This is a genomic window from Vibrio algicola (assembly GCF_009601765.2).
Taxonomy (GTDB): Bacteria; Pseudomonadota; Gammaproteobacteria; order Enterobacterales; family Vibrionaceae; genus Vibrio; species Vibrio algicola.
Genome location: NZ_CP045699.1, coordinates 1,787,817 through 1,845,487, shown reverse-complemented (window position 1 = coordinate 1,845,487; position 57,671 = coordinate 1,787,817). Strand labels below are relative to the sequence as shown.

48 protein-coding genes and 9 tRNA genes (1 of these 57 only partly in view) are annotated in these 57,671 nt (G+C 43.1%); 47 read left to right on the top strand and 10 right to left on the bottom strand.

Annotation, left to right across the window (positions count from 1 at the left end; translation table 11 throughout):
- Positions 1–277: 277 nt before the first annotated feature.
- Both GFB47_RS08460 and GFB47_RS08455 read right to left on the bottom strand, forming a co-directional pair.
- Positions 278–2,167, bottom strand: a complete 1,890-nt coding sequence (locus tag GFB47_RS08460; protein WP_153447586.1) for a TRAP transporter permease — start codon at positions 2,165–2,167, stop codon at positions 278–280.
- A gap of 107 nt (positions 2,168–2,274) precedes the next feature.
- Positions 2,275–3,237 (bottom strand): TAXI family TRAP transporter solute-binding subunit, encoded by a 963-nt coding sequence (locus GFB47_RS08455; protein ID WP_225874259.1) that lies wholly within the window; start codon positions 3,235–3,237, stop codon positions 2,275–2,277.
- Positions 3,238–3,463: 226 nt separating this feature from the next.
- Here GFB47_RS08455 and pncC point away from each other — a divergent pair, with 226 nt between their 5' ends.
- The 18 genes from pncC to luxS all read left to right on the top strand — a co-directional run bounded on the left by pncC (position 3,464) and on the right by luxS (position 17,730).
- On the top strand, positions 3,464–3,949 hold the full coding sequence (pncC, locus tag GFB47_RS08450; RefSeq protein WP_153448195.1) for a nicotinamide-nucleotide amidase: 486 nt from the start codon (positions 3,464–3,466) through the stop codon (positions 3,947–3,949).
- A 99-nt stretch (positions 3,950–4,048) separates the two neighbouring features.
- Positions 4,049–5,086: a recombinase RecA gene (gene recA, locus GFB47_RS08445; protein ID WP_153448194.1), complete on the top strand. Its 1,038-nt coding sequence runs from the start codon at positions 4,049–4,051 to the stop codon at positions 5,084–5,086.
- Between the two features lie 126 nt (positions 5,087–5,212).
- Positions 5,213–5,668, top strand: a complete 456-nt coding sequence (gene recX / locus GFB47_RS08440) for a recombination regulator RecX (RefSeq protein WP_153447585.1) — start codon at positions 5,213–5,215, stop codon at positions 5,666–5,668.
- Positions 5,669–5,790: 122 nt separating this feature from the next.
- Complete coding sequence (alaS, locus tag GFB47_RS08435; protein WP_153447584.1) at positions 5,791–8,391, top strand: alanine--tRNA ligase; 2,601 nt, start codon at positions 5,791–5,793, stop codon at positions 8,389–8,391.
- 532 nt (positions 8,392–8,923) lie between these two features.
- Positions 8,924–9,127: a carbon storage regulator CsrA gene (gene csrA / locus GFB47_RS08430; RefSeq protein ID WP_153447583.1), complete on the top strand. Its 204-nt coding sequence runs from the start codon at positions 8,924–8,926 to the stop codon at positions 9,125–9,127.
- 226 nt (positions 9,128–9,353) lie between these two features.
- A tRNA-Ser gene (locus tag GFB47_RS08425) sits at positions 9,354–9,446 on the top strand.
- 80 nt (positions 9,447–9,526) lie between these two features.
- Positions 9,527–9,603, top strand: a tRNA-Arg gene (locus tag GFB47_RS08420).
- A 22-nt stretch (positions 9,604–9,625) separates the two neighbouring features.
- Positions 9,626–9,718: transfer RNA gene (locus tag GFB47_RS08415), tRNA-Ser, on the top strand.
- Between the two features lie 42 nt (positions 9,719–9,760).
- Positions 9,761–9,837 (top strand) — tRNA-Arg (locus GFB47_RS08410).
- Positions 9,838–9,928: 91 nt separating this feature from the next.
- A tRNA-Arg gene (locus tag GFB47_RS08405) sits at positions 9,929–10,005 on the top strand.
- Positions 10,006–10,091: 86 nt separating this feature from the next.
- Positions 10,092–10,168: transfer RNA gene (locus GFB47_RS08400), tRNA-Arg, on the top strand.
- 73 nt (positions 10,169–10,241) lie between these two features.
- Positions 10,242–10,318 (top strand) — tRNA-Arg (locus GFB47_RS08395).
- An 86-nt stretch (positions 10,319–10,404) separates the two neighbouring features.
- On the top strand, positions 10,405–11,358 hold the full coding sequence (locus tag GFB47_RS08390; RefSeq protein WP_153447582.1) for an NADP-dependent oxidoreductase: 954 nt from the start codon (positions 10,405–10,407) through the stop codon (positions 11,356–11,358).
- A gap of 36 nt (positions 11,359–11,394) precedes the next feature.
- A complete protein-coding gene (locus GFB47_RS08385) occupies positions 11,395–11,844 on the top strand; it encodes a YqaA family protein (protein WP_153447581.1) in 450 nt (149 codons plus the stop codon).
- 18 nt (positions 11,845–11,862) lie between these two features.
- On the top strand, positions 11,863–14,733 hold the full coding sequence (locus GFB47_RS08380) for a M16 family metallopeptidase (RefSeq protein WP_153447580.1): 2,871 nt from the start codon (positions 11,863–11,865) through the stop codon (positions 14,731–14,733).
- 125 nt (positions 14,734–14,858) lie between these two features.
- The gene (gene gshA, locus GFB47_RS08375; RefSeq protein WP_178306468.1) at positions 14,859–16,469 is read left to right on the top strand and encodes a glutamate--cysteine ligase; all 1,611 of its coding nucleotides are present in this window, start codon (positions 14,859–14,861) and stop codon (positions 16,467–16,469) included.
- Positions 16,470–16,591: 122 nt separating this feature from the next.
- A complete protein-coding gene (locus tag GFB47_RS08370) occupies positions 16,592–17,179 on the top strand; it encodes a transglycosylase SLT domain-containing protein (protein WP_153447578.1) in 588 nt (195 codons plus the stop codon).
- A gap of 32 nt (positions 17,180–17,211) precedes the next feature.
- The gene (luxS, locus tag GFB47_RS08365; protein ID WP_153447577.1) at positions 17,212–17,730 is read left to right on the top strand and encodes an S-ribosylhomocysteine lyase; all 519 of its coding nucleotides are present in this window, start codon (positions 17,212–17,214) and stop codon (positions 17,728–17,730) included.
- A 198-nt stretch (positions 17,731–17,928) separates the two neighbouring features.
- Here the strand turns inward: luxS and GFB47_RS08360 are convergent, their stop codons facing one another.
- Both GFB47_RS08360 and GFB47_RS08355 read right to left on the bottom strand, forming a co-directional pair.
- Positions 17,929–19,209: an HlyC/CorC family transporter gene (locus GFB47_RS08360; protein WP_153447576.1), complete on the bottom strand. Its 1,281-nt coding sequence runs from the start codon at positions 19,207–19,209 to the stop codon at positions 17,929–17,931.
- Positions 19,210–19,337: 128 nt separating this feature from the next.
- The gene (locus GFB47_RS08355; RefSeq protein ID WP_178306467.1) at positions 19,338–20,132 is read right to left on the bottom strand and encodes a cytochrome C assembly family protein; all 795 of its coding nucleotides are present in this window, start codon (positions 20,130–20,132) and stop codon (positions 19,338–19,340) included.
- Positions 20,133–20,428: 296 nt separating this feature from the next.
- On the opposite strand from GFB47_RS08355, the gene ffh reads away from it, so the two are divergent.
- The 8 genes from ffh to carB all read left to right on the top strand — a co-directional run bounded on the left by ffh (position 20,429) and on the right by carB (position 29,984).
- Positions 20,429–21,808 carry a signal recognition particle protein gene (gene ffh / locus GFB47_RS08350; protein WP_153447574.1) on the top strand — a complete coding sequence of 460 codons (1,380 nt, stop codon included), beginning with the start codon at positions 20,429–20,431 and terminating at the stop codon, positions 21,806–21,808.
- A gap of 247 nt (positions 21,809–22,055) precedes the next feature.
- Positions 22,056–22,304, top strand: coding sequence for a 30S ribosomal protein S16 (gene rpsP, locus GFB47_RS08345; RefSeq protein ID WP_153447573.1), 249 nt, complete (start codon positions 22,056–22,058; stop codon positions 22,302–22,304).
- Positions 22,305–22,354: 50 nt separating this feature from the next.
- Positions 22,355–22,888 carry a ribosome maturation factor RimM gene (rimM, locus tag GFB47_RS08340; protein WP_153447572.1) on the top strand — a complete coding sequence of 178 codons (534 nt, stop codon included), beginning with the start codon at positions 22,355–22,357 and terminating at the stop codon, positions 22,886–22,888.
- Between the two features lie 29 nt (positions 22,889–22,917).
- Positions 22,918–23,667 carry a tRNA (guanosine(37)-N1)-methyltransferase TrmD gene (gene trmD / locus GFB47_RS08335; RefSeq protein ID WP_153447571.1) on the top strand — a complete coding sequence of 250 codons (750 nt, stop codon included), beginning with the start codon at positions 22,918–22,920 and terminating at the stop codon, positions 23,665–23,667.
- Between the two features lie 70 nt (positions 23,668–23,737).
- Positions 23,738–24,091 carry a 50S ribosomal protein L19 gene (gene rplS, locus GFB47_RS08330; protein ID WP_153447570.1) on the top strand — a complete coding sequence of 118 codons (354 nt, stop codon included), beginning with the start codon at positions 23,738–23,740 and terminating at the stop codon, positions 24,089–24,091.
- A gap of 129 nt (positions 24,092–24,220) precedes the next feature.
- Positions 24,221–25,030: a 4-hydroxy-tetrahydrodipicolinate reductase gene (gene dapB, locus GFB47_RS08325; RefSeq protein ID WP_153447569.1), complete on the top strand. Its 810-nt coding sequence runs from the start codon at positions 24,221–24,223 to the stop codon at positions 25,028–25,030.
- Positions 25,031–25,589: 559 nt separating this feature from the next.
- Positions 25,590–26,738 carry a glutamine-hydrolyzing carbamoyl-phosphate synthase small subunit gene (carA, locus tag GFB47_RS08320; protein ID WP_153447568.1) on the top strand — a complete coding sequence of 383 codons (1,149 nt, stop codon included), beginning with the start codon at positions 25,590–25,592 and terminating at the stop codon, positions 26,736–26,738.
- Between the two features lie 15 nt (positions 26,739–26,753).
- Complete coding sequence (gene carB / locus GFB47_RS08315; protein ID WP_153447567.1) at positions 26,754–29,984, top strand: carbamoyl-phosphate synthase large subunit; 3,231 nt, start codon at positions 26,754–26,756, stop codon at positions 29,982–29,984.
- A gap of 209 nt (positions 29,985–30,193) precedes the next feature.
- Here carB and dacB read toward each other — a convergent pair whose 3' ends face one another.
- The 3 genes from dacB to GFB47_RS08300 all read right to left on the bottom strand — a co-directional run bounded on the left by dacB (position 30,194) and on the right by GFB47_RS08300 (position 34,113).
- Entirely contained in the window at positions 30,194–31,594 is a 1,401-nt protein-coding gene (gene dacB, locus GFB47_RS08310) for a serine-type D-Ala-D-Ala carboxypeptidase (RefSeq protein ID WP_178306466.1), read from the bottom strand.
- 234 nt (positions 31,595–31,828) lie between these two features.
- Positions 31,829–32,890, bottom strand: a complete 1,062-nt coding sequence (locus GFB47_RS08305) for a porin (protein ID WP_153447566.1) — start codon at positions 32,888–32,890, stop codon at positions 31,829–31,831.
- 179 nt (positions 32,891–33,069) lie between these two features.
- Positions 33,070–34,113: a porin gene (locus GFB47_RS08300; protein WP_153447565.1), complete on the bottom strand. Its 1,044-nt coding sequence runs from the start codon at positions 34,111–34,113 to the stop codon at positions 33,070–33,072.
- 586 nt (positions 34,114–34,699) lie between these two features.
- Between GFB47_RS08300 and greA the strand changes: the two genes are divergently transcribed.
- Positions 34,700–35,173, top strand: a complete 474-nt coding sequence (gene greA / locus GFB47_RS08295) for a transcription elongation factor GreA (protein WP_153447564.1) — start codon at positions 34,700–34,702, stop codon at positions 35,171–35,173.
- A 92-nt stretch (positions 35,174–35,265) separates the two neighbouring features.
- Here greA and yhbY read toward each other — a convergent pair whose 3' ends face one another.
- On the bottom strand, positions 35,266–35,562 hold the full coding sequence (gene yhbY / locus GFB47_RS08290; protein ID WP_153447563.1) for a ribosome assembly RNA-binding protein YhbY: 297 nt from the start codon (positions 35,560–35,562) through the stop codon (positions 35,266–35,268).
- Between the two features lie 148 nt (positions 35,563–35,710).
- Here yhbY and rlmE point away from each other — a divergent pair, with 148 nt between their 5' ends.
- From rlmE to nlpI, 15 genes are all read left to right on the top strand, one after another.
- Positions 35,711–36,340 carry a 23S rRNA (uridine(2552)-2'-O)-methyltransferase RlmE gene (gene rlmE / locus GFB47_RS08285; RefSeq protein ID WP_153447562.1) on the top strand — a complete coding sequence of 210 codons (630 nt, stop codon included), beginning with the start codon at positions 35,711–35,713 and terminating at the stop codon, positions 36,338–36,340.
- Positions 36,341–36,391: 51 nt separating this feature from the next.
- Positions 36,392–38,404, top strand: a complete 2,013-nt coding sequence (gene ftsH, locus GFB47_RS08280) for an ATP-dependent zinc metalloprotease FtsH (protein WP_218619081.1) — start codon at positions 36,392–36,394, stop codon at positions 38,402–38,404.
- Positions 38,405–38,503: 99 nt separating this feature from the next.
- Positions 38,504–39,337 (top strand): dihydropteroate synthase, encoded by an 834-nt coding sequence (folP, locus tag GFB47_RS08275; RefSeq protein WP_153447560.1) that lies wholly within the window; start codon positions 38,504–38,506, stop codon positions 39,335–39,337.
- Between the two features lie 71 nt (positions 39,338–39,408).
- A complete protein-coding gene (gene glmM, locus GFB47_RS08270; protein WP_153447559.1) occupies positions 39,409–40,746 on the top strand; it encodes a phosphoglucosamine mutase in 1,338 nt (445 codons plus the stop codon).
- Positions 40,747–41,091: 345 nt separating this feature from the next.
- Entirely contained in the window at positions 41,092–41,481 is a 390-nt protein-coding gene (gene secG / locus GFB47_RS08265; protein WP_153447558.1) for a preprotein translocase subunit SecG, read from the top strand.
- 30 nt (positions 41,482–41,511) lie between these two features.
- Positions 41,512–41,596, top strand: a tRNA-Leu gene (locus GFB47_RS08260).
- A gap of 120 nt (positions 41,597–41,716) precedes the next feature.
- Positions 41,717–41,793 (top strand) — tRNA-Met (locus GFB47_RS08255).
- Positions 41,794–42,157: 364 nt separating this feature from the next.
- Positions 42,158–42,613: a ribosome maturation factor RimP gene (gene rimP / locus GFB47_RS08250; protein ID WP_153447557.1), complete on the top strand. Its 456-nt coding sequence runs from the start codon at positions 42,158–42,160 to the stop codon at positions 42,611–42,613.
- A 22-nt stretch (positions 42,614–42,635) separates the two neighbouring features.
- Positions 42,636–44,123, top strand: coding sequence for a transcription termination factor NusA (nusA, locus tag GFB47_RS08245; protein ID WP_153447556.1), 1,488 nt, complete (start codon positions 42,636–42,638; stop codon positions 44,121–44,123).
- 21 nt (positions 44,124–44,144) lie between these two features.
- Entirely contained in the window at positions 44,145–46,823 is a 2,679-nt protein-coding gene (gene infB, locus GFB47_RS08240; protein WP_153447555.1) for a translation initiation factor IF-2, read from the top strand.
- Between the two features lie 118 nt (positions 46,824–46,941).
- Positions 46,942–47,346 carry a 30S ribosome-binding factor RbfA gene (gene rbfA, locus GFB47_RS08235; RefSeq protein WP_153448192.1) on the top strand — a complete coding sequence of 135 codons (405 nt, stop codon included), beginning with the start codon at positions 46,942–46,944 and terminating at the stop codon, positions 47,344–47,346.
- Positions 47,346–48,299, top strand: a complete 954-nt coding sequence (truB, locus tag GFB47_RS08230; protein WP_153447554.1) for a tRNA pseudouridine(55) synthase TruB — start codon at positions 47,346–47,348, stop codon at positions 48,297–48,299. Before rbfA ends, truB begins: the two co-directional genes overlap by 1 nt.
- 138 nt (positions 48,300–48,437) lie before the next feature.
- Entirely contained in the window at positions 48,438–48,707 is a 270-nt protein-coding gene (gene rpsO, locus GFB47_RS08225) for a 30S ribosomal protein S15 (RefSeq protein ID WP_153447553.1), read from the top strand.
- 479 nt (positions 48,708–49,186) lie between these two features.
- A complete protein-coding gene (pnp, locus tag GFB47_RS08220; protein WP_407701676.1) occupies positions 49,187–51,301 on the top strand; it encodes a polyribonucleotide nucleotidyltransferase in 2,115 nt (704 codons plus the stop codon).
- Positions 51,302–51,471: 170 nt separating this feature from the next.
- The gene (gene nlpI, locus GFB47_RS08215; RefSeq protein WP_153447551.1) at positions 51,472–52,476 is read left to right on the top strand and encodes a lipoprotein NlpI; all 1,005 of its coding nucleotides are present in this window, start codon (positions 51,472–51,474) and stop codon (positions 52,474–52,476) included.
- A gap of 124 nt (positions 52,477–52,600) precedes the next feature.
- Here nlpI and GFB47_RS08210 read toward each other — a convergent pair whose 3' ends face one another.
- Positions 52,601–53,491 carry a U32 family peptidase gene (locus tag GFB47_RS08210; RefSeq protein ID WP_446751391.1) on the bottom strand — a complete coding sequence of 297 codons (891 nt, stop codon included), beginning with the start codon at positions 53,489–53,491 and terminating at the stop codon, positions 52,601–52,603.
- A 9-nt stretch (positions 53,492–53,500) separates the two neighbouring features.
- Positions 53,501–54,514 carry a ubiquinone anaerobic biosynthesis protein UbiU gene (ubiU, locus tag GFB47_RS08205; RefSeq protein ID WP_153447549.1) on the bottom strand — a complete coding sequence of 338 codons (1,014 nt, stop codon included), beginning with the start codon at positions 54,512–54,514 and terminating at the stop codon, positions 53,501–53,503.
- A 246-nt stretch (positions 54,515–54,760) separates the two neighbouring features.
- On the opposite strand from ubiU, the gene ubiT reads away from it, so the two are divergent.
- The 5 genes from ubiT to prfC all read left to right on the top strand — a co-directional run.
- Complete coding sequence (gene ubiT / locus GFB47_RS08200) at positions 54,761–55,279, top strand: ubiquinone anaerobic biosynthesis accessory factor UbiT (RefSeq protein WP_153447548.1); 519 nt, start codon at positions 54,761–54,763, stop codon at positions 55,277–55,279.
- Positions 55,280–55,466: 187 nt separating this feature from the next.
- A complete protein-coding gene (locus GFB47_RS08195) occupies positions 55,467–55,979 on the top strand; it encodes a GNAT family N-acetyltransferase (protein WP_153447547.1) in 513 nt (170 codons plus the stop codon).
- Between the two features lie 188 nt (positions 55,980–56,167).
- A complete protein-coding gene (locus tag GFB47_RS08190) occupies positions 56,168–56,629 on the top strand; it encodes a DNA polymerase III subunit psi (protein ID WP_225874258.1) in 462 nt (153 codons plus the stop codon).
- A gap of 4 nt (positions 56,630–56,633) precedes the next feature.
- Positions 56,634–57,131, top strand: coding sequence for a ribosomal protein S18-alanine N-acetyltransferase (rimI, locus tag GFB47_RS08185; RefSeq protein WP_153447546.1), 498 nt, complete (start codon positions 56,634–56,636; stop codon positions 57,129–57,131).
- Positions 57,132–57,425: 294 nt separating this feature from the next.
- A protein-coding gene (gene prfC / locus GFB47_RS08180; RefSeq protein ID WP_153447545.1) for a peptide chain release factor 3 crosses the window boundary here: on the top strand, positions 57,426–57,671 show its 5' end (the start). 1,335 nt of this gene lie beyond the right edge of the window; the window shows 246 of its 1,581 coding nt (coding positions 1–246); it begins with the start codon at positions 57,426–57,428; its stop codon lies beyond the right edge, outside the window.

Below are 57,671 nucleotides of genomic sequence, written 5' to 3'. Positions count from 1 at the left end.
AAAGCATTGAAGCTTTTAGAGTTTAACTTTGAATTAGTAACCCCTTAATTCTAGACAATAAAATAAAAAATGTACTAAATGTCCACTTAACGATTGCACCATTATAGCTGAATAATGAATAGCTGAATAATGACTTGAGTCACAGGTTTAGTGTACATTTGTAACAATTCCTATCTCGGCTTGTGCCCGAAGCAACTTTCATTGTACGGTACTGCAAAATTCTGAATAATCAAGTATGGCTTGAGTCATTTGGATGATGGAAACAGCGTTCCTAAAATTAGCTAATAACAGCTTCAGGCTTACGAGCGTTCAGTGCCACGATAATCACCACTAACACTAAGCAGCCTAAACGATAGACATCAGCGCTAAATAAAATCCCTAATGCCAACAGCAACAATAAGCCACGTTCAACATGAGTAAGTGGTTTTAGTAATCGACCTTCAATGCCTCCTGCAAACGCAAAGATCAAACCTAAAGTGGTGATAATACCGATAAAGAAATGGCTCAATTCACCATCGATCCAAATTAAGCCAGAAAATGCCATCATGGCAGGGATGATGAAGAAACCTTGTGCCAATTTAAATGCCTGAATGGCTGATTTCATTGGCGAAGCACCTGCAATTCCGGCCCCTGCAAATGCGGCTAATGCAATGGGTGGGGTGACATTGGAGGTTTGAGACAACCAAAATACAATCATGTGGGCAGTTAATAAGCCTAAGCCAAAATCATTTAATGCTGGTACCGCCATTACCGACAGCACAATATAAGCGGCAGTCACCGGAAGCCCCATACCTAAGATCACCGCGGCAATCGCGATTAATCCCAATGCTGACCATAAATGACCACCAGAAAGCGCGATCAAAAACTGAGTAAACTGCAGCCCAATTCCGGTTTGACCGACAACGCCGACCACGATCCCTGCGGTGGCACAGGCGACAGAAATAGGAACGGCTGAAATAGCCCCTTCTTTCATACCTTGCAATAATATTGGAAAGGTAATTCGGCTGTGCTTACGCATCATGGCGGCAACTAATATAGCTGCACAGCCAGCAATACCAACTAAAACCGGAGAGTAACTCATTAACAATAAGCTAGTGATGAAAACCAGAGGGACTAAAAAGTGCCAACCTTGTTGCATAACGATGCCAATTTTTTCGGTGACGCTCATGCCTTGTAGTCCAAGTTTACACGCCATTAAATGCACATAAAGTAAGGTGCTGGCAAAATAGAGGATCGCCGGAGCAATCGAGACTAATAAAATATCGCTATACGGAATACCGGTAAATTGCGCCATCACAAATGCACCAGCGCCCATCACTGGTGGCATTATTTGCCCACCGGTCGAGGCAGCCGCTTCAATACCGGCGGCTTGTTCGGGTTTATAGCCTAGTTTTTTCATCATTGGAATGGTGAGCGCGCCGGTGGTAACGGTATTGGCAATCGCCGAGCCCGAAATAGAGCCTAAAGCTGCCGATGCTAATACACTGGCTTTGGCAGGGCCACCACGGTATTTACCCGCCACGGCAAACGCCGCATCAATAAAAAATTGCCCAGCGCCAGTGACTTGTAAGAAAGCGCCAAATAAAACGAAAATGAACACCACACCTGCGGCAATGGCAAGTGGGGCGCCAAATACGCCGTTAGTTGAAAAAATATGAAAACGGATCACTTCTTCAAGCGAAAATCCCTTGCTCGCCACACCAGAGGGAAGTGCATCACCAAAAAAGGCATAGAGTAAAAATAATCCGGCGATAAGTACCATTGTAAAACCGACGGTTCGCCTCGTCGCCTCAAGCAATGCTACGATTAAAATGATGCCAGCGGTTTGATCGATAGATTGCAAACCGTCGAGTAAAAAGCTGATGTCGTCATAATCAAAAATAGTAATTTGATAGGTCGCCCAACAAGTCGCCATAATCAAAGTTATGTCTACTAGACGACCAAGAAAATAAAGGACAGCAGAGCGAGGATCAAACTTAAACAAGGGATTTAATAAAAATGCTAAAGCTAAAATCCAAGCCAAATGAATAGGGCGAAATACAGGGGCGGATAAGGTTGGGTGCAATCCTTGCCAGACTTGAAATGCAGAAAGCGCGATAGCAAAAAAGGTCGCAATTAGGACTAATAAATCTGTGAGGCGCTGATTAAGTGAGCGTGGTTCTGCCATTTCAAACTCCATATGAAAAAACCAAAACAGAAATGAAAATAAGCTCAGTTTAGCGAGGTCATTACTCTGCCAGCTAAACTGAACTTACATAGTGCATATAAAAGGGCTTACTTCTTCATTTGTTCATCAAGGTACTTTTGTGCTCCAGGGTGAAGCGCAATACCAGATAGCTTATTCATATTCTCGAGTGTAGTGAATTTGGTTACCCCTACTACTTGGCGAATTTTAGCCATATTATCGAACGCCACTTTAGTCATTTGGTAGGCCATGTCATCACTCATGTTTTTATTAACCACTAAAACATTCCATACTGCTGGAGTGGTAAATGCCGGCACATTTTTATAGGTCTCAGCGGGGGCTTCTAATGGCTGATAGGAAGGGTTCGCGGCCATTATTTTTGTCATTTCATCGGTGCTAAAAGATAAAATTCGAATTTTACGGGTTAAGGCCAATTCAGTGATCGCACCCACTCCTAAACTACCCACAATAACACCTGCATCAATTTGACCATTAGCGAGTGCATTAGTCGTTGCAGTATAATTTAACGATTGTGGTTTAATGTCTTTTTCCGTTACGCCAAGAGTATTTAAAATATTGACCGAGCTAACACGGGTACCTGAACCAGGAGCGCCAAGTGAAATACGCTTACCTTTTAAATCGGCAATTGAGTGAATGTCTGAATCGGCAGGCACCATAAACTGAACCGCATTTGGATAAAGGGCAAATAATACTGAGACATCCATTTTGCGTGGGAAAGGTTTGGTTCCTTGATTGGCTTGTAAAACCACATTACCTTGAGCAATGCCGACCAACTGTTTGCCAGTGGCGACCTTAATGGTATTTTCGACGGATGCGGCTGTGACTTCGGCGCGCATATCGAAATCAGCAATATTTTCACTCCAAATTTTGGCTAAAATACCACCGAGAGGATAATAGGTGCCGCTTTGACTTCCTGTTCCTATGGTATAACTTGCCGCGAATACCGGCAGTGATATGGCGAGTGATAATGTAATTAAGGCTTTTTTAGCGATGGATTTGATAAAGATTGGTTTCATCATTGTTCGTTTCATTAGTCTACATCCTTATTTTCTAGCAGCGAATAACAATCGAGATGAAAGAGTATAGAACGATGCTTTGTTATTGAGATGTTAATGTCTCAGTTGTGTGATTGTTAACCTGAAAGAAACAACAAAAGTTAAGACAGTTCACAAAATAGATACGGATCAATTTAAAACGTGCATGATCGATTTAAATTATCCAATCAGAACCTAAAGTAAGAAGGGAAAGGCAATGACATTGGCAGAGTTACAAGTATTAAGTAAGCGTGTCGGGATCAAATTAAAGCAACAATCCCAAGTGTTGGTGACGGCAGAATCTTGTACCGGTGGTGGAATTGCTTATGTGATCACCGAAGTGGCAGGCAGTTCGGCTTGGTTTGATCGCAGTTTTGTCACTTACAGTAATGACGCAAAAATGGAAATGCTCGGCGTGAAGCCAGAAACATTAGAGCACTATGGCGCGGTCAGTGAACAAACAGTGCAAGAAATGGCTACTGGCGCACTGCAACATTCCAATGGAACTTGTTCTATTTCAGTCAGTGGCATTGCCGGCCCTAGTGGTGGCAGTGAGGATAAACCGGTAGGGACCGTTTGCTTTGCTTGGCAATTAAATTCAAAACCAATTAATTTTGAAACCGTTGTCTTTAATGGTGACCGTGAAGACATTCGGATCCAAGCCTGTTCACACGCATTAAAGAAATTAGAAGCAATGCTCGATTTATAAAGACTGAAAAAAATTGCACACAGCTATAGACACTGTATGAATCAACAGTATAATAAAAACATATAACGAATCAAAGGAAAGTAAAAAATGGCGAAGCAACTGGACGACAATAAACAAAAAGCACTCGCGGCGGCACTAGGCCAAATCGAAAAGCAATTTGGTAAAGGCTCAATTATGAAATTGGGTGATAACCGTACCATGGATGTGGAAACCATTTCTACTGGCTCTCTAGCGTTAGATATCGCATTGGGTGCTGGTGGCTTACCAATGGGACGTATCGTTGAAGTATACGGCCCAGAGAGTTCAGGTAAAACAACGCTGACTCTTGAATTAATTGCCGCAGCGCAACGTGTTGGTAAAACTTGTGCCTTCATCGATGCCGAGCATGCTCTTGACCCAATCTACGCTCAAAAACTAGGGGTTAACATTAATGACCTGCTTGTTTCTCAGCCTGATACGGGTGAGCAAGCGCTTGAAATTTGTGATGCTTTAGCTCGCTCTGGTGCGATTGATGTTTTGGTTATTGACTCAGTAGCCGCATTAACACCAAAAGCTGAAATTGAAGGCGAAATGGGTGACAGCCACATGGGTTTACAAGCGCGTATGCTTTCTCAAGCCATGCGTAAGCTAACCGGTAACCTTAAGCAATCAAACTGTATGGCGATCTTCATTAACCAAATTCGTATGAAGATTGGTGTGATGTTCGGCAGCCCAGAAACCACGACGGGTGGTAATGCGCTTAAATTCTACGCTTCTGTTCGTTTAGATATTCGTCGTACTGGCGCGATCAAAGATGGCGACGAAGTCGTGGGTAATGAAACCCGCATCAAAGTGGTTAAAAACAAAATTGCAGCGCCGTTTAAGCAAGCGGAAACTCAAATCCTATACGGCAAAGGTTTTAACCGCGAAGGTGAGTTGGTTGATCTTGGCGTGAAGAATAAGCTAGTTGAAAAAGCCGGTGCTTGGTACAGCTATAAAGGCGATAAGATTGGTCAAGGTAAAGCAAACTCTTGCAACTATCTGCGTGAGCATCCTGAAATCGCATTAGAAATTGATACTAAGTTGCGTGAACTATTGTTAACTCCTGCGGTACTCGAGGAGACGGCAGAAGTCGAAGAGCTGGATACGGAAGAGTAACTTAGCTTTCGATGATGTTGAGTCAATGTTCTGACTAGAATTTGAAGCCCTGTTAATTCAGGGCTTTTTAGTATCGGTAGCTATTAGCAGAATCGTAAAAACAGTCGCGATAATAAAAGGTTTTATATGTTCCGTTCAAAATCAAAACTTTCTGCCAAAGATGTGGTGGTGCAATTATTAAGCCGTCGTGATCATGGCGAATTTGAGTTAAAGCAAAAACTGCAAATGAAAGAGTTTGAAACCGCCGAGATTGATGCTGCGATTGCTTATTGCCAACAAAATGGTTGGATGGATGATCTACGTTACGCCAAAAGCCAAGTACGCCAACATGTCTACAAAGGTCATGGCGAAAGACGAATTCGCCAAGCGTTGAATATGAAGCAAGTCGCGGATGATGTGATTGAACAAGCGTTAGATCAAGAGCCACAAGATTGGTTTGAATTGGCAAAAGAATGCGCGGAAAAAAAATTTAAAGGTGTCAAAGCGGTCGATCAAAAAGCCTATGCCAAACAGATCCGGTTTTTGCAGTATCGCGGCTATACCTTTGAGCAAATTAGTTACGCGTTGTCTGAATTTAAATAAGCTTTTACGGCCACAGCTTGAGGTATGGCGCTAGATTATTACACCTTCCTATTTTACTAAACTCCCGTCATCCTTTACAATATCGACAAATTTTTATCTCGAATATTTCCCGGAAGAATTACATGACTACTCGCACCAAATTCATGAGCACCGACGAGGTACGCCGCGCGTTCCTATCGTTCTTTGAAAGCAAAGGGCACCAAATTGTTGATAGTTCTTCATTAGTTCCTGCTAATGATCCGACATTATTATTTACCAATGCCGGTATGAATCAGTTTAAAGATTGTTTTCTTGGCGCTGAAAAACGCAGCTACACCCGAGCGACCACATCGCAACGTTGTGTACGCGCCGGTGGTAAGCACAACGATTTAGAAAACGTCGGCTTTACGGCTCGTCACCATACTTTCTTTGAAATGTTAGGTAACTTCAGTTTTGGTGACTACTTCAAAAATGATGCGATTGCGTTTGCTTGGGAATTCTTAACCGAAGTTCTACAACTGCCACAAGAGAAACTATTGGTGACGGTTTACCAAACCGATGATGAAGCGTTTGATATTTGGAATAAAGACATTGGTATTCCGGCTGATCGCATTGTGCGCATTGGCGACAAAAAAGGCGGCAAAGCTTACGAGTCAGATAACTTCTGGCAGATGGGCGACACCGGTCCTTGTGGTCCTTGTACTGAAATCTTCTACGATCACGGTGAGCACATTTGGGGTGGCCGTCCGGGAACACCTGAAGAAGATGGTGACCGTTTTATCGAGATCTGGAATAACGTATTCATGCAGTTCAACCGTCAAGCAGATGGCACCATGGAACCGTTACCAAAACCGTCGGTAGATACCGGTATGGGGATCGAGCGTATATCTGCCATTATGCAGGGCGTGCACTCTAACTATGAGATTGACGTATTCCAAGCATTAATCAAAGCTGCCGCGAAAGTGATTGGCAGCGAAGATTTAGGCAACCAATCATTACGCGTAGTGGCGGATCATATTCGCTCATGTGCCTTCTTAATTGTGGATGGTGTGATGCCATCTAACGAAGGTCGCGGCTATGTGTTACGCCGCATTATTCGCCGCGCAGTGCGTCATGGTAATAAACTGGGCGCACAAGGTGCATTCTTCTACAAGTTGGTCACCGCATTAATTGACGTGATGGGCAGTGCTGGCGAAGAGCTTAAAAAACAACAACCAATGGTTGAGAAAATCCTGCGAATCGAAGAAGAAAACTTTGCTCGCACCCTAGATCGCGGTATGACGATTTTAAATGAAGCGATTGATGAATTAAAAGATGTGACCGTGCTTGATGGCGAAACGGTGTTTAAACTTTATGACACTTATGGTTTCCCTGCAGATTTAACCAATGATGTGGCGCGTGAGCGTAATGTCACCATTGATGAGGCCGGTTTTGAAAAAGCGATGGAAGCGCAACGTGCTCGAGCTCGTGAAGCTGGGCAGTTTGGTACCGATTACAATAAAGTGATCAAAACAGATCTTGATACTGAATTCCTAGGTTATAGCGATGTGCTTGGCGCGTCGGTTGTGAATGAAATCTTTGTTGAAGGTGAAACTGCAGAAAATATTAGCGCAGGCACCGATGCGATTGTGATCTTAGCGCAAACGCCATTTTACGCTGAATCTGGTGGTCAATGTGGTGATGCCGGTGTGATCACTACTGAGTCTGGCGTATTTGAAGTGATGGATACCCACAAACTGGGTAATGCGATTGCACACCACGGTAAATTAACCGCCGGTGTCATGGCGACAGGGGATGCAGTTCAAACACAAGTGGATGCACTGCGTCGTAACGCGATTACACTAAACCACTCAGCGACTCACTTACTGCACGCGGCATTGCGTCAAGTACTGGGCGAACATGTGACTCAAAAAGGTTCATTGGTTCGCGCTGAAAATCTACGTTTTGACTTTTCACACCTAGAAGCGGTAACCGCGGCAGAGTTGCGTGAAGTCGAGCGTATTGTCAATCAGCAAGTTCGTTATAACCACAATGTTGAAACCAATGTAATGGATATTGCTGCCGCCAAACAAAAAGGCGCGATGGCATTGTTCGGCGAAAAATACGATGACCAAGTTCGCGTATTATCTATGGGCGATTTTTCAACTGAATTATGTGGCGGTATTCACGCGGCTAACACCGGTGATATTGGTTTATTTAAAATAATATCAGAAAGTGGTATCGCGGCCGGTGTTCGCCGTATTGAAGCCGTGACCGGTGAGGCAGCGCTCGATGCCATTGAAAGCCAACAAGCTCAATATGAGCAAAAAGTGGCCGACGGCATTAGCAAAACCAAACAGCTAGAGAAAGAGATTCAGCAGCTTAAAGATAAGTTAGCCTCACAAGCGGGTGCGAGCTTAATTAGCCAAGTGAAAGAAATTTCTGGTATCAAAGTGTTGATCAGCCAACTTGATGGCGCGGATAATAAAGCATTGCGCGGCATGGTTGATGAATTGAAAAACCAAGTCGGCAGTGGCGTGATCTTATTAGGCAACGTAGCCGATGGTAAAGTCGGTTTAATTGCTGGTGTAACTAAAGATCTTATCGGCAAAGTTAAAGCGGGTGAGTTGGTCAACTTTGTCGCTCAGCAAGTCGGTGGTAAAGGTGGTGGTCGTCCTGATATGGCGCAAGCCGGCGGTACCGATGCATCTGCGCTACCACAAGCACTGGTTGAAGCTGAAGCCTGGATCAATGAGAAGCTATAAAAAGAGCTAGCGCTAAAATAAGCTCTTACCGAGAGTGTGATAGGGTGTAGTTGCTCTATGTCGCCAGTTAAGGTAAATCAATAAAAAGCGACGCTGATCTTCAGGGTCGTTTTTTTTGATCAAAACAATGTGAGCAGGTAGACATAAATCAGCATACATCAGATGTAACGTGGCAAATGAAACAGTATCACTAGTGTTTAGATATAAAATTGGTCATAGTGTCTAAAGGCTATCGATCTTTAAGGATTAGAAATCCTAGCTTACCGCTATAACAATGCCTATACTAAGCAGTTGAAAATGATGAAAGTTAATCAGTGTGAGTGGTTATGTTAATCACGGTGGTGTTTGATTGCATTGATTAGCATGAAACAAATGGTAACTATCACTTGTAAATATAATACCGATATGGCAACGGTCGTTTGCTTACATCTTTTAATGATATTTTTACATCCAGATATTTACCCAAGGACAGCTTTTAATAGATAATAGCGCTATTAACGATAATAAATAGAGATTACTCAAGGAGCATACAATGCTAATTTTAACTCGCCGAGTCGGTGAAACATTAATGATCGGTGATGAAGTCACAGTTACCGTTTTGGGCGTAAAAGGGAATCAGGTTCGCATCGGCGTTAATGCACCGAAAGAAGTGTCTGTTCACCGTGAAGAAATTTACATGCGCATTCAAGCAGAAAAAGATACAGGTGTTGCAGCAGCCCCATCGGGTAATGTTTAGTACTGTATAGTTTGAAGATAGGTCAGCCTCTGTGCTGGCCTTTGTTTTTTATAGCGATATAACATTGTGATTATTTGCGAAAAATAGCTAAGGTTTAGCGCTGAAGCGCTCATAAATTAACAGAGTTGGTGAAATACTGTCCGGTTAGACGGTTTTTAACAAATTTTACCAATAAAATGTTTGACATATTTTTGGTGAATCGTAATATGTGCCTCCTCAAGACGTTGGAGAGGTGGCCGAGAGGCCGAAGGCGCTCCCCTGCTAAGGGAGTATATGGTTTGTAGCCGTATCGAGGGTTCGAATCCCTCCCTCTCCACCATTCTTGAATTCTTAAACGTTTTGATTTGCACCAAAACTATCGTTAAGGAAGTTCTAGTAATAGGACAATCAGAAATCGATGCGCGCGTAGCTCAGCTGGATAGAGTACCTGGCTACGAACCAGGCGGTCGGAGGTTCGAATCCTCCCGCGCGCACCACTTCTGAAGAGTAACAAAAAGTGGAGAAGTGGCCGAGAGGCCGAAGGCGCTCCCCTGCTAAGGGAGTATATGGTTTATAGCCGTATCGAGGGTTCGAATCCCTCCTTCTCCACCATTAATTTAGTTTCGACTATTTTAATTTGAAATAAAATACGATGCGCGCGTAGCTCAGCTGGATAGAGTACCTGGCTACGAACCAGGCGGTCGGAGGTTCGAATCCTCCCGCGCGCACCATTATTTCAAGCCTAATTGGGTAGCATCAATTAGTTAAGCTTTAGCATTAAGTTAAAGCGATAAGTAAAATGTTTTAAATGCAAAATACGATGCGCGCGTAGCTCAGCTGGATAGAGTACCTGGCTACGAACCAGGCGGTCGGAGGTTCGAATCCTCCCGCGCGCACCATTTGCAATTTGAAATATTGATACTTTAAAGGCATTACATTTTAAATGTATTACCTGCCAAAATAAAATATCTGAAAAGATAACAGTGCGCGCGTAGCTCAGCTGGATAGAGTACCTGGCTACGAACCAGGCGGTCGGAGGTTCGAATCCTCCCGCGCGCACCATATTAACAATGTTGGTTTATATCGTTGGATTTATTTCAAACGAAAAACGAGCAGAAAATTAGAAAGAATTAGTGCGCGCGTAGCTCAGCTGGATAGAGTACCTGGCTACGAACCAGGCGGTCGGAGGTTCGAATCCTCCCGCGCGCACCATATTTTGAAGCCCTGCACTTTTGTGTGGGGCTTTTTGCTGTATGCTCAATAAAAAATAGAAACATAAATGTTAAGGACGACAAGCGATGTCTTCAAATACTCAAATTATTATCAATCAATTCGGCGATGCTGAGTTGTTGGCTTTCCAACAGTCAGAGCAGCCTCAACCTCAAGCGGGTGAAGTATTGGTCAAAGTAGCTTTTGCTGCGGTGAATCCAATTGATGTCAAAACTCGTGCAGGTTTAGGTTGGGCGGCGCAACATAATAAAAATAACCTTCCTTGGGTACCTGGTTACGACGTTTCAGGCTCTATCGTTAAGCAAGGGGCTGGATGCTTAAAGTTTAATTTAAACGATAACGTGTCGGGCTTTATCGGCTTTCCATTACGCGCTGGCGGTTATAGCCAGTATGTCTGTGTGCCTGAGTCTGAATTGGCTTTAATGCCGGAAGATATTTCACTTGAATCTGCTGCTGCTATCCCACTGGCAGGGCAAACCGCGGCTCAAGCATTAGAAAAAGCAAAAATCCAACCGAAAGAAAAAATCTTGATTTTAGCTGGCGCTGGCGGAGTGGGGCATATTGCCACTCAAATTGCGGTGGCAGCCAAAACCCAAGTTTATGCGACATGCGGAACGGACAATATTGATTATGTTACCGCGCTCGGCGCAACCGCAATTGACTACACTCAACCCGATTGGCAGAAAAACCTGAATGATGTCGATGTGTTGATCGATTTAGTGGGCGGCGAACAAGCCATTGATGCACTGTGTTGTTTACGTCCTGGTAGTCGAGTGGTCACAGTACCAACGATTACCTCTTCATTGGTGTGTGAAAAAGCCAATGAATTAGGCTTAATTGGTATGGGGATGCTAGTTGAACCGGATATCACACAGTTAGAAGAGCTATTACACTTGATCAGTGCCGGAATGATCAAAATTAAAATTGAAAAAATCTTCCCATATCAAGACGTCGTTCAAGCGCACCATAAAGTTGAACAAGGTCATGCACGCGGTAAGATCTTACTTAATATGCAAGCCTAATCGGTGGTCGATAACGCACTAGGTCGGTGCTAACCAATGGCGGAATTCTACCATTGGTTACAGGCTGTTTTTGCCAGTCAGCCCTTGTGGTTTGTGTTCTTTTCTGGCTTTTTTAGTGCCACACTTTTGCCCGGCAGTTCAGAAGTCAGCGTGTATGCGGCGCTCAGTTTGCAGCGTTTTGGTTGGCCTCATATTGTGTTGATTGCCACACTGGGAAACACATTAGGTGGGATGACCAATTACGCCTTAGGCCGGTTACTGCCTAATCGAGCGTCTAAACAAGTGCAACAGCAACGAGTACTGGCTTGGATTGAGCGTTACGGTTATTGGGCACTCTTGATGAGCTGGATGCCTATCGTCGGCGATCCGCTGTGTGTGGTGGCCGGATGGCTGCGTATGAATGTGTGGTTCTCATGTTTGGCTATTGGTATCGGTAAAGGATTACGTTATGCTTTCATAGCTTTGGTTTTTCAAGGTTTACTTTAGTCTCAGGGATGAATACACATGAAAAAAATCGCCTTACTAGTGGGAGCTTTATTACTTTCTGCTTGTTCCACGCAAAAAAGCACCATCTCGACCACGCCTGATGTGGCACTTCCGCAAGGTGTTTCATTTGTTGAAACCCAGCATCCTGCTGCGGGTAAAGCTGAAATTCCCTATTCAAAATATCGTTTAGATAATGGATTAACCGTTATTTTATCTCCTGATCACTCCGATCCTCTAGTGCATGTTGATGTGACATATCATGTGGGTTCGGCGCGTGAAAAAATTGGCCGTTCAGGCTTCGCCCATTTCTTTGAGCACATGATGTTCCAAGGCTCTGAGCATGTCGGCGATCAGCAACACTTTAAAATCGTCACCGAAGCCGGTGGTTCATTAAATGGCACCACCAACCGTGACCGTACCAATTATTTTGAAACGGTCCCGTCAAATCAACTTGAGAAGATGTTGTGGCTCGAGTCCGATCGTATGGGCTTTTTAGTTAACGCGGTATCGCAGCGTAAATTTGAAATTCAACGTGATACAGTGAAAAACGAACGTGGTCAAAATTACGATAATCGTCCTTATGGTTTAGTGTACGAAAGAATTGGCGAAGCGTTATACCCTCAAACTCACCCTTATGCTTGGCAAACCATCGGTTATGTGAGCGATTTAGACCGAGTCGATGTTAATGATCTCAAAGCATTCTTTTTGCGTTGGTATGGTCCTAACAATGCAGTATTAACCATCGGTGGTGATATCGATAAAGAACAAACACTGCAGTGGGTGAATAAGTACTTTGGTTCAGTGCCAAAAGGACCGGCTGTGGTTGATGCCGCAAAGCAACCAGTCACATTGCCAAGCGATCGCTTTATTACGCTGCAAGATCGCATCCGTCAACCTATGTTGATGATGGCGTTTCCAACCAAATATCGTGGTGATAAGTCAGAAGCCTCCGTGGATGCTTTAGCCTCTATTTTGGGCGATGGTAAAAACAGTATCTTGTATCAAAAACTGGTTAAACCGCAAAAAGCGATAGACGCAGGCGCGTTCCAAGACTGTGGTGAATTATCGTGTACTTTATATATTTATGCGATGGGGGATGCCGGTGATAAAGGCAACTTAAAGCCGATTTATGATGACGTCATGAATATCTTGAGCGAGTTTAAAACCGATGGGGTTAAACAAGATCAATTAGATGCCATTATGGGGCAAGCAGAAGCGGGGACCGTTTACGCATTGCAAAGTGTCAGTGGCAAAGTGTCGCAATTAGCCGCCAATCAAACTTATTATGATCAACCCGATCGATTGCAACTTGAACTTGAGCAACTGCGCCAAGTGACGCCAGATTCAGTGATGAAGGTATTTAATCAATTTGTGGCCGATAAGCCCAAAGTGGCATTAAGTGTGGTGCCAAAAGGTAAAACGGACTTAGCGGCACGCCCAGTAAACTTTACGCCAGAGAAACGTGAGTTGCCGGTTTACCCAAAAATTACCGATGCCCAACTTGATGTGCGCGAACCCAAAGATAACTTTGATCGCTCAATCATGCCGGCCACTACTGCTGCCGTCAGCGCGACCATGCCAAGCCTGTATCAATTTGATCTTGCCAATGGCGTACCAGTATTAGGGACGGTTTCAAGTGAAACGCCAACCGTGGTGATTAAAGTTGATTTTCCTGCCGGCAATCGTTATGTCAACCTTGGTCAAGAAGGACTGGCAGGGTTAACGGCCGATATGCTGGGAGAAGGAACCACACTGCATACCAGCGAAGCGCTGCAGCAAGAGCTCGATAAACTTGGCAGCAGCATTAGTTTTAGCGCTGGCACTGAGCATGCAAGCTTGATCATTACCTCACTGAGTAAAAATGTGCAGGCAACCTTAGATCTTGCTAATGAAATGCTGTTTAAACCGGCCTTTAATGACAGCGATTTTGCTCGTTTAAAAAAACAGACGCTACAAAGTTTGATTTATTCACATCAAAAACCGTCTTGGGCTGCCTCTCAAGCGACTCGAGATGTTTTGTATAAAGGATCTTTGTATAGCCGGGATAACGAAGGCTCATTAGCATCAATTAACAGCATCACGCTCGATCAAGTTAAGCAGTTTTATCAAACCCATTATGCGGTGAAAAATGCCAATGTGATTGTGGTGGGTGATCGCACTCAAGATCAAATGAAACAAGATCTGGCCTTTTTATCTCGCGTAGCAGGCACACCTTCTCAAACCGCGCCAATGAAACCAGCAGCAGGGAAATACTCAGAGCCAAGTAAACAAAGTATTTATTTGGTTGATCAGCCCAATGCACCGCAAAGTATTATTCGCTTAGTTCGCACTGGGATGACTTTTGATGCCACCGGTGATCTATTTTTAACCCAACTGGCGAATTATAATTTAGCCGGTAACTTTAATAGTCGAATTAATCAGAACCTAAGAGAAGATAAAGGCTTTACTTATGGGGCAAGCGGCGGAGCTTATGGCGGAAAAGAAACCGGAGTGATCGTCTTTAGCGCCCAAGTGCGTGCCGATTCCACTGGCGCTTCTATTCATGAGTTCATCAAAGAAATGCAACACTATAGTAAAGATGGTATGACCGAACCAGAGCTAGACTTTATGCGCTTAGCGGTAGGCCAACAAGATGCGCTTAATTACGAAACCCCCGCCCAAAAAGCCGGTTTGCTCTCGACCATGGTGGATTATTCATTGCAACCAGACTTTATAGCCAAGCAGGCTCATTTAGTCAGCAGCGTGAGTTTGAATACTTTGAATAAACAAGCGGCTCAATGGTTTAACCCGAAAGATTATCAAATCATTGTGGTTGGCGATGTTAAAACCATAGAGCCACAACTGAAAAAGTTAGGCATTGCGATTAAAAAACTTGAAGTTAGTCGTTAACGCCCAAACATAACAAGAAGCTTAAACCTAAACCTAAACCTAAACCTAAACCGTTAATCAGCAGACTAACGGTTTATGGTTTTTATGTTTGCTTTCAAGCTTTGTCATGGCAATTGTTAGCAAGAATGACTATCCTACTTGGATCCCAAATAACACAAGTGAGCGCTATTTTGACTGATTTTTCTGCACGCCTTCAACAAGTTGCTAACAACCCAAAAACTTTCAAGCAGTTTGGACGCGGAATAGAGCGTGAAGCTTTACGCTATGACAGTAATGACCAATTGGCTTTAACTCCACATCCTGCTGGGCTAGGTTCAGCACTGACTAATAAATGGATCACTACCGATTTTTCAGAGTCATTACTCGAATTCATTACCCCTGTTTCTCATAACGTCGATACACTATTAAACCAGTTGACCGATATCCATCATTTTTCAATGACTAAAATGCGCACTGAAAAATTATGGCCAATGTCGATGCCATGTTTTGTCAGTAGCGATGATTCGATCCCGTTGGCGGAATACGGCAGTTCAAATTCAGGACGAATGAAGAACCTATACCGTAAAGGTTTAAATCAACGTTACGGCAGCTTAATGCAAATTATTTCTGGCGTTCACTTTAACTTCTCTTTCCCTGAGAGTTTCTGGGACAGCTTGTATGGCCAGCAAAATCAAGATCAGCGAGTAGATAGTAAGTCAGAAGGCTATTTTCACCTGATCCGCAACTATTACCGTTATGGCTGGATCATCCCGTATTTATTTGGTGCCTCTCCAGCCTTATGCTCGTCTTTTGTGAAAGGGCGTGACACTGGGATCGATTTTGACACCATAGGTAAAACCTTATACCTACCGCACGCCACTGCATTGCGTTTAAGTGATTTAGGCTATACCAACAGTGCGCAAGGCGATCTGAATATTACTTTTAATAGCTTAGAAGATTATTTACTGGGTTTGCATGATGCGATGCATAAGCCGTCGGATAAATTCTCAAAGCTTGGCGTGAAAGTCGATGGTGAGCACCGCCAACTAAACAGTAATGTGCTGCAAATTGAAAATGAGCTTTATGCGCCCATTCGCCCAAAACGTGTTGCAGAAGATGGTGAAAAACCGTCATGCGCATTAAAGCGTGCTGGAGTAGAATACATTGAAGTTCGCTCATTAGATGTGAATCCATTTTCTCCTATTGGTGTGAGCAAGCAGCAGGTTCTCTTTTTAGATTTATTTGTCTCTTGGTGTGCGTTAAAAGAATCGGCACCAATGAAAAAAGAAGATATTGCGTGCTGGCGTAGCAACTGGACAACTATTATTTTAGAAGGACGCAAGCCGGATCTTGCCTTTAAATTGTGCAGCGGACAAGAGTCAAAGCCGATGCAAGTTTGGGGGCATGAAATGTTCAGCCAGCTTAGAGATATTGCGATTGAAATGGACAAAGCGCATGGCAATACTCAATATCAAGATGTATGCGATGAGCTAAGTGAATGGATTGATGATCCGGAGAAAACCATTTCTGGGCAATTACTGGCTGAAATTAAATCGGCCGGAGGGATAGGTAAATTCGGTACTCGATTGGGCGAACAATACCGTTTAGATTTATTGAACCATGAATATAAAGTGTATAAACAAAGTATGATGGAAAATGAAGCGCAGCGTTCAAAGTTAGCCCAAGCTGAAATTGAAGCTGCCGACACGTTAAGCTTTGATGATTTCTTAGCGGAATATTTCTCTTACTTGCGTTAATGACCTTAATTTAAGCCACAGCCATAGGATGCCTAACATTGCAGTTATTTACTCTTAAAGCGGCAAACTGTGTCAAAAAAAGAAACAATGTCATAAGAAGAAGCTATGTTAAAAAAATAAGCATGGCTTTAGTTCTATTCAATGTTTTGTGGTTATCCGGCTGTGCCACCGCGCCGCCGAGTAACCAAAGTAATATTTGTGAAATTTTCCGTCAGTATCCAGACTGGTATGAAGATGCTCTTGATAGCCAAGATGAGTGGGGCGTGCCTATTCAGATATCGATGGCGTTTATGAAGCAAGAAAGCTCATTTAGAGGAGAAGCTAAGCCGCCTCGTTACTATGCACTAGGCTTTATTCCTTGGGGAAGAGTTAGTAGTGCTTATGGTTACGCGCAAGCGCAAGATCCTGTTTGGTCTGAATATCAAGATCAAGTCAGTTCTTGGACTTCACGCGATGACTTTGATGACGCGATAGACTTTATTGGTTGGTATATGACAGGAAGCCAAAAAGCACTAGGTATTTCTAAATGGGATGCTTACAGCCAATATCTTGCTTATCATGAAGGTCGTGGTGGTTTTAAACGTAAAACTTACAGTCGTAATCCCGCCTTGATGAAAATTGCACGTAAAGTAGAAAAAACATCAAAAATTTATGCAGGACAGCTCAAAAAATGCCGAGCGGAATTAGAAGATAACCGCAGCTGGTTCTGATTTACTTATGTACCTAATAGGAGAGAGCAGTAATGCCTTTACTTGATAGTTTTACCGTTGACCACACTCGTATGCAAGCGCCTGCGGTACGTGTAGCCAAGACAATGACCACGCCAAAGGGCGATACGATTACCGTCTTTGATTTACGTTTTTGTATTCCTAATAAAGATATTTTATCGGAAAAAGGCATCCATACGTTAGAGCATTTGTATGCTGGCTTTATGCGTAATCAACTAAATGGTTCTGAGGTGGAGATCATCGATATTTCCCCTATGGGTTGTCGTACTGGTTTCTACATGAGCTTAATTGGCACGCCGAGTGAGCAACAAGTGGCTGACGCTTGGTTAGCAGCAATGCAAGATGTACTCAATGTGGCCGATCAAAACAAGATCCCTGAATTGAATGAATACCAGTGTGGTACTTATTCAATGCATTCTTTAGAAGAAGCGCAACAGATCGCCAAAGATATTATTGCGGCGGGTATCCAAGTCAATAAAAATGATGAATTGGCGTTACCTGACTCTATGCTGCAAGAGCTGAAAGTCGATTAATTCCATTTAATATTTGATCAATTTGAACGGTCATTAAATTTATGGAATTGGTATAATTTAGTCTGTCTTTTTAATCAAATAAAAAAACGAGAAATAGCTTATGCGATTTCTCGTTTTTATTTGTCTGTCATTCTACTGCCAGCCAGCCAGCCAGCCAGCCAGCCAGCCAGCCAGCCAGCCAGCCAGTGTTCGGTGAGATTAATGTTTCTTTTTGGCTTTCTTTTTAGCTGGGTACACTTTAACCAGCTTGATTTTGTTTTCCGCCATTTCAATCAATTCCATCTTATGGCCGGCAATATCAAGGCTAAGATAGCTCTCTGGTATATCTTGCAGGTGCTCTAACAATAAACCGTTTAAGGTTCGAGCATCGGTGGGTAATTTCCAGTTTAAGCCTTTATTGATATCGCGAATATTAGCGCTGCCTTCCATCAAATAGCTACCATCACTTTGTGGGGTGATTTCCTCCGCTAAGCTTGGAGACATTGAGGTGGTAAACTCACCAACAATCTCTTCTAAAATATCTTCTAAAGTAATAAGACCAATAATGTCGCCATATTCATCGACGATCATGCCAATACGTTCTTTATTTCGCTGGAATTTTAAGAGTTGAACATTCAGTGGTGTGGCTTCAGGAATGAAATACACTTCATCGGCTGCGCGTAATAGGGTTTCTTTATTGAATTCATTTTTTTCAAGCATCAAACGGTAAGCTTGGCGCAGGCGTAGCATCCCCACTACTTCATCAATTTGATCTCGATATAGCACGACGCGACCATGGGCGGAGTGAGTCAGCTGGCGTACAATTGATTTCCAGTCATCATTGATATCGATACCGGTTATTTCGTTACGTGGCACCATGATATCGTTTACGGTGACATGTTCTAAATCCAAAATAGAAATTAGCATATCTTGGTGACGACGAGGGATCAGGCTGCCGGCTTCATTGACCACCGTACGCAATTCGTCGGAGCTTAGTTGCTCACCCGCCGATTCTTCAGGTTTAACCCCTAGCATACGCAGTAAACCATTGGTAATGAGATTGACAAAGATAACCAATGGGGCCATAAGCTTCATCAATATACGCAGAATAAGGCTACTCGCGTAGGACACTTTTTCTGGATACAAAGCGGCTAAGGTTTTCGGCGTCACTTCAGCAAATACTAGAATCACTAAGGTCAATACACCAGTGGCAATCGCCACGCCGTAGTCACCATACAAACGCATACCAATAATTGTGGCAATGGCAGAGGCCAAGATATTAACTAGGTTATTACCAATTAAGATAAGGCCAATCAGGCGATCAGGACGTGATAATAATGCTTCAACACGTTTTGCCCCTTTATGGCCTTGGTTGGCTAAATGGCGTAAGCGATAGCGGTTGAGTGACATCATGCCGGTTTCTGAACTCGAGAAATAGGCGGAAATTAGAATCAGTATTGCCAGTAGAGCAAACAGCAGCCCCGTTGATATATCACCCAAACTTAGGTTTTCCTTTGGTAGTTAAACGTTAACGGCATTTTATATTTATATGCCGTTAGTAGAGAATAGACAGTTATGACGAAATCTAAAATTGATGTCAACTGTATCGGATATTAGATTGCAATTAATTAGTTTAAAATTATTTCACGCACAAAGCGACTACCGAAATAGGCAAGAGTCAGTAATGTGGTTCCGCTAATTGACAGCCACAACACTTTTTTACCGCGCCAACCTTGACGATAATGCCCCCACAATAAAATGCAATACAGTGCCCAAGCAATAAAAGACAGCACCGCTTTGTGGGCATTTTCAGGGTCAAACATCTCTTTAATATAGATAGCGCCAGTTAATAGTGTTGCAGTGAGTAACAGCGTACCAATTAAGATGATTTTAAATAGGTGCCTTTCAACCATCATCAGTGGCGGTAGGTTAGGGTTAATGGTTAAGGCTTTCTTTGCTTTAAGTTTATGATCAAGCCAAGCCAATTGCAGGGCATATAAAGCGCCAATAGATAAGGTGGAATAAGCAAAAAGTGCAATCGTAATATGAAGGAGTAATTCTACTTTGCCATCGAAATGGGTCAAGAAGGTGCTAGGTAGAAAAGTAGCGGCTAAGAGATTTATCACCGCAAAGCTATATACTACTGGCAGCAAAAACCATAAACGAGTTTTTAGCATAGCCAAGCTCAGCGTGAGGCATACAATAAAGCTAATTAATGAGGCGACATTGAGAATACTGAAATTCTGCCCATAAGGATTTAAAATAAGATCACTGAGTAACCAGCCGTGAGTGGTTATCGCTAGCGCCGCTAAAACGAAGACCAGTTTGATTTTGATGCCAGTACTCTGTACCAATCCAGGTATAATCATGCTAATTGCCGAGCAATATAAGAGTGCTGCAATAATTGAAAGCAAGTGTTCCATAGTTCTCATTTTTTGATTGAATATGGATTGATTATAACCCTCTCTTGAAGCTAGAGCCATCAATGCTTTTAGTTGGTGAGTAAAATTTGGTCTGAACCTCATTGTGGTGGTAATAATCAGGGCAACCCGCGCCATTGATAAAAAATAAAGCCAATATTTAAAGAAAAGCCTCCCCGCAATAGAAAATTCAGTGAAAGATAAACGCTCACTCGCTATACTGTGGCAATATTGTGACATTGAGCCATTTGTGGCAACCATACCTTGTCAATCAAAGGTACAGGATTTTAGGTTTAACTATGTTTGATAATTTAACGGAACGACTATCCAGTACGCTGAAAAACATCAGCGGTAAAGGTCGACTAACAGAAGATAATATTAAAGAAACGCTGCGTGAAGTTCGCATGGCGTTACTTGAAGCTGACGTAGCATTACCGGTTGTACGTGACTTTATAAAGCAAATTAAAGAACGTGCGGTTGGAATTGAAGTTTCTAAATCACTGACTCCAGGGCAAGAGTTCATCAAGATCGTACAAGCCGAACTTGAATCTGTCATGGGTGAATCAAATGAAGCGCTAAATCTTGCCGCGCAGCCGCCAGCTGTGATTTTAATGGCCGGTTTACAAGGTGCGGGTAAAACCACCAGTGTTGGTAAGTTGGCAAAATTATTAACCGAGCGTGATAAGAAAAAAGTCTTAGTCGTTTCTGCCGATGTTTACCGCCCTGCGGCGATCAAACAGCTTGAAATGTTAGCCACTGAAGTTGGCACCGACTTCTTCCCATCGAGCGCCGATCAAAAGCCGATTGATATTGCCAATGCTGCGATCGATCACGCCAAGAAGAAATTCTATGATGTTGTGATCCTCGATACTGCCGGTCGCTTAGCCATCGATGAAGAAATGATGGGTGAGATCAAAGCGCTGCATAATGCGATTACGCCAGTCGAAACCTTGTTCGTGGTTGATGCCATGACAGGTCAAGATGCAGCCAATACCGCGAAAGCCTTTGGTGATACGCTGCCATTAACCGGTGTTATCTTGACCAAAGTCGATGGTGATGCGCGTGGTGGTGCGGCATTATCAGTTCGCCATGTCACGGGTAAGCCGATTAAATTCTTAGGTGTTGGCGAAAAAACCGATGCACTAGAAGCATTCCACCCTGAGCGTGTTGCTTCTCGTATTTTAGGCATGGGTGATGTTCTTTCTTTAATTGAAGATTTAGAAAAGAATGTTGATAAAGCCAAAGCAGAAAAAATGGCTAAGAAGTTCAAGCAGAAGAAAGGCTTCGACCTAGAAGATTTTCGTGAGCAGCTTGGACAAATGCAAAACATGGGCGGCATGGCTGGTATGATGAATAAACTGCCAGGCATGGGTAACTTACCGGCCAACGTAAAAGATAAAGTCGATGACAAAATGTTCAGTCAAATGGAAGCGATGATCAGCTCCATGACGATGAAAGAACGCCAGCACCCTGAGCTTATCAAAGGATCACGCAAAAAACGTATTGCAGCGGGTTCTGGTACTCAAGTGCAAGATGTAAACCGTATGCTGAAACAATTCACCCAAATGCAGAAAATGATGAAAAAAATGCAAAAAGGTGGCATGAAAGGCATGATGCGCGGAATGCAAGGCATGATGGGTGGCGGTGGAATGGGCGGCATGGGTGGTTTTGGTCGCTAGAATCGAGTACAAATAAGCGGTTCACAATAACGTGAAGCCCATCACAAACAATGATTTAATCACGAAATCATAGAAAGATATCTAAAGCCCTTGCATTGACACTCAATAAGAGTAAAATTCGGGGGCTTTATTTTGGCACGAGGCCCCAAGTCATTTTTTAGTTTACCAGTGCGTTTATCGCTCTAAGGGAACTAAAAGACATTGTTTGGGGCTAATTTATTTTTTGAGAAAGCAAAAAGAGGACGATATGGTTACCATTCGTTTGGCACGTCACGGCGCGAAAAAACGCCCATTTTACCAAGTTGTTGTAGCAGACAGCCGTTTTGTATCAACTGGCCGTTACATTGAAAACGTAGGTTTCTTCAACCCTACGGCTCAAGGTCAAGAAGAAGGTCTTCGTTTAGACCTAGATCGCGTAAACCATTGGGTTGGTCAAGGCGCATCTTTATCTGACCGTGTTGCTAAACTAGTTAAAGACGCTCAAAAAGCGGCTTAATACTAATTTAATGCACACAAAATTAAGTTGTTTGGTGAAAGGTAAAAACAATGAGTGAACAAAAAAACGAAAAAATTGTTGTAGGTAAGCTTGGTTCTTCTTACGGCATTCGTGGTTGGCTTAAAGTTTTTTCCTATACCGACAACGGCGAAAGTATTTTTGATTATGCACCTTGGTTTATTAACCAAAAGGGAAAAATAGTCGAGCTTAACGTTGAAAGCTGGAAGCGTCATAACAGTGGTTATGTTTGCAAACTAGCGGGTGTCGATGTGCGTGAAGATGCACAACCGTATGCCAACGTTGAAATCCTAATTGACCCTGTTGTATTACCAGCCCTGTCAGAAGAAGAATTCTACTGGCGTGAATTGTTTGGCATGCAAGTTTACACCACTAAAGGTTACCACCTTGGTGAGGTCACAGACCTAATGGAAACGGGCTCAAACGATGTATTGGTAGTCAAAGCTAATCTTAAAGATGCCTTTGGCCAAAAGGAACGATTAATCCCGTACCTTGAAGAGCAAGTGATCAAAAATGTTGATCGCGAAGCTCAACGGATCGAAGTTGACTGGGATCCTGGATTCTAAATACCTAAGCAGAAGAAGCGAGTAACGCTATGTGGATTGGCATAATTAGCCTGTTTCCCGACATGTTCCGAGCAGTTTCTGACTTTGGTGTTACAGGTCAAGCGGTAAAAAAAGGTCTTTTATCATTAAATGTTTGGAATCCTCGCGATTTCACTCATGATAAACATCACACTGTTGATGACAGACCTTACGGTGGTGGTCCTGGCATGTTAATGATGGTTCAGCCTTTGCGCGATGCTATCGAAACCGCCAAACAAGCCTCACCGAAAAAGGCGAAAGTGATTTATCTCTCTCCTCAAGGTCGAAAACTCGATCAACAAGGAGTCGAAGAGTTGGCAACAAACGAGAATCTGATTTTTATTTGTGGCCGCTACGAAGGGGTAGATGAACGCATTATTCAATCTTATGTTGACGAAGAATGGTCAATTGGGGATTTTGTAATGACGGGCGGGGAAATCCCAGCCATGACGTTAATTGATTCAGTTTCTCGGTTTGTTCCGGGAGTATTGGGGGATTTTGCGTCGGCAGAAGAAGATTCTTTTGCCAATGGTTTGTTGGATTGCCCACACTATACACGTCCTGATGTATTAGATGGACAAGAGGTGCCTTTGGTACTGAAGTCGGGAAATCATGAGGAAATTCGTCGCTGGCGATTAAAACAATCGCTGGGCCGTACTTGGCTGAGAAGACCAGAGCTTCTGGAAAACCTAGCTCTGACTGACGAACAGGAACAATTGCTGGGGCAGTTCATTAAAGAGCAATCACTTGTCAAAGAGTGAAAGCCCACAAATGAAAGGCAAAGCAATAACCTATTATATTTAGTATCAGTTTAATCTAGGATATAGAAAAATGAGTAATATCATTAAAGCTCTTGAAGATGAGCAACTAAAACAAGACATCCCTGCATTCGCACCTGGTGATACAGTTGTGGTTCAGGTTAAAGTTAAAGAAGGCGACCGTGAGCGTCTACAAGCATTTGAAGGCGTAGTTATCGCTAAGCGTAACCGTGGTCTTCACTCTGCATTCACAGTTCGTAAAATCTCGAACGGTGAAGGTGTTGAGCGTGCTTTCCAAACTCACTCTCCAATTGTTAGTAGCATTGAAGTTAAACGTCGTGGTGCAGTACGTCGTGCCAAGTTGTACTACCTACGTGAGCGTTCTGGTAAGTCAGCTCGTATCAAAGAGAAGTTGACTAAAAAGTAACGCGCTTTGCGTTCTAATAAATAAAACGGGTCCCATCTGGGGCCCGTTTTTTTTTGCTTTTCATCTATTATCAAACAGGCTACATTGCCAACATACTTTAGATAAAGCTAATCAAGGGAGAGACACATCATGGTTCGTATTGCTATCGCAGGTGCCGCTGGTCGAATGGGACGTAACTTAGTTAAAGCCACTCATATTAACCCAGCCGCTCAAGTTGGTGCCGGATCGGAAAGAGCTGAGTCATCACTGATCGGGGTTGATATTGGCGAACTATGCGGTGAAAGTAAATTTGATGTGGTATTAGTGGACGGTCTTGCTAATGCGATTGAGCAGTTTGATGTGATTGTCGATTTTACCGCTCCAGTGAGCACACTTGCCAATATTGAGTTATGTAAACAACATGGCAAAAAGATAGTGATTGGCACTACAGGTTTCTCTGAGCAAGAAAAACAAATCATTGCTCAAGCCGCCCAACAGGTTGCGATCGTGATGGCACCAAACTACAGCGTTGGCGTTAATGTTATGTTCAAATTACTTGAGCAAGCCGCCAAAGTAATGGGGGATTATTGTGATATCGAAATTGTGGAAGCGCATCATCGCCACAAAGTAGATGCACCATCCGGCACCGCTTTAGGAATGGGCGAAGCAATTGCCGGCGCGATGGGCAATAATTTAAGTGATGTCGCGGTTTATGCGCGCGAAGGGATCACCGGAGAGCGTACAAAAGATGAGATCGGTTTTGCCACACTGCGCGCCGGAGATATTGTGGGTGAGCACACCGCCATGTTTGCTGATATTGGTGAGCGATTGGAGATCACCCATAAAGCCAGTGACCGTATGACCTTTGCCAATGGCGCGATTAAAGCCGCGGTTTGGTTAAATAAAAAGACGTCCGGTTTTTATAACATGCAAGATGTACTGGGATTAAGCGAATCGTAAGTCACTTTATTCGCTTATTGGTAACCAAAAAGCAAACGATTTGGTAAACGATTGCATAAAAAGTGAATTTTGAGCAAATATTCACTTTTTACACGTACCTTGCAGCAAATAAATGATGCCAGAACCTGAAATAATTGGTTTTGGCATTTTTATTTGGTGGGTTTATTGGGCTAATCTAGCTTGGTTTGGTGTTTATTATGCTGGCTTTGGGTTATTTTTGTTGTGTAACCTTTGTTTTCATTGCTAAATGCGCATTTTTTTCACCTAAACTGTCGATCAGATTGTTAGCAAGGTAGTCGAACACTGAATAAACAATAAGGCTTAGTAAGTGACTATAAAATGGCTAATAATGACAGTTAAATATGGAGTTTTACCGTGTTAGAAAAATTTAATCGCTAAACCGTCTCAAATAAGTACTTTCTTTTTTGGTTGATGTTGACAGCTTAGCTTCACATCTCTAGAATAGCGCCAATTTATCTAAATTCCTTAATTGGGGCATTTAGTAAGAAGAAAGCGAAAGCTTATGTATTTATTTTGAATATTTATTCTGGAGGTTGTCTTGAATAATTCAGCACTGTTAGTCCTAGAAGATGGGACAGTGTTCCGCGGTCAATCCATTGGAGCAGATGGTTCAGCCGTTGGCGAAGTTGTTTTTAATACCTCGATGACGGGGTATCAAGAAATTCTCACTGATCCTTCTTATTCGCAGCAAATTGTTACCCTTACTTACCCCCATATTGGCAACACCGGAACTAACTCAGAAGATGAAGAATCTTCAGCAATTCATGCTCAAGGCTTAGTTATCCGTGATCTTCCGCTAATGGCTTCCAACTTCCGCAGTGAACAAACTCTCTCTGATTATCTTAAATCTCAAAATATTGTCGGTATCGCTGATATTGATACGCGTAAATTAACGCGTATTCTACGTGAGAAAGGTGCTCAAAATGGTTGCATCGTATGTGCTAAAAACGGCAATTTTGATGAAGCTCTGGCACTGGCGAAAGCGAAAGAATTCCCAGGCCTTAAAGGTATGGACTTAGCCAAAGTGGTGTCAACCAAAGAAGCGTATTCTTGGAAACAAGGTTCTTGGACTCTAACCGGTGGTTTGCCTGAAGCAAAAGCCGATTCAGAATTGCCTTTCCATGTTGTGGCTTACGATTTTGGCGCAAAACGCAATATTCTGCGCATGTTAGTTGACCGTGGTTGTCGCTTAACTGTGGTACCCGCTGAAACTTCAGCTGAAGAGGTCTTAGCGTTAAATCCTGATGGTATCTTTTTATCAAATGGCCCTGGTGACCCTGAACCTTGTACTTACGCGATTGAAGCGACCAAGGTTTTCTTAGATAAAGGTTTACCTATCTTTGGTATTTGCTTGGGGCATCAAATCCTAGCATTAGCTTCTGGTGCGAAAACCATCAAAATGAAATTTGGTCATCATGGTGCAAACCACCCAGTAAAAGACATTGATCGAGATGTGGTGATGATCACTTCTCAAAACCATGGCTTTGCCGCTGATGAAGCTACTTTACCAGCCACTTTGCGCGCCACGCATAAATCATTATTTGATGGTTCGTTGCAAGGTATTCACCGCACGGACAAACCAGCGTTTAGCTTCCAAGGTCACCCAGAAGCAAGCCCAGGTCCACACGATGCGGCGCCGCTATTTAATCACTTCATCGATCTTATAAAATCACACAAGCAAGCTTAATTCGGAGTAGTAGCAATGCCAAAACGTACTGACATTAAAAGTGTTCTGATTTTAGGTGCTGGCCCAATCGTTATCGGCCAAGCCTGTGAATTTGATTACTCTGGCGCACAAGCTTGTAAAGCACTGCGTGAAGAAGGCTACCGAGTCATTCTGGTGAACTCGAACCCTGCCACTATTATGACCGACCCTGAAATGGCCGATGCAACTTATATCGAGCCAATTCACTGGGAAGTGGTTCGTAACATTATTGAAAAAGAGCGTCCAGATGCCGTTCTGCCTACCATGGGCGGACAAACGGCATTGAACTGTGCGCTTGATCTTGAAAAGCACGGCGTACTTGAAGAGTTCGGTGTGGAAATGATTGGCGCAACGGCCGATGCGATTGATAAAGCGGAAGACCGCTCTCGTTTTGATAAAGCGATGAAATTCATTGGTCTTGAATGTCCACGTGCCGATACGGCAAAAACCATGGAAGAAGCTTACAAAGTTCAAGAAATGGTTGGCTATCCGTGCATCATCCGTCCTTCATTTACTATGGGCGGAACGGGTGGTGGTATCGCCTACAATAAAGAAGAATTTGAAGAGATTTGTCGCCGTGGTTTAGACTTATCGCCAACCAATGAATTGCTGATCGATGAGTCTTTAATTGGTTGGAAAGAATACGAAATGGAAGTGGTACGCGATAAAGCAGACAACTGCATCATCGTTTGTACCATTGAAAACTTCGATGCGATGGGCATTCATACCGGTGACTCAATTACTGTCGCTCCGGCGCAAACGCTAACCGATAAAGAATTCCAATTAATGCGTAACGCGTCTTTAGCGGTGTTACGTGAAATTGGGGTTGAAACTGGTGGTTCTAACGTTCAGTTTGGTATTAACCCTGAAGATGGCCGCATGGTTATCATCGAAATGAACCCACGCGTATCTCGTTCTTCGGCATTAGCATCAAAAGCGACCGGTTTCCCGATTGCTAAAATCGCCGCCAAATTGGCGATTGGTTACACCCTTGATGAACTGATGAATGACATCACCGGCGGCGCGACTCCAGCTTCATTTGAACCTACCATCGATTACGTTGTGACTAAGATCCCTCGTTTCAACTTTGAGAAATTTGCTGGCTCTAATGACCGTCTAACCACTCAAATGAAGTCAGTGGGTGAAGTGATGGCGATTGGTCGTAACCAACAAGAATCACTGCAAAAAGCATTACGTGGCCTAGAAGTGGGTCGCAATGGTTTTGATGAAATGGTTGATTTAGATGCCCCTGATGCATTAACTAAAATCCGCCAAGAACTGAAAGAAGCTGGTTGTGACCGTATTTGGTACATCGCCGATGCTTTCCGTGCTGGTATGTCGGTTGACGGCGTATTCAACTTAACCAACGTTGATCGCTGGTTCTTAGTTCAAATTGAAGATTTAGTGCTACTTGAAAACAAAGTAAAAGCTGGTGGTTTTGCGGGTTTAAATGAAGATGTGCTACGCAACTTAAAACGCAAAGGTTTTGCCGATGCGCGTCTAGCGACAATTTTAGGTGTGGCTGAAAGTGAAATTCGTCGCGCTCGTGACCAATATGATATTCACCCAGTGTACAAGCGTGTTGATACTTGCGCGGCTGAATTCTCATCAGATACGGCTTACATGTACTCATCGTACGATGAAGAATGTGAAGCCAACCCAACCGATCGTGACAAGATCATGATTTTGGGTGGTGGTCCAAACCGTATTGGCCAAGGTATTGAATTTGATTACTGCTGTGTTCATGCGTCACTAGCATTACGTGAAGACGGTTACGAAACCATCATGGTGAACTGTAACCCTGAAACCGTATCAACCGATTACGATACTTCAGACCGTTTATACTTCGAACCCGTTACATTGGAAGATGTACTCGAAATCGTTCGCATTGAAAAGCCAAAAGGTGTGATTGTTCAATACGGTGGTCAAACACCACTTAAATTGGCTCGCGCTTTAGAAGCGGCTGGCGTGCCTGTGATTGGTACCAGTCCTGATGCGATTGACCGCGCCGAAGACCGTGAACGTTTCCAGACGGCTGTTGACCGTTTAGAGTTATTGCAACCACAAAACGCAACGGTAACAACCATGGAACAAGCGATTGAGAAGTCGCGTGAAATTGGTTATCCGTTAGTGGTTCGTCCATCTTATGTTCTAGGTGGCCGTGCGATGGAAATCGTTTATGATGAGCAAGACTTACGTCGCTACTTTAATGAAGCGGTGAGCGTATCGAATGAGTCTCCGGTTCTACTGGATTTGTTCTTAGATGATGCAGTAGAAGTGGATGTAGATGCCATTTGTGATGGTGAGCAAGTGGTCATTGCTGGCATCATGGAGCACATCGAGCAAGCGGGGGTTCACTCTGGTGACTCAGCCTGTTCTCTACCAGCTTATACTTTAAGCAAAGAAATTCAAGATGTGATGCGTGAGCAAGTTGAGAAACTGGCGTTCGAGCTTGGTGTTCGCGGCTTAATGAATACTCAGTTTGCGGTTAAAGACAACAAGGTGTACTTGATTGAAGTGAACCCACGTGCAGCCCGTACGGTTCCATTTGTGTCAAAAGCAACCGGCGCTCCAGTGGCGAAAATTGCCGCACGAGTGATGGCTGGGCAGTCTCTAGCAGCACAAGGCTTTACGAAAGAGATTATTCCACCGTACTTCTCAGTTAAAGAAGTGGTGCTACCGTTCAATAAATTCCCAGGTGTGGATCCGCTGTTAGGCCCAGAAATGCGCTCAACTGGTGAAGTGATGGGTGTTGGTAAAACCTTCGCTCAAGCGTTTGCTAAAGCCGAGCTTGGCATTGGTAATATTTACCCTGAAGGTGGTCGTGCGCTGCTTTCTGTGCGCGAAGAAGACAAAAAACGTGTGGTTGAAGTGGCTAAGCAGTTAATCGAACTTGGTTACCAACTTGATGCCACTCACGGTACCGCGGTTGTTCTAGGTGAAGCGGGCATTAACCCTCGCTTGGTGAATAAAGTGCATGAAGGTCGCCCTCATATTCTTGACCGTATTAAGAATAATGAATACACCTACATCATTAACACTGCAGCAGGTCGTCAAGCAATTGAAGATTCTAAAGTTCTACGCCGTGGCGCACTGCAAGAAAAAGTGAATTACACCACCACTTTGAACGCCGCATTTGCCACTTGTATGGCGCACAGTGAAGATAACCGCAAAACAGTGACTTCATTACAAGAGTTGCATCAGCAAGTGAGTGAATCACTAGCGTAATGATCTAAACTCCCATAATAAAAGGCTACCGAGTGATAAATTCGGTAGCCTTTTTTGCGTCCGCAGATCATTAATTTTCTAATCAATATTATTCATTATGAAAAGACGTTTAAACCATCCATGGGCACTTGGAAAAGGTCGTCAATGGCCTTTTATACTTTTCGCTGCATCCAATTTTTATCGGTCATAAAGTTACTGGAGTGGGATAATTAATTACCTTGCACTTGCTCAATCATGCCTTGGTAGAACGAACGCTCAAATGTTGTGAGTGGCGGCGTCCCTTTTTGCTCTGGATCTGGGTAATAATCGGTTACCAGTTGCACAAAGGTGGTACTCGGTTTACCGTTTTTATCCAGAACAAATCCAGCCATATTATGGGTGGCAAATAACGACCCACTTTTGGCGATGATATTGCCTTTGACCGGATCTTTACGCATGCTCTGGCGGTATTGCAAGGTGCCATTAATACCCGAGGTCGGCATTAATGAAATAATATTTAACTCGTTATCATGAGCTTTAATGTAATTCAGTACCGCCAGAAGCTGAGTTGGCGTAACACGATTATTACGTGATAAGCCCGAACCATCTTCTAATATTGCGCCAGTTAAATCGATATTGGCTTGCTGTTTTAAGATCCGTTTGATCGCTTCGGTACCATTTCTAAATGAACCTGCTTGCTTGAAATAATGCGCGCCAATCGCTTTGGATAAATTATTGGCGTACAAGTTATCTGAGCGTTTAAGCATGTGAGCTAACAACACTGGTAGAGGTTTAGATTGATGCTCGGCAAGGATATCACCGCTTGCTTGAGGCTCGGTAGCCAGCTTAATTTTGCCATTAAAACCAATGTTATTTTTAACCAATAATTGCTTTAACACTGCCGCACTATATCGAAATGGATTTTGAACGGCGAAATTAAGCGGTAGCGGTTTGTCTTGCTTGGCTAAACAACCGGAAAGTTGGTATTGATTATTAATGTTGGCAGATAAATCGAGATCGCAATATTGCTCTTTTTGCTGTTCAGATGTGACCGCTTTTGCCACTGTGGTGACTGATACTGGTTGGTGTTTGGGTGTGAACACACGGGTTGAGCCATCGGCATTGGTATAAATTGACGCCATCACACAGTTACCATTTAAGGTGATCGCACTTGATACGGTGCTGTAACACACTCCCAATATATCCCATGGCCAGCCAACCCCTTTCTCGTAGCCAGTAAACGTGCTTTGGTCGAGAATAATATCGCCCTTAATACTGGTGATTTTACTGTCTTGTAATAGTGAGCTGAGATCTTGGCTAGTAAAACTAGGATCACCGTTAAAACGCACGATAATATCGTCATTGTGACGCGCCAGTGTGGTTTTAAAGGTAAAGTCATCACCCAGTTCGAACTTGGCCGCTAAGGTGGTGACAAGCTTTAAGGTGCTGGCGGGTGGGAATAACTGTTCAGCTTTGCTGCTGGTGGTTTTTCCTTGGCTCGGCTGAACTATAATGCCAATTTGAGTGCCTGCGGGTAGGGCTTTTTGACTGGGAAGTGTTTGGCTAAAACTGGCCACGGAAAGTAAAAGGCTACTGAAGGCGAGAGTGGATAACAGTGTGGTGTGGCGCATAACGACATCCTTTAAGTACACAGAGCAGCGGGTAAAACAACAACAGCCAGTATAAACAAAAACACCGACTGATATCAGTAGGTGTTTGAAATATTAATAAAATTCTAAATCAATATTGTTTATTTTGAAAAGACGTTTGAGCCATCCGTGGGCACTTGAAAAAGAACATCCTTATTCCTTTGACACTTTTCGTTATCAACAATATGGATAGAAAGCTTGTAGTTCGAATTGGAATTAAAAATCGTAACGCATGCCTAGTGCGATATCATCTTCCGCTTCCACGTAGCTAACCCCATGTCCCGAGCTTAATAAATTGAAATTATAAGAGGCATAAGCACGAAAATTAGGCACGAAATAATAACTGACATCAAAGGCCAGATCGCTGACATCGCCAGCATGGGAGCCAATACCGCTATCATCGGTGTCCATATCTAAATTATTGTATGTGGCAGTGAAGACGGTTTTTCCTAAGGTGTAGGAGGTAGCAAATTCATAACCTAAACTGTCGTATGCGTCGAGCGTCGCCGGATAGAGTAAGGTAGAGAGATATTTATCGCCTTTAACTACGTTAGTGGCAATGTACCAATCATTTAAGGTGTATGACGCAGTTAACATGGCTTCATTTTCATCGGCTTGATCGGCGTAACCTGCGCCCAACATAACGCCGGTATCACCAAGGGTATAGGTAACTGAGACCGAATAACCATCTTGGTCATTGTCGATCATTTTATTATCTTCAGGATTGAGCTTATTTTCTTGCACGCTGCTATCGGCAAAGCGGTAAGAGGCTTTTAAAATATAGTGATCATATTGACCTTGGTAAGTCAGCATGTTGTCGGTGCGGTCGGCGACCGAAATCTTATAAGCAGCATTATTGCCGTGATAGGCCATGATGTCGGTAAAATCGGTTAAGATCCCCAATGCGCCATCATTCTCTCCATAAGTCACTTCACCAAAGTTACCGCCTAATCCAGCGTAGGCGTAGCGGGTATTGAACGTTCCACCACCGTCATCGTTGCTGATATCAGTGCCACCATTTTGACTGGTTTGAAATTCACCTTCCCAATCTCCGATTGCATACATGCTGCTATTGATCATGGTTTTACCCATAAAGTTCATACGAATACGGGTTTGATCATCAACCTTACCATCGATGATTTGCATGCGAGCTTCGGCGCGACCGGTTAATGACACACTGGCAGCATCGGTTTTATATATATCGGCCGCAGAAGTCAGCAAGGGGATAGAGGTAAGTAAACCGCCGATTATTGTCAATAAGGTAGATGTTAATTTCATGAAATTCCGTTTCAAGTGTTGTTTTTACAAGTATGATTTTTATAAGTTAATCATAGCGGTTATGGAGTAAGAAGTAATGGTGCAGGTTAATATTGTTGGGCGCAAGGCATAAAAAAACGCCCACTGAAAATCAGTAGGCGTTCAATTTATTAATCTAAGATCTCAATAAGAGCGTTAGATTAGAATGCGTAACGGAAACCAACTTGGAATTGATCATCAGTTTGTGAGCTTGTTGCAGCATCACTGTCTGATAATAAGTTGAAGTTGTATGCACCGTATACTGTTGCATTACCGAAGTAACGAGCGTACTCAATCGCAACATTGTTTAGGTTAAGAGCATCAAATGAATCTTCGTCAGCATTGTAGTAGTTGTATGTCATGTTTACGTTGTTATCACCAAAGGTGTATCCAGCGTAAGCATCGGCAGCATTGAAATCAGATTCGTAGTTAGAACCGTTTTGAGTCGAAACAGTACCGCCTTCATAGGTGGCTGCTAAGTACAAACCGTTGTTTGAGTACTTAAGTGCTGCAGTGTAAGTGTTGTTGTCACCAGTACCAATTCGGTCATCGCCAGTAGAGTTAGCGTCAGATGATGCGTAACCAAGACCTGCTTCTAATGAGTCAGTAAATGCGTAAGAAGCAATGATACCGTAGCCTTCTGCATTTTGAGTGACTGGCGTGCCATCTGAATCAGAATCGGCCTGTACACTAGCTTGAATGGTTAGTTTGTCAGCGTTGAAAGCATAACGTAAAACGTTATTGGCACGGTCAGAAGTCGCTACATTGTATTCATTGATGCTACCAGAGAACACTTCAGCCATATCGGTAAAGTTAGTTAGGTAAGTAAATGCGTTATCTTGGTGACCGTAAGTTAACGTACCGTAAGTTTGCGATTGCACACCAGCATATAAGTAACGAGTGTTGATTTGTGCATCATCAGCAATAGGGTCTGAGTTTTCAGTTACTTCAAATTCAGTAAAACCAATAAAAGAAACATCTTCATTTAGTTTTTGTTCACCGCCAATATTTAGACGAACACGTGATGCATCTTTATATTTATTATCGTCAGCATCTGATTTGTTTGCATCAGAAAAGTTTGCACGAACTTCAACGCGTCCACCCATGCTTAGAGTTGAAGTGTCGTCTTTATAAATAGTTGCTGCTGATGCGACTGAAGATACTGCTGCAGCGGCCACTGCTAAAGCAATTAGTGTCTTTTTCATTTGAATAATCCTAAGTGTTTTTCCATAAATTAAAGGAGCGCTCTGACTGGCTGCACTCTTTCCATTATTGTGCGTATAAATAATGCACGATAACCGCTATGTTTTAGCGTAGTGTATAAGCACCGAGATGCTTTACTAGTACGTTTTTACTCTGAAAGCGCACTGAACGGATAGTCAAAAATTATAAAACTTAGTAAAAGATAGACATTGCTAACTAGGTTTATTGAATATTATGTGTCTAATACTTTGTTTCTATAGGGTATTTAAAAAGTTCCGTTGAGAATGGATCTGGAGGTGTGTTTTAGTTTTTTTTATCTTTCTAATGGTTGAGGTTTGTTTTTTCTGTGCTGTTTTTAATCGCTCCGTTTTGATTTAGTGTTAACTGAACAGCAGTTAAACCACAAAGCAATGCTCGAATGTGAGTTTTCGCGTGACCTTGCTAATAACTTTAACTACACTGTGAAAACTTAATATCAAATTAACCACTACCTACTCAGCAACTTCGTTGAGTGGGGTTTTATTGTCTAAGCTATTTAGTCTCCAAACTATCTAGTTTCCAAGCTTTAGCGATGGAGTGAGATATATCATGGAAAAAGTGCCAATGACTGCGAGCGGTGAACAAGCTCTGAAAGTCGAATTAGAATTATTACTAAAACGTCGCCCTCTTATTTCACAAGCAATTGCAGAAGCGCGCGAATTAGGTGACTTAAAAGAAAATGCTGAATATCATGCCGCGCGTGAAGAGCAAGGTATTTGTGAAGCGCAGATCCGCGACATCGAATACAAACTGTCGGTTGCACAAGTGATTGATGTCAGCAAAATGGATAACACAGGCAAAGTGATCTTTGGGACCACTGTGACGTTATTGGATATGGACACGGATAAAGAAGTGAAATATCAAATCGTCGGTGATGATGAAGCGAACATTAAACTGGGTAAAATTTCAGTCAGTTCACCGATTGCCCGTGGTTTAATCGGTAAGATGGATGGCGATGAAGTTGTGATCTCAACCCCCGGTGGTGATAAAGATCTTGAAATTATTGCAGTCGATTACATTTAATTTTTTTATTAGTGTAAATATCTGTAAAAGAATCAAATAAAAAAGGCCACATCAACTGTGGCCTTTTTTGTTCCTTTTTATCTGAATATCCGTTACTTACGTGGAATCTCGATTTTACGTTGTTCAGATTGACGGAATAAAACCAGTACTTTACCGATAGTTTGTACTTTTTCTGCTTTTGTTTCTCGAACAATCGCGTCTATAATCAATTGCTTAGTTTCTCTGTCTTCAGAGGCTACTTTGATTTTGATTAGCTCATGATGGTTAAGAGCAAGTTCAATTTCTGCAAGAACAGCTTCAGTTAATCCATTTGCGCCCATTAGCACTACAGGTTTTAAACTGTGAGCTAGTCCTTTTAAGTGCTGCTTTTGTTTGGTGCTTAGATTCATTGTTCGGCCATTTTTTGTTGTGTTAGGGTTGAAAAGTTCTATTTTAACGCCATCTATTCGGGAAGACTATCTATTCTGAATAGTTTCTGTCGATATCGCGTTCTTTTTACCGATTAATAGAAGCCGTTTGTTAAGTATTAGGGTTAAAATGAGTAAGAAAAAAGTGTCCGCAAGCTCGGGCCGTTGGTTGCAAGAGCACTTTGGTGATAAATATGTCGCTGAAGCGCAGAAAAAAGGTTACCGCTCGCGAGCTATCTTTAAAATTGAAGAGATTCAAGATAAAGATAAATTAATCAAACCGGGAATGACGGTGGTCGATTTAGGCGCAGCGCCTGGTGGTTGGTCACAATATGCGGTTGGTGTTGTGGGGGATTCAGGCCAAGTCATAGCTTGTGACATTTTATCTATGGATTCAATTGCTGGGGTCAGTTTCTTGCAGGGTGACTTCCGTGAAGATGCTGTACTAGAAGCGTTATTAGAGCGTATTCAACCTGATATGGTCGATGTGGTGATGTCTGATATGGCGCCCAATATGAGCGGAAATCAGGCGGTAGACCAGCCACGAGCGATGTATTTGGTCGAATTGGCATTGGATATGTGTCGACAAGTTCTAGCTCCTGATGGTAGCTTTGTCGTTAAGGTATTCCAAGGCGAAGGCTTTGATCAGTACGTTAAAGATGTAAGAGACATGTTTAAAAACGTAAAAATAAGAAAACCAGATTCTTCGCGTGCTCGTTCTCGTGAGGTATACATTGTGGCTACAGGCTATAAACTGTAGTACTCTATTTTTTTCAAATTAGTGAACCGAGAGGCTGACACCTTGAGTGACATGGCAAAAAATTTAATTTTATGGCTAGTAATCGCCGTAGTTTTGATGTCAGTTTTCCAGAGCTTTGGGCCTGGGGACAGTAACGGAAAAGCAATTGATTACACATCCTTTGTAAAAGACGTTGGTCAAGGCCAAGTCCGAGAAGCAAAGTTCAAGGATCAAGAAATTACCTTTGTCCGTACTGATAACTCTCGTAATGTGACGTACATGCCTGTGTACGATAACAAACTTCTTGATGATCTGATCAATGAGAACGTGAAAGTGACTGGTACGCCACCTGAGCAGCAAAGTCTGCTGAGTACTATCTTCATTTCTTGGTTCCCAATGATCTTACTGATTGGGGTGTGGATCTTCTTCATGCGCCAAATGCAAGGTGGCGGCGGCGGTGGTAAAGGCGCAATGTCATTTGGTAAGAGCAAAGCCCGCATGATGGGCGAAGACCAAATTAAAACAACCTTTGCTGATGTTGCCGGTTGTGACGAAGCAAAAGAAGACGTTAAAGAATTGGTGGATTACCTACGTGATCCAAGCCGTTTTCAAAAACTCGGTGGTAAGATCCCAACCGGTGTTTTGTTAGTCGGGCCTCCAGGTACCGGTAAAACATTGCTGGCGAAAGCCATTGCAGGTGAAGCAAAAGTACCATTCTTTACTATTTCGGGTTCTGACTTCGTTGAAATGTTTGTCGGTGTCGGTGCATCTCGTGTGCGTGACATGTTCGAGCAAGCAAAGAAAGCTTCACCATGTATTATCTTTATCGATGAAATCGATGCAGTCGGTCGTCAACGTGGCGCAGGTGTTGGTGGTGGTCACGATGAACGTGAGCAAACACTAAACCAAATGCTAGTTGAGATGGATGGCTTTGAAGGTAATGAAGGCGTGATCGTGATCGCAGCGACTAACCGTCCTGACGTACTGGATGCAGCCTTGTTGCGTCCTGGTCGTTTTGACCGTCAAGTTGTGGTTGGATTACCTGATGTTCGTGGTCGTGAGCAAATCTTAAAAGTTCACATGCGTAAAGTCCCTCTAGGTGACGGCATTGAACCTTCGTTGATTGCCCGTGGTACGCCAGGTTTCTCTGGTGCTGATTTGGCTAACTTAGTCAACGAAGCTGCATTATTTGCAGCCCGTGGTAATAAACGTAATGTGTCTATGGTCGAGTTTGAATTGGCTAAAGATAAGATCATGATGGGTGCAGAGCGCCGTTCAATGGTGTTAACCGAAGATACAAAAGCTTCAACTGCTTACCATGAAGCTGGACACGCGATTGTCGGACGTTTAGTCCCAGAACATGATCCGGTTTATAAAGTATCGATCATTCCACGTGGACGTGCGTTGGGTGTGACCATGTATCTACCAGAACAAGATCGCGTCAGCATGAATCGCCAGCACTTAGAGTCTATGATCTCTAGCTTATATGGCGGTCGTCTGGCTGAAGAACTGATTTATGGTGAAGATAAAGTCTCGACTGGCGCATCAAACGATATTGAACGTGCCACCGATATTGCCCGTAAAATGGTGACCCAATGGGGTTTCTCGGACAAACTTGGTCCACTTCTGTACGCAGAAGAAGAAGGTGAAGTCTTTATGGGACGCGGTATGTCTCAAGCCAAGCAAGTTTCTGATGAAACCGTACGTTTGATTGACCAAGAAATTAGAACCTTGATTGACCGTAACTACGACCGAGCTAAGCAGATCTTGGAAGATAATATGGATATCATGCATGCAATGAAAGATGCATTGATGAAATATGAAACCATTGATGCTGGTCAAATTGATGATTTGATGAATCGTAGCGAAACCATCCGTGCACCACAAGGATGGGGCGATGAGAGTCCTAAAGCAACAGCGGATAAACCATCAACCGCTAAACCTGATGTCGATAAACAAGAGGCCGCGACACAACAAGACGCGAAATCTTCAGACGAGTCAGATTCGGTAAAAGCAGAAGACGCAGAGGATGCCAATGAGGCTTCTGATGCAGACCAGCCAGAGTCAAAAGATAAAGACTCTTAAGTTAATGCTTAACCCATTAAAGCCCTGATACTGTCAGGGCTTTTTTCGATTTATACTCACGACAATAATCCTTTCCGTTTTTATAAAATGAATTCAGCCATGAAACTGATCTATAAAAATAAACAACTCGATTTAACCCAGCCTCAAATTATGGGCATCTTAAATGTCACTCCAGATTCTTTTTCTGATGGCGGTAAATTTAACCATCTTGACGCGGCGATTGAGCATGTTAAATCTATGCTTGCGGCGGGGGCGACGATCATCGATATTGGCGGCGAGTCCACCCGTCCGGGCGCGGCTGAAGTTTCTGTGGCAGATGAGTTAGCTCGTGTTATCCCATTGATAAAAGCGATCCGAGCTAACTTTGATGTGTGGATCTCACTTGATACCAATAAGACAGAGGTGATGGCGGCAGGCATTGACGCTGGAGTGGATATTATTAATGACATTCGCGCGCTACAAGATGATGGCGCGTTAGCGTTAATTGCACAAGCCAATATCCCCGTTTGTATTATGCACATGCAAGGCCTGCCGCGAACGATGCAGCACAACCCTGAATACCAAGATGTATTGCACGAGGTCTGTCACTTCTTAGAACAACGTATCGATAGCTGTTTAGAGGCCGGCATTGAGCGTGAGAATATTATTCTCGATCCTGGCTTTGGTTTTGGCAAAACAGTGGCGCATAATTACCATCTGCTTGCCAATCTGGAACAGTTTCATCAATTTGGTTTGCCCGTGCTCGCCGGAATGTCGCGTAAATCGATGATCTCAAAGTTATTAAATAAACCGACCTCTGAGTCTATGATTGGTAGCGTCGCGTGTGCCATACTTGCGGCACAACAAGGCGCGCAGATCATTAGAGTTCACGATGTAGCGGCCACACAAGATGCGCTTAAAGTATTAAAAGCAACACAATCAAATTTAAATTAGAGAGCATAGGTTTTTAATATAATGCAACATTCATCATGCTCTCAATATTCTTGCTGAAGAAGGGTAAACACATGTCTGAAAGAAAATATTTTGGTACCGATGGGGTACGTGGCAAAGTCGGCCAATTTCCAATTACACCGGATTTTATTTTAAAACTAGGTTGGGCGGCAGGGCGTGTATTAGCCAAGCAAGGCACCAAACAAGTGATTATTGGTAAAGATACTCGTATTTCGGGTTATATGCTTGAATCAGCATTAGAAGCTGGTCTTGCAGCCGCAGGCCTTCAAGCGACATTTTTAGGGCCGATGCCAACGCCAGCCGTTGCTTATCTTACCCAAACGTTTCGTGCAGAAGCGGGGATCGTGATTTCCGCTTCGCATAACCCGTACTACGACAATGGAATTAAATTCTTTTCCGCTGAAGGCACCAAACTGCCTGATGATATTGAGCTTGCCATTGAAGCTGAATTAGAAAAAGATATCGAATGCGTTGAGTCAGCCCAATTAGGTAAAGCCAAACGTCTGGTTGATGCGGCTGGTCGTTATATTGAATTTTGTAAAAGTACTTTCCCAAATGAGTTGAGCTTATCTAAACTTAAAATTGTGATCGATTGTGCTCATGGTGCGACTTATCATATTGCCCCTAGCGTGTTTAAAGAACTTGGCGCAGAAGTGATTGCAATAGGTTGCCAGCCAAATGGTTTAAATATCAATGACCAAGTTGGTGCCACTGATACTCGCGCTCTACAAGCTAAAGTGCTAGAAGAAAAAGCCGATTTAGGATTAGGATTTGATGGTGATGGCGACCGTATCATCATGGTGGATGAATTTGGTAATAAAGTCGATGGCGACCAAATAGCCTACATTATTGCTCGCGATGCGCTGCGCCGTGGAGAACTGAAAGGTGGCGTTGTTGGTACACTAATGACCAACCTTGGAATGGAAAATGGCCTAAAACAACTGGGTATTCCATTTGTGCGATCGAAAGTTGGCGACCGTTATGTAATGGAAAAGCTGCTGGAAAAAGGCTGGAAGATTGGCGCTGAGAACTCTGGCCATGTCATTTTGTTGGATAAGGTGACCACCGGTGATGCCATTGTGGCGGCGCTGCAAGTCTTAGCCTCTGTAGTAGGCAGTGAATTATCATTGAACGCGTTAGCATCAGGTATGACGCTTTACCCACAAGTGCTCGAAAATATTCGCTTTGCGGGCAATAACGATCCACTAGACACTCAAGCGGTTAAAGATGCCGTCACGCAAGTTGAAGCACAATTGGGTGATAAAGGTCGGGTATTGTTACGCAAATCAGGCACTGAACCGCTTATCCGCGTGATGGTCGAAGGTGAAGACGCTGAATTAGTGAAAAACAGTGCGCTCGCTATTGCCGAGCAAGTGAAAAAAAGCTGCTAGAGTTTAATGCTGATAGGGTCAAAGTAACTAGAATCAGGCAATCAGAGTCAAACTAGCTACAATCAAACGATCGAGAACAATGCCGCTTGAGCAAATAAGGCATGATTAAAATGTTACTCACTCCTTATTGTTTGCTGTTTATTGGTAGAGGTTATGTTGATTAATTTAGCTCAAAATTATGTTTTGCGAGTTTTTTGAGCGTTTGAGTCGGAAGTTGTGTGATTTTGTGATTTTTCGCTTGTCACTGCCTTAAGGTTTGGTTAGTATCACTGCGCCTCATTAGGGAGGTGCGTTGTTGTTGGTGTTGCCAACTCAACTCTGGAATTCAAATACATAGGTGGAAAAATGTTATTAAATGTTCTACTTGTGATTTATCTTGTCGCTTCACTTGGTGTAATTGGCCTAGTGTTGATTCAACAAGGTAAAGGCGCAGATATGGGAGCTTCGTTCGGGGCTGGAGCATCAAATACTGTATTTGGCTCTGGTGGCTCAGGTAATTTCCTTACCCGTTCAACAGCAGTATTAGCAACTGTATTCTTCATTATCAGTTTAGTGCTTGGTCACATGTCTACTGTTAAACATGATTCACAATGGGTTGCACCAAGTGCAGGTATTGAGCAAAGTGTTGACGCGACAGATACTAAAGCAGCAACAAAAACAGATACTGTGAAAAAAGTAAATACTGATGAAGTTCCAGCCGCTCCAGTGCAGAGCGAACCAGAAACTTCTAAGTAATACTGAAGCTTAAAAGCTGAAAGAATTTATGCCGAGATGGTGAAATTGGTAGACACGCTAGCATGAGGTGCTAGTGCCTTAGGGTGTGGGGGTTCAAGTCCCCCTCTCGGCACCATAATTACAAAACTTGTAAAAAATCAATGTCGATGTATAATACCTCGTATTGAAATGAGTTTTGAGTTTGCTTTTTTATAAGTAAACGAAAGTGGCATTATACTTTAAATAATGCAACGGACGCGGGATGGAGCAGTTTGGTAGCTCGTCGGGCTCATAACCCGAAGGTCGTAGGTTCAAATCCTGCTCCCGCAACCAACTTTTTTATAAAAGATAAGCTCATGAGCCGTTCTTTTATAAGCAGTGGTGAAAAGGTTGTTTTTAAAACTACTTTATTACCCTTATTTTTTGGGTCCGATTTGCAATTGAATTTCGATTTAATTGCAAGCTAAGCTAGACTTTAGCTTAGTGATAATCAGGGTCCAGCAATAAAAAACCCCGACTATCGGGGTTTTTTATTATCTGTACATTATTTTTTATGATTGCTTTTTTTTGTTAAGTGATTGAAAAATAGTGATAAATCAGATTTTATGTAATATTTGAAATGGGCTGAATGCCCTTTTTTTGTTTCTGGCAATCCTGTTTTTGACTTTATTGCACCGTTTTTTTTCCGGAGATATAAATGACTGGCTTAGAAAAACAATTAATGGAATTACTTGATGCACCTGTTGCTGCGTCAGGTTACGAATTAGTAGGTTTAGAGTTTATCCGTGCGGGTGAGCACTCAGCACTACGGATCTTTATTGACCATGAAAATGGTATTAATGTTGAAGACTGCGCCGAAGTAAGTCGTCAAGTCAGCGCGGTAATGGATGTTGAAGATCCAATCACCGTCGCTTACAACTTAGAAGTTTCATCACCAGGTTTAGAACGTCCACTGTTTAAGCCTGCTCATTATCAGCAGTTCATTGATCACGATGTGAACGTGGTACTTAAAATGGCGGTCAATAATCGTCGTAAGTGGAAAGGGGTGATTTCAGCCATTGAAGGCGAAATCGTAACTGTTATCGTTGATGGTAAACCTGAACAATTCGCTTTGAGTAATATCTCTAAAGCTAACCTGATACCAAAATTTTAAGTCTGAAGAGGCGAGAACATAAATGAACAGAGAAATTTTAGCGGTTGTTGAAGCTGTTTCTAATGAAAAAGCAGTTCCGCGTGAGCGTATTTTTGAAGCGTTAGAGATCGCTCTAGCCACAGCAACGAAGAAAAAAAGTGCACACGAAATCGAAGTTCGTGTCGAGATCGACCGTAAAACCGGTAACTTTGAGACATTACGTCGCTGGTTAGTGGTTGCTGAAGTTGAATTTCCAACCAAAGAAATTTCAATTGAAGCGGCGCAATATGATGACGAATCATTAGAGCTTGGCGATTACGTGGAAGATGATATGGAGTCAGTAACATTTGACCGTATTACTACCCAAACTGCCAAACAAGTTATCGTACAAAAAGTACGTGAAGCTGAGCGTGCTCAAATCGTAGAACAGTTCATCGACAATGAAGGTGAGTTGGTAACTGGTGTGGTTAAAAAAGCCAACCGTGATGCGGTTATCGTTGATTTGGGCAACCATGCAGAGTCTGTGATTCTACGTGAAGACCAATTACCGCGCGAAAACCTACGTCCTGGTGACCGTGTTCGTGGTCTGTTATATGCAGTTAAACCAGAAGCACGTGGTTTCCAGTTATTCCTAACTCGTTCTAAATCTGAAATGCTGATTGAGCTTTTCCGCATTGAAGTGCCAGAAATTGGCGAAGAGTTAATTGAATTGAAAGCCGCGGCTCGCGATCCTGGTTCACGCGCTAAAATTGCCGTGAAATCAAATGATCGTCGTATTGATCCTGTTGGTGCTTGTGTTGGTATGCGTGGCGCACGTGTGCAAGCCGTATCAAGTGAGCTTGGTGGTGAGCGTATCGATATCGTATTGTGGGATGATAATCCTGCTCAATTCGTTATCAATGCAATGGCACCTGCCGATGTTGCTTCAATCATCGTTGATGAAGATACCCACTCAATGGATATCGCAGTAGAAGCCGATAACCTAGCACAAGCGATTGGCCGTAGTGGTCAAAACGTACGTCTAGCGTCTCAACTAACTGGTTGGGATCTTAATGTTATGACGGTTGCTGATTTGAACAAGAAGCACCAAGAAGAATCGGTAGCGGCTATCGAAAACTTCATGAAGCATTTAGACATCGAACAAGACTTTGCTGAGTTATTGGTTGAAGAAGGTTTCTCTACTCTAGAAGAAATTGCTTATGTACCAATTAACGAGCTTTTAGAAGTCGATGGTCTTGAAGAAGAATTAGTAGAAGAACTACGTGAGCGTGCTAAAAATGCATTGACCACTCTTGCACTAGTTCAAGAAGAATCTTATGAAGGTCTAGAACCTGCTGAAGACCTACTTGCACTTGAAGGGCTTGAACGTGAACTCGCGTTTAAATTTGCCGCTCAAGGCATCGTAACTTTAGAAGATTTAGCCGACCAAGGTACTGACGATTTAGAAGAAATCGAAGGCCTAAGCGCAGAACGTGCGGGAGAGCTTATTATGGCTGCTCGTAACATTTGCTGGTTTGGCGACGAAGAATAATTTCAGCAAGGAGAAAGCACTATGACAGAATTGACAGTGAAAGCACTGAGCGAAGAGATTGGTACACCAGTTGAACGCCTAGTAGAACAACTTGCTGATGCTGGTATGAAAAAAACCAGCGCCGACAATGTAACTGCGGCAGAAAAGCAAACGCTTTTAACGCATCTTAAAAAAGAACATGGCGATAACTCAGGCGACTCTGAACCAACACGCCTGACACTTCAACGTAAGACCAAAAGCACATTAAATGTTCCTGCTGGCGGCGGTAAAAATAAAGAAGTGCAAGTTGAAGTCCGCAAAAAACGCACCTATGTGAAGCGTACTGCTGTAGATGAAGAAGCGAAAAAAGCAGCAGAAGCTCAAGCAACTCGTGAAGCAGAAGACGCAGCAAAACTTGCGGCAGAAGCAAAAGCCAAACAAGACGCAGCAGCAAAAGCTGAAGCAAAAGTTAAACGTGAAGCGGAAGATAAATTGAAGCAAGAAGCAGCAGATAAAGCGAAAGAAACAAAAGCAGCAGCGCCTAAGCAATCATCTGAAGAAAAAGCGAAAAATGATGCAGCGAAACAAGAAGCTGAATCATTGAAGCGTCGTCAAGATGAAGAAGCTCAGCGTAAAGCAGAAGCAGAAGCTCAGAAACTGGTTGAAGAAGCGCGTAAACTTGCAGAAGAAAACGGTGCTCGTTGGTCAGAAGAAGAGAAGAAGAAAAAAGAATCTGAAAATGCTGATTACCATGTAACGACTAACCAACACGCACGTGAAGCTGAAGATGAAGCTGACCGTCGCAGCGAAGCAAGTCGTCGTAAAAAGAAAAAACCAGCGAAAAAAGAAGATGATCGCGGCGGCAACAATGGCCGTAACGCTCGTGGTGGACGCAATAATCGTAAAGGTAAATTGGCTAAACCAACTTCAATGCAGCATGGTTTTGATAAATCAGCAACCGTTGCAAAATCGGATGTTGTGATTGGTGAAACTATCGTGGTTTCTGAACTGGCAAACAAAATGTCAGTAAAAGGGACTGAAGTCATCAAAACGATGATGAAGATGGGCGCAATGGCAACCATCAACCAAGTGATTGACCAAGAAACAGCAGCGCTTGTTGCTGAAGAAATGGGTCACAAGGTTATCCTACGTAAAGAAAACGAATTAGAAGAAGCGATTCTTTCTGATCGTGATGACAGCACTGATGCCGTATCTCGTGCCCCTGTTGTGACCATCATGGGTCACGTTGACCATGGTAAAACCTCGACACTGGATTACATCCGTCGTAGCCGTGTAGCCTCTGGTGAAGCGGGTGGTATTACCCAGCACATTGGTGCATACCACGTTGAAACTGACAATGGCATGATCACCTTCTTGGATACTCCAGGACACGCCGCATTTACTTCAATGCGTGCTCGTGGTGCTCAAGCGACTGATATCGTTGTTCTTGTTGTTGCAGCCGATGATGGTGTTATGCCACAAACAATCGAAGCGATTCAGCACGCGAAAGCGGCGAGCGTTCCATTGATTATTGCGGTAAACAAAATCGATAAAGAAGGCGCGAACCCAGATAACGTTAAAAATGAGCTTGCTCAATACGACGTTATTCCTGAAGAATGGGGCGGCGAAAACATGTTCGTTCACATTTCAGCCAAAGTGGGTACAAACATCGATGGTCTACTTGAAGCTATCTTACTTCAATCTGAAGTTCTTGAGCTTAAAGCAGTAACCGATGGTATGGCTTCTGGTGTTGTGGTTGAATCTCGCCTTGATAAAGGTCGTGGTCCAGTTGCTACCGTTCTAGTACAAGCGGGTACTTTACATAAAGGTGATATCGTTCTTTGTGGTCAAGAGTACGGCCGTGTTCGTGCAATGCGCGATGAAAACGGTAAAGACATCGAGACAGCAGGTCCTTCTATTCCGGTAGAAATCTTAGGTCTTTCTGGTGTTCCGGCTTCAGGTGATGAAGCAACTGTCGTTCGTGATGAGCGTAAAGCGCGTGAAGTAGCGAACTATCGTCAAGGTAAATTCCGTGATGTTAAACTGGCTCGTCAGCAAAAATCGAAACTTGAAAACATGTTCTCTAACATGGAAGCGGGTGAAGTTGCTGAGCTTAACGTTGTGCTTAAAGCAGACGTTCAAGGTTCAGTAGAAGCGATTGCTGATTCACTACGTAAACTTTCAACTGAAGAAGTGAAAGTGAACATCGTAGGTTCGGGTGTCGGTGGTATTACTGAAACTGACGCGGTATTGGCAGCAGCTTCTAACGCTATCTTACTTGGTTTCAACGTCCGTGCTGATGCTTCTGCTCGCCGCACTGTTGAAAACGAAAGCCTAGATCTACGTTACTACTCAATCATTTACCAATTGATTGACGAAGTGAAACAAGCGATGGGCGGCATGCTTGCTCCAGAATTTAGACAAGAAATCATTGGTCTTGCTGAAGTTCGTGATGTGTTCAAATCACCTAAACTAGGTGCAATCGCAGGTTGTATGGTTACAGAAGGCTTGATTAAGCGTAGTAACCCAATCCGCGTTCTTCGTGATAACATCGTTATTTATGAAGGTGAACTAGAATCACTACGTCGCTTTAAAGATGACGTACAAGAAGTTCGTAACGGCTACGAATGTGGTATCGGTGTTAAGAACTACAATGATGTTCGCGCTGGTGACCAAATCGAAGTATTCGAAATTGTTGAAATTAAGCGTACGCTTGATTAATTAACAAATGATACCCAAAGTAATTAGGGTATAAGCAATAAAACACCATGGGGAGCTTTTGCTCCCCATTCTTTCTGTTACGACGTTCTCATTTGAACGTGCAGATGTGAGAAAAGATATGGCTAAAGAATTCAGTCGTGCACAACGCGTTGCACAACAATTACAAAAAGAACTCGCTTCTATCCTACAGCGTGATGTTCGTGATTCACGTATCGGAATGGTGACCATTTCAGACGTTGAAGTGACTCGTGATCTGGCTTATGCCAAAGTATTCGTTACTTTCTTTTGTATCGGCGAGCAAACACCAGAATCATGCTTAGAAGCATTAAAAGAACACGAAGTGTCTATTCGTATGGCTTTAGGGAAACGTGTTCGTTTACGTTTAACACCTGAAGTTCGTTTCGTTTACGATAATACATTGACCGAAGGTATGCGCCTTTCTAACTTGGTTAGTGAAGTGGTCAGTGATGACAATCGACGTAAAAAAGACGCCGGTCGTGATGAGGACGAAGGAGAAGAGTAATGGCTCGTAGACGTCGTGGTCGTCCTATTGATGGCGTTTTATTACTCGATAAGCCGACTAGTATCAGCTCCAATGATGCGCTCCAAAAAGTAAAGCGCATGTTTTTTGCTGAAAAAGCAGGTCATACTGGTGCGCTTGATCCTTTGGCGACGGGTATGTTGCCGATTTGCCTTGGTGAAGCGACTAAGTTCTCACAGTTCTTACTTGATTCGGATAAACGTTATCGCGTGGTGGCAAAGTTGGGTGAACGTACTGATACCTCAGATTCTGATGGTGAAGTGGTTCAAACCCGTGAAGTGAAAGTTGACCGTGGTTTACTTGAGCGTTGCATTGCGAAATTTCGTGGTACCACAGATCAAATTCCTTCGATGTTCTCAGCATTAAAATACCAAGGTAAGCCTTTGTATGAATATGCCCGTCAAGGCATTGAGGTTCCGCGTGAATCTCGTAAGATCACGGTATTTGAAATAAACCTGATCCGTTTTGATGGTAATGAAGTGGAAATGGAAGTGCATTGTTCAAAAGGCACTTACATTCGAACCATCACCGATGACTTAGGCGAAATGCTTGGTTGTGGCGCCCATGTGACTTATTTACGTCGTATTGGGGTGTCGCATTATCCGGCAGAGAAAATGGTCACGCTAGAACAACTTCAAGCGATGATCGAACAAGCCCAAGAGCAAGGCGTAGAGCCTCACAGCGTATTGGATCAACTGCTGCTCCCTATGGATACTGCGGTTGTCGATCTGCCAGAAGTGAATATGCCGCTTAGTATGGCGAGCATCGTTCAACAAGGTCAGCAGGTGCAAATTGCTGGCGCACCAACTGAAGGTGTGGTTCGCATGACGATGGGTGATGAACATACCTTTATTGGTATTGCTAACATTGATGATGATGGCCGCGTGGCACCAAAACGCTTGGTTGTGTTTAGAACCGAAGCTGTGGCGGAATAAAAGAAGCAATAATGGTGGTATGGGTAAATTACCCTTGCTCTTATTTATCGCTTCCCCTATAATTCGCCGTTCGCGTGATGGCTGAATCAGAGATTGGCTATCACATTTTTATAAATTAACTCTTATTTAGGAGAGATTATGTCTCTGAATGCAGAAACTAAAGCAGCAATCGTTGCAGAATACGCACAAGCTGAAGGCGATACAGGTTCACCAGAAGTACAAGTAGCACTACTTACTGCTTCTATTAACCACCTACAAGGTCACTTTGCTGATCACAAACACGATCACCACAGCCGTCGCGGTCTTTTACGTATGGTTTCTAGCCGTCGTAAACTTCTAGACTACCTTAAAGGTAAGAACCTAGAGCGTTACCAATCACTAATCAAGCGTCTTGGCCTACGTCGTTAATTCGTCGTTTGGTTTAATACCCAGATTAAAAGTATTTGTTAGTTAATTGAACACTTTTGGTTCCCATTAGTTGAAATGAAGAAACAGATACTGGATAAAAAGGAGCCTCGGCTCCTTTTTTTGTGGCTGCAATTTGAGCAAACAGACATTTCCGACATTTGATAGGGATATTCTGCGTTCTGAAATAAGACATTTACACTCATCTGGTTTATACTATGCCTCGTTTGTTTTTACTTTTTATCGGTCTTAATTGGCGATGAAACAGCAAACAAACCGCTGTAGATTGACTTACCGTCACCGATGTCGACCATGAAGGTCGCGACTAATAACAGCTTTTTTCTATCTCAGTTTATCTGAGGCGCTTGTGGTTAAGGCTTATCCTTAACCAAGCAATAACAGAAAAACCTGCTATTAGTCGCGATTGGTAATAAATCTCACAGCAAAAATTACTTTATATTTTCTTATTTAAGGATCTTTACGTGAAAGCAATCGTAAAAAAATTCCAGTACGGTAACCATACCGTTACTCTAGAAACGGGCGTAATGGCTCGCCAAGCTACTGCTGCTGTTATGGCTAGCATGGATGACACCTCTGTATTTGTTTCTGTTGTTGCTAAGAAAGATGCAGTACCAGGTCAAGACTTTTTCCCATTAACGGTAAACTACCAAGAGCGTACTTACGCTGCTGGTAAAATCCCTGGTGGTTTCTTCAAGCGCGAAGGTCGTCCTTCTGAAGGCGAAACATTAACGGCTCGTCTAATCGACCGTCCAATTCGTCCGCTTTTCCCATCAGCATTCAAAAACGAAGTTCAAGTTATTGCAACGGTTGTTTCTGTAAACCCTGATATCCAACCAGACATGATCACTATGATCGCAACGTCTGCTGCTCTTGCTATCTCTGGTGCACCATTCAATGGTCCTATCGGTGCGGCGCGTGTTGGTCACATCAATGGTGAACTCGTACTTAACCCAAGCCAAACTGAGCTTGAGTCTTCTAAACTAGACCTAGTGGTTTCTGGTACTGAAGGCGCGGTATTAATGGTTGAGTCAGAAGCTGACAACCTATCTGAAGAAGAAATGCTAGCGGCTGTTGTTTACGGTCACGACCAACAACAAGTTGTTATCAATGCGATCAATGAGTTTGCGGCTGAAGTTGCTACTCCTTCTTGGAATTGGGAAGCACCTGCTGAAAACACAGACTTAAAAACTAAAATCGCTGAGTTAGCATCAGCTCAAGTAACAGAAGCTTACCAAATCACTGAGAAATTGGCGCGTTATGATCGCATCCATGAAATCAGTGCTGAAGTAACAGAAAAACTATTAGCTGAAGATGCTGAATTGAACACGAAAGAAATTCACGCCATCTTCCACGATCTTGAGAAAAACATCGTACGTAGCCGCATCATTGCCGGTAGCCCACGTATCGATGGTCGTGAAAAAGACATGGTTCGTGCACTTGATGTTCGTACTGGCGTTCTTCCACGTACTCACGGTTCTTCTTTGTTTACTCGTGGTGAAACTCAAGCATTGGTTACGGCTACGCTTGGTACACAACGTGATGCACAAATCATCGACAGCCTATTAGGTGAGAAGAAAGACAACTTCCTTCTACACTATAACTTCCCTCCATACTGTGTAGGCGAAACTGGTTTCGTTGGTTCTCCTAAGCGTCGTGAAATCGGCCACGGTAAACTAGCAAAACGTGGTATTGCTGCGGTAATGCCTTCAGTTGAAGAATTCCCATACACAGTGCGTGTTGTTTCAGAAATTACTGAATCAAACGGCTCGTCTTCAATGGCATCGGTATGTGGTACTTCTCTTGCGCTTATGGATGCTGGTGTTCCAATTAAAGCGTCTGTTGCGGGTATCGCAATGGGTCTAGTTAAAGAAGGCGAAGAGTTCGTTGTTCTTTCTGACATCCTTGGCGACGAAGACCACCTAGGTGACATGGACTTTAAAGTAGCCGGTACTAACGACGGTATCACTGCTTTGCAAATGGATATCAAAATCGAAGGTATCACTAAAGAAATCATGCAAATTGCGCTTAACCAAGCACAAGGCGCACGTAAGCACATCCTTTCTGTAATGGATGAAGCGATTTCTGGTGCTCGTGAAGAGATTTCTGAATTTGCTCCACGCATCTACACCATGAAGATCAGCTCTGAGAAAATCAAAGACGTGATCGGTAAAGGTGGTGCTGTGATCCGTGCACTGACTGAAGAAACCGGCACGACCATCGAAATCGATGACGACGGTACTATCAAAATTGCCGCAACTGAAGGCAAAGCAGCGAAAGAAGCGATCCGTCGCATCGAAGAAATCACTGCTGAAGTTGAAGTCGGTCGTATTTACCCAGGTAAGGTTGCTCGTCTAGCTGACTTTGGTGCATTCGTTACCATTCTTCCTGGTAAAGATGGTCTAGTACACATCTCTCAAATCGCCGATAAGCGTATCGAGAAAGTGTCTGATTACCTATCTGAAGGTCAAGAAGTTCAAGTTAAAGTACTAGAGATTGATCGCCAAGGTCGCGTTCGTCTAAGTATGAAAGAAGCGGTAGAGCAAACGACTACTCCAGCAGAACCTGCTGCCGAGTAATTGATGCTTGCTTCTCTTTAATGAGAAAGTGAAATAATAATGAGGAGCCCATTGAGGCTCCTCTTTTTTTATCTAAGTTTGCCCACAACGACTAAGCTAAGGTAGTGCGATAACCAAACTACGTGTATATTGCATATAAAGAGACTGTACCGTAAAGGAGTACTCAATTAGTGAAATATTTTAAATGCTTAGGGCTTATTGCCGTTTTTTTACTCGCGGGTTGTGCTAACAGTGGTAAGTCTAGTTCGACTTGGTCATCACCACCATTAGCGGTGCCTCTTCAGCCTTCTATTCAACAAGAAGTGCAAATTTCACGCTTAAATCAATTAGTACTACGTAAAGATGTCACTAATGAGACTCGTGCCAAAATGTTTGCTCAGCGAGGCCAATATTTAGACAGTGTCGGCTTGGCAGATTTAGCGCGTTTAGATTATGAACGCTCGCTAAAGTTAGATCCAAAGCAACCTGAAGTGTTTAATATGATAGGGGTCTACTTTACTCAAATGAGTGATTACGATTCCGCCTTCGATGCGTTTGATTCGAGTTTAGAGCTTGATCCAACCAACGAATATGCCGAGCGAAATCGTGCGATTGCTTTGTATTACGCTGACCGTTTTGATCTCGCTATCCAAGATATGACCAGTAACTATAATAAAGCACCAAATGATCCTTATCGCGCTTTGTGGCTGTATTACATGGAACGCGAAGTCGATGCTAAAAAAGCCACTGATGCATTAACCCAGCGTTATGACAATAAAGATCAACAATGGGGTTGGCAATTAGTCGGTCTTACTCTGAACAAAGAATCAGAGAAAGACGTATTGCAAGCGGTGGCGCTGAGTACTCGTGATAACGTTGAACTTGCTCAAAAGCTTACCGAAATTTATTTCTATTTGGCGAAGCGTAATCAATATGAAGGCAACTACGCCAACGCAATTGCTTTGTATAAATTATCGTTATCAATGAATGTATATGAGTTCTCTGAGCACAAATATGCCTTCTTAGAATTGGGGCGTATTTTTAAAACCTTGCAAGAACAGCAACAAAAAGCCCAAGCCCCAACATCCAGCAGCGATGATAAAAGTAAGGCAGAAGAGCCTGTCAACACCCCAAAGTCGAGTGATGAAAGCAGATTATTGCCAAAAGCCACTTCGACTCCAGCATTGCGTTCTTAATGTGAAAGAATAAAAGCGAGAGCTCGTATCGTCTTCGCTTAGGTACGCAATGACGGGTGGTTTATCCATAAAAAAGAGGACATTGCGTCCTCTTTTTTATGCTTGGTATTTAAATAAGAGAAAATTAAGCTTGGGCAAGGCCGGCTAATTTATGCCAATAGCCATTGCATTCACGCGATTCAATACTAAGCGGTGACAGGCCTTGTTCATTGGCTTTAAATTGCGCCAATGTCGATAAGGTATTGATGCCCAGCGGGCTTAAACGCACCACATCAACGACCCCTTGCATACCAACCAGATCATTACCCAAGTTATAGCAATAACCTGACTGGGTTTGAATGCCATTTAAGTTAAACACCTCTTGCCCTTCTTGGCTGGCGACTTGAATACCGGTTGGATATTTAATGCAGCACGTCTCGCAATCATCTTTGGCTTTATTTTCAGCTCGAGCAGTAAAGCAGCGAGCAGAATAAGCGAGTGGCAAATAACCATGGCTGAACACTTCCACTTCAAATTGATCGCGAATACCCAATTCGTCACATTGCGCCAGCACGTTGATCAGCCAATCACGCGATAATTCAACTGGCATACACCAGCGGATCATGCCTTGTTTGGCAAAGAGTTTAAGGGTGTGAGCATTATAAGTATTAACCGCAGGGCCGACGATAAAGGGCACTTTCGCCTCTGATGCCAGTTGAATACCAGATACATCGTTGGCTTCTATCGCAAAGTCACCGTTATCGACATACTTCTTCATGATATTGACTTCGCTCGGCGCTTCTAATAATGCCATAGTGGAGAGCACGACTTGTTTGCCACCATCGGCCAAATCTTTGGCGATCTCAAACCAATCTTTAGGCTTAATTTCACGGCGCTTAGAGCAAACACTTTCCCCTAAATAAATAATATCAGCAGGGCTGTTTTTCGCTTGTTGATAAAAATCCTCGACATCATTTTTAGCCCAGAAATACAATAAAGGACCAAGCGAGTATTTAAGCGGTTGTGGTGAGTTCATCATTATTCCTTACTGCCATTTACGGTGATAAGCACCTAGAGTTGTTTGCGTTCCTTCAGAGACATTAGCTAAGGCTGTGTCCCATTGTGGTTCAACCGTATAGCCTTCAGGATTGGCTTGATAGCGATCAATCGCCGCGCGCCAAGTTCGGGTGACTTGCTCTACATAGGCAGGACTGCGTTGGCGACCTTCAATTTTAACTGAGGCCACATTGGCGGCAAATAACTCAGGCAGCATAGATAGGGTATTTAAACTGGTCGGTTCTTCGAGTACATGATAACGCTGCTTTTGACCGGTAATGTTAATATCAAAGCGGCCTTTGCAAAGCGTAGGGTAGCCCGCGTTCTCACCTTGAGAATATTTGTCGATCAAAATATCGCTTAAACGGGTTTCTAATCCTGAATCGGTTTCTTGCCAGCGAACATGTTTGGCTGGTGAACAAGCGCCCACCGTATTTGGCGATTCGCCCGTCATATAAGACGATAAGTAACAACGTCCCTCCGCCATGATGCACAAGCTACCAAAGGCAAATACTTCAAGTTCAACATTGCTAGGAATACTGCGCGACAGTTGTTTGACTTGATGAATCGATAGTACTCGTGGCAGAACCACACGTTTTACATTGAAATTGTTGGCATAAAACGCCACAGCGGCGCTATTGGTTGCCGAGGCTTGCACAGATAAATGCAATTCCATTTCAGGGTATTGAGTCGAGGCGTATTCGAGCAGCGCAATATCGGCCACGATTAAGGCATCCACTCCAAGCGCGTCAGCTTGATCGACCGCATCAGTCCAGCGGCTGAAGCCATTAGGGTGAGCAAAAGTATTTAACGCGATATGAATTTTTTTATTGTTGTCATGCACATATTGAACCGCTTTATCGAGTTTTTTGCCGCTAAAGTTGAGTCCGGCAAAATGACGCGCATTGGTGTCATCTTTAAAGCCAATGTAAACCGCATCGGCGCCACAATCTATGGCGGTTTTGAGCGCTGGTAAATTGCCAGCAGGGCAAAGAAGTTCCATCCCTTAAACCTTATATTCTGAATTTATACCGTATTTTAGGCAGTTTGCATGATAGGAAATTGATATAAGGCAGGTTTGCAGCGATCAATAACGCTTGGCCTGCGCATTTTGTAAAAAAGTGTCACAAAGGGGTAGGAACTAAGCAATTAGTGGGTATTTATAACATTAAATCTACATTTATTGATTTAACTCAGAGAAGCTTTTTTAATCTGGATTACAGTAAGCTGATATATTGAGGGAGTTATTATGTTTTCAGCTATTCGTTCTCACATGGTTGCCAATGCGGCGCGTGTATTAAAAAAACCGGTTCAATTTTTACCACAGCGTCTACAAAGTAAAGTGCTATTGGAAGCACTACAACAAGTATTCCATGAAGCATTAGAAGATGGTGATTTTGAATTCTTACAAGATCGTTGGTTAAAAGTTGAGATCAGTGATCTGAATCTGTCTTGGATGATCAGCTTTCAAGATGACAAACTTATCGTCTCTGACGGCTCGCAAACTGAAGATGCGAGTTTTTCGGGTTGTTTAAATGACTTAATTTTAATTGCTGGTCGTAAAGAAGATCCCGATACCTTGTTCTTCCAACGTCGTTTGAAAATTGAAGGCGACACCGAACTTGGGTTGGAAGTGAAAAACTTAATGGATAGCATCGATTTAGATTCACTGCCTAAACCGCTGACTTACGCTTTAATGCAACTAGCTGAATTTGTGCAAAAAGGCTTACAGCCGCAAGAAAGCCAAAAGCAGATCACCACCGCTTAAATGCCCCCATTTCAAACTAGTCTGCTCCTTTTCTTCAATCCTTTGTTCTGGTCCTTTGAGGTGATAACTTTAAGGGGCCGTTTTTTATCTTGATGGTCAATCTCTCTCTTTTTTACTGCCATTGTCGATTAAATTACGATTCTTTAATCATTAAGAGTACAATCGCAGCTTAAATATAGAGGTGATTATGCAAATTAGAACAGAAGCTCCAGCCGATATTCTTACTATCGATTCATTGTTAAAAAACGCGTTTCCAAGCAAAGATGAAGCCAAACTGGTTCGTGCATTACGCGAAAACAGTCGTTTTACTTTATCGGTAGTGGCTTGTAGTGATGAAGGGCAAGTGATCGGTCATGCATTATTTACCCCTGTGACCTTAGATGGTGAAGATTTTGGTTGGCAAGGTTTAGCGCCAGTTGCGGTGCATCCACAATATCGCAAGCAAGGCATTGCAGAACAACTGATCAAGTACGGTTTTGATTCGTTATATGAGCTTGGCTATTCTGCTTGTGTGGTCTTAGGCGATCCTAACTACTACGCCCGTTTTGGTTTTCAAGATGGCGAACCAATGGGGTTGGTGTCTATTTATAACTCGATGCCAGAATATCAAGCCGGTGCATTTCAAGTACTGCAACTGATTGAAGATTGTTTTACCAGTAAAGCTGGGTTGGTCGAATACAGCCCTGAATTTAATGGATAATTCTCTAAGTTGCTTATACCGTATCTAATCAATATTGTTGATTGCGAAAAGACGTTTAAACCATCCATGGACACTTGAGAAAGAACATCCATGTTCTTTGACACTTTTCTCCATCAATAATATCAATAGATCTGGGCTGATATCGAATTCTAACGCGTATAAAGTACGAACAAAATATGAGTGAATGTGTGACTAGCGATTCAAAGCAAATGGAACAATTAATCGAGCGGCAAAAACTGCAAGAGATCGGCATTGATGTGTGGGAAGTGTCTCACCCTGAGCGTTTGCAAGGTTTTCAAAGCAGTGGTTTTTCGCTGCCACCAACGTGCGTATTATTGCTGGTGGCTGAGTCTATTCCGCAAGGGCAAGATACGGCGCTATTTGCCAAAGTGCTGGCTAGTATGAAACTCAACCTTGATCAAGCCCTGCATGTGACGCCAACGCAATTATCACAAATTAATCAGCATCAGTTAACTTGGGTGTGGTTTTGCGGTACTGAAACTGAAACGGATACTGAGACAAAAAGCCAAGCGCTTGAGTTTTCAGTTGAGGGGCTGCAAGTGCTAAATTCAGTGTCTCTGGCGGATATTCCTACCGATATTTCCCATCGTCGCCAACTGTGGCAACAAATTTGCTCTTACCAAAAGTGATTTTATGACTCAAATTCCAACTCCGATTGCGATTACTGCCGAACATCTTGATGCGGTATGGGCGATTGAACAACAAGCGCATAGTCATCCTTGGTCGGAAAGTATGATCCGAGATCTGTCGCATCAAAACAGCGCTAATTCATCAAAACATCAATTTGGCTTGTGGGTGAATGAGCAATTAGTGGGCTATGTGTATAGTCAAAATGTGGTAGGCGAGGTGACTCTGCTCACCATTGCGGTTGACCCTAGCCAGCAAGGTAAAGGTTACGGGCACGCTTTGGTGGAACACTTAATCAAGCACAGCGAACAAGCAGCCGCCGAAAGTATTTGGTTAGAAGTGCGTGAAAGTAATAAAGGGGCCTATCATCTTTATGAAGCACTGGGGTTTAATGAGATGGATCGCCGTATCAATTATTATCCATCCACCACCAGCAAACATGGCAAAGAAGACGCGATTATTATGAATCTGTTATTGGATGAGGGTTTTAATCCTTTTGCTTAACCAAACATATTTTCGTCCTGCAATGAGCTATTCATATTGAATAACAAGAAAATTGAATACAGAGAATATTGGATGTAAACAAAAGGCCATGTTCGGCCTTTTTTGCTATTCCTGCTGCTGTAAATTTTATACGGCTAGAGTTATCGTCATTTTTGCGTATAATTCGCCCCATCTGACTTTTTTGATTACCAAGCTGTTAGCTTTAGGTAACTCAAACCTTTTTAGTCACTCCATTATTTTTTGTTGTCGTGATATGCGGCAATAGACAAACTGTTTATAAGGTTTACAGCACTTATGTCTTTCCTTTCTGAAGTTGGCAAGCGTCGCACGTTTGCGATCATCTCTCACCCCGATGCGGGTAAAACCACCATTACTGAAAAAGTATTGTTATTCGGAAACGCGATCCAAACAGCCGGTACGGTAAAAGGACGCGGTTCTAAGCAACATGCCAAATCAGATTGGATGGAAATGGAAAAGGAACGTGGTATTTCGGTAACCACTTCGGTCATGCAGTTTCCTTTTAACAACTGCTTGGTTAAT

Bases quoted from the DNA above. Each gene is read 5' to 3' on its own strand.
- GFB47_RS08460 (WP_153447586.1), bottom strand. From the start codon at position 2,167: ATGGCAGAACCACGCTCACTTAATCAGCGCCTCACAGATTTATTAGTC.
- GFB47_RS08455 (WP_225874259.1), bottom strand. From the start codon at position 3,237: ATGAAACGAACAATGATGAAACCAATCTTTATCAAATCCATCGCTAAA.
- recX (WP_153447585.1), top strand. From the start codon at position 5,213: ATGTTCCGTTCAAAATCAAAACTTTCTGCCAAAGATGTGGTGGTGCAA.
- alaS (WP_153447584.1), top strand. From the start codon at position 5,791: ATGACTACTCGCACCAAATTCATGAGCACCGACGAGGTACGCCGCGCG.
- csrA (WP_153447583.1), top strand. From the start codon at position 8,924: ATGCTAATTTTAACTCGCCGAGTCGGTGAAACATTAATGATCGGTGAT.
- GFB47_RS08390 (WP_153447582.1), top strand. From the start codon at position 10,405: ATGTCTTCAAATACTCAAATTATTATCAATCAATTCGGCGATGCTGAG.
- GFB47_RS08385 (WP_153447581.1), top strand. From the start codon at position 11,395: ATGGCGGAATTCTACCATTGGTTACAGGCTGTTTTTGCCAGTCAGCCC.
- GFB47_RS08380 (WP_153447580.1), top strand. From the start codon at position 11,863: ATGAAAAAAATCGCCTTACTAGTGGGAGCTTTATTACTTTCTGCTTGT.
- gshA (WP_178306468.1), top strand. From the start codon at position 14,859: ATGACTATCCTACTTGGATCCCAAATAACACAAGTGAGCGCTATTTTG.
- GFB47_RS08370 (WP_153447578.1), top strand. From the start codon at position 16,592: ATGGCTTTAGTTCTATTCAATGTTTTGTGGTTATCCGGCTGTGCCACC.
- luxS (WP_153447577.1), top strand. From the start codon at position 17,212: ATGCCTTTACTTGATAGTTTTACCGTTGACCACACTCGTATGCAAGCG.
- GFB47_RS08355 (WP_178306467.1), bottom strand. From the start codon at position 20,132: ATGGAACACTTGCTTTCAATTATTGCAGCACTCTTATATTGCTCGGCA.
- ffh (WP_153447574.1), top strand. From the start codon at position 20,429: ATGTTTGATAATTTAACGGAACGACTATCCAGTACGCTGAAAAACATC.
- rpsP (WP_153447573.1), top strand. From the start codon at position 22,056: ATGGTTACCATTCGTTTGGCACGTCACGGCGCGAAAAAACGCCCATTT.
- rimM (WP_153447572.1), top strand. From the start codon at position 22,355: ATGAGTGAACAAAAAAACGAAAAAATTGTTGTAGGTAAGCTTGGTTCT.
- trmD (WP_153447571.1), top strand. From the start codon at position 22,918: ATGTGGATTGGCATAATTAGCCTGTTTCCCGACATGTTCCGAGCAGTT.
- rplS (WP_153447570.1), top strand. From the start codon at position 23,738: ATGAGTAATATCATTAAAGCTCTTGAAGATGAGCAACTAAAACAAGAC.
- dapB (WP_153447569.1), top strand. From the start codon at position 24,221: ATGGTTCGTATTGCTATCGCAGGTGCCGCTGGTCGAATGGGACGTAAC.
- carB (WP_153447567.1), top strand. From the start codon at position 26,754: ATGCCAAAACGTACTGACATTAAAAGTGTTCTGATTTTAGGTGCTGGC.
- dacB (WP_178306466.1), bottom strand. From the start codon at position 31,594: ATGCGCCACACCACACTGTTATCCACTCTCGCCTTCAGTAGCCTTTTA.
- GFB47_RS08305 (WP_153447566.1), bottom strand. From the start codon at position 32,890: ATGAAATTAACATCTACCTTATTGACAATAATCGGCGGTTTACTTACC.
- GFB47_RS08300 (WP_153447565.1), bottom strand. From the start codon at position 34,113: ATGAAAAAGACACTAATTGCTTTAGCAGTGGCCGCTGCAGCAGTATCT.
- greA (WP_153447564.1), top strand. From the start codon at position 34,700: ATGGAAAAAGTGCCAATGACTGCGAGCGGTGAACAAGCTCTGAAAGTC.
- yhbY (WP_153447563.1), bottom strand. From the start codon at position 35,562: ATGAATCTAAGCACCAAACAAAAGCAGCACTTAAAAGGACTAGCTCAC.
- rlmE (WP_153447562.1), top strand. From the start codon at position 35,711: ATGAGTAAGAAAAAAGTGTCCGCAAGCTCGGGCCGTTGGTTGCAAGAG.
- ftsH (WP_218619081.1), top strand. From the start codon at position 36,392: ATGGCAAAAAATTTAATTTTATGGCTAGTAATCGCCGTAGTTTTGATG.
- folP (WP_153447560.1), top strand. From the start codon at position 38,504: ATGAAACTGATCTATAAAAATAAACAACTCGATTTAACCCAGCCTCAA.
- glmM (WP_153447559.1), top strand. From the start codon at position 39,409: ATGTCTGAAAGAAAATATTTTGGTACCGATGGGGTACGTGGCAAAGTC.
- secG (WP_153447558.1), top strand. From the start codon at position 41,092: ATGTTATTAAATGTTCTACTTGTGATTTATCTTGTCGCTTCACTTGGT.
- rimP (WP_153447557.1), top strand. From the start codon at position 42,158: ATGACTGGCTTAGAAAAACAATTAATGGAATTACTTGATGCACCTGTT.
- nusA (WP_153447556.1), top strand. From the start codon at position 42,636: ATGAACAGAGAAATTTTAGCGGTTGTTGAAGCTGTTTCTAATGAAAAA.
- infB (WP_153447555.1), top strand. From the start codon at position 44,145: ATGACAGAATTGACAGTGAAAGCACTGAGCGAAGAGATTGGTACACCA.
- rbfA (WP_153448192.1), top strand. From the start codon at position 46,942: ATGGCTAAAGAATTCAGTCGTGCACAACGCGTTGCACAACAATTACAA.
- truB (WP_153447554.1), top strand. From the start codon at position 47,346: ATGGCTCGTAGACGTCGTGGTCGTCCTATTGATGGCGTTTTATTACTC.
- rpsO (WP_153447553.1), top strand. From the start codon at position 48,438: ATGTCTCTGAATGCAGAAACTAAAGCAGCAATCGTTGCAGAATACGCA.
- GFB47_RS08210 (WP_446751391.1), bottom strand. From the start codon at position 53,491: ATGAACTCACCACAACCGCTTAAATACTCGCTTGGTCCTTTATTGTAT.
- ubiU (WP_153447549.1), bottom strand. From the start codon at position 54,514: ATGGAACTTCTTTGCCCTGCTGGCAATTTACCAGCGCTCAAAACCGCC.
- ubiT (WP_153447548.1), top strand. From the start codon at position 54,761: ATGTTTTCAGCTATTCGTTCTCACATGGTTGCCAATGCGGCGCGTGTA.
- GFB47_RS08195 (WP_153447547.1), top strand. From the start codon at position 55,467: ATGCAAATTAGAACAGAAGCTCCAGCCGATATTCTTACTATCGATTCA.
- rimI (WP_153447546.1), top strand. From the start codon at position 56,634: ATGACTCAAATTCCAACTCCGATTGCGATTACTGCCGAACATCTTGAT.